Source organism: Chloroflexota bacterium (genome assembly GCA_034717495.1).
Taxonomy (GTDB): Bacteria; Chloroflexota; Anaerolineae; order JAAEKA01; family JAAEKA01; genus JAYELL01.
Genome location: JAYELL010000091.1, coordinates 57672 through 115342 on the forward strand (window position 1 = coordinate 57672; position 57671 = coordinate 115342).

At 56.5% G+C, this 57671-nt stretch carries 49 protein-coding genes, 1 tRNA gene, 1 pseudogene and 1 riboswitch (2 of these 52 cut by a window edge); of the genes and pseudogenes, 40 read left to right on the forward strand and 11 right to left on the reverse strand.

The annotated features are described in order from the left end of the window. The 10 genes from U9R25_16325 to U9R25_16370 form a co-directional block, all read right to left on the reverse strand. Positions 1 to 846, reverse strand: partial view of a glycosyltransferase family 4 protein gene (locus tag U9R25_16325; GenBank protein ID MEA3337467.1) — the 5' portion only. 288 nt of this gene lie to the left of the window's left edge; 846 of the gene's 1134 nt are visible here — the first part of the coding sequence; it begins with the start codon at positions 844 to 846; its stop codon lies beyond the left edge, outside the window. A 141-nt stretch (positions 847 to 987) separates the two neighbouring features. Beyond that, on the reverse strand, positions 988 to 2445 hold the full coding sequence (locus U9R25_16330; GenBank protein MEA3337468.1) for an oligosaccharide flippase family protein: 1458 nt from the start codon (positions 2443 to 2445) through the stop codon (positions 988 to 990). Positions 2446 to 2496: 51 nt separating this feature from the next. Then, positions 2497 to 3597 carry a glycosyltransferase family 4 protein gene (locus tag U9R25_16335; protein MEA3337469.1) on the reverse strand — a complete coding sequence of 367 codons (1101 nt, stop codon included), beginning with the start codon at positions 3595 to 3597 and terminating at the stop codon, positions 2497 to 2499. A 34-nt stretch (positions 3598 to 3631) separates the two neighbouring features. After that, positions 3632 to 4729 (reverse strand): DegT/DnrJ/EryC1/StrS family aminotransferase, encoded by a 1098-nt coding sequence (locus U9R25_16340; GenBank protein ID MEA3337470.1) that lies wholly within the window; start codon positions 4727 to 4729, stop codon positions 3632 to 3634. 21 nt (positions 4730 to 4750) lie between these two features. Beyond that, positions 4751 to 5473: an acyltransferase gene (locus tag U9R25_16345; GenBank protein MEA3337471.1), complete on the reverse strand. Its 723-nt coding sequence runs from the start codon at positions 5471 to 5473 to the stop codon at positions 4751 to 4753. A 23-nt stretch (positions 5474 to 5496) separates the two neighbouring features. Continuing rightward, a complete protein-coding gene (udk, locus tag U9R25_16350) occupies positions 5497 to 6135 on the reverse strand; it encodes a uridine kinase (protein MEA3337472.1) in 639 nt (212 codons plus the stop codon). Next, positions 6132 to 7520 carry a hypothetical protein gene (locus U9R25_16355; protein ID MEA3337473.1) on the reverse strand — a complete coding sequence of 463 codons (1389 nt, stop codon included), beginning with the start codon at positions 7518 to 7520 and terminating at the stop codon, positions 6132 to 6134. Before U9R25_16355 ends, udk begins: the two co-directional genes overlap by 4 nt. 84 nt (positions 7521 to 7604) lie before the next feature. Beyond that, positions 7605 to 7677, reverse strand: a tRNA-Thr gene (locus U9R25_16360). A 75-nt stretch (positions 7678 to 7752) separates the two neighbouring features. Continuing rightward, complete coding sequence (efp, locus tag U9R25_16365; protein MEA3337474.1) at positions 7753 to 8310, reverse strand: elongation factor P; 558 nt, start codon at positions 8308 to 8310, stop codon at positions 7753 to 7755. A gap of 392 nt (positions 8311 to 8702) precedes the next feature. Further along, a complete protein-coding gene (locus U9R25_16370) occupies positions 8703 to 11672 on the reverse strand; it encodes a helicase C-terminal domain-containing protein (protein MEA3337475.1) in 2970 nt (989 codons plus the stop codon). A gap of 549 nt (positions 11673 to 12221) precedes the next feature. Between U9R25_16370 and U9R25_16375 the strand changes: the two genes are divergently transcribed. The 22 genes and pseudogenes from U9R25_16375 (at position 12222) to U9R25_16480 (ending at position 35145) form a co-directional block, all read left to right on the forward strand. After that, entirely contained in the window at positions 12222 to 12983 is a 762-nt protein-coding gene (locus U9R25_16375) for a DeoR/GlpR family DNA-binding transcription regulator (protein MEA3337476.1), read from the forward strand. A 75-nt stretch (positions 12984 to 13058) separates the two neighbouring features. Beyond that, complete coding sequence (locus U9R25_16380; GenBank protein ID MEA3337477.1) at positions 13059 to 13916, forward strand: glucosamine-6-phosphate isomerase; 858 nt, start codon at positions 13059 to 13061, stop codon at positions 13914 to 13916. Positions 13917 to 13930: 14 nt separating this feature from the next. Next, entirely contained in the window at positions 13931 to 15160 is a 1230-nt protein-coding gene (locus tag U9R25_16385) for a 6-phosphofructokinase (GenBank protein MEA3337478.1), read from the forward strand. 149 nt (positions 15161 to 15309) lie between these two features. Beyond that, entirely contained in the window at positions 15310 to 16353 is a 1044-nt protein-coding gene (locus U9R25_16390; protein ID MEA3337479.1) for a deoxyribose-phosphate aldolase, read from the forward strand. Between the two features lie 117 nt (positions 16354 to 16470). Next, the gene (locus tag U9R25_16395) at positions 16471 to 17487 is read left to right on the forward strand and encodes a Gfo/Idh/MocA family oxidoreductase (GenBank protein MEA3337480.1); all 1017 of its coding nucleotides are present in this window, start codon (positions 16471 to 16473) and stop codon (positions 17485 to 17487) included. A 129-nt stretch (positions 17488 to 17616) separates the two neighbouring features. Further along, positions 17617 to 18987 carry an extracellular solute-binding protein gene (locus U9R25_16400; GenBank protein MEA3337481.1) on the forward strand — a complete coding sequence of 457 codons (1371 nt, stop codon included), beginning with the start codon at positions 17617 to 17619 and terminating at the stop codon, positions 18985 to 18987. A gap of 95 nt (positions 18988 to 19082) precedes the next feature. Next, on the forward strand, positions 19083 to 20021 hold the full coding sequence (locus tag U9R25_16405; GenBank protein MEA3337482.1) for a sugar ABC transporter permease: 939 nt from the start codon (positions 19083 to 19085) through the stop codon (positions 20019 to 20021). Between the two features lie 18 nt (positions 20022 to 20039). Then, positions 20040 to 20924, forward strand: coding sequence for a carbohydrate ABC transporter permease (locus U9R25_16410; GenBank protein MEA3337483.1), 885 nt, complete (start codon positions 20040 to 20042; stop codon positions 20922 to 20924). Positions 20925 to 20953: 29 nt separating this feature from the next. Continuing rightward, entirely contained in the window at positions 20954 to 21799 is an 846-nt protein-coding gene (locus U9R25_16415) for a hypothetical protein (protein ID MEA3337484.1), read from the forward strand. Between the two features lie 25 nt (positions 21800 to 21824). Continuing rightward, positions 21825 to 22433: an aminotransferase class I/II-fold pyridoxal phosphate-dependent enzyme gene (locus U9R25_16420; protein ID MEA3337485.1), complete on the forward strand. Its 609-nt coding sequence runs from the start codon at positions 21825 to 21827 to the stop codon at positions 22431 to 22433. A 224-nt stretch (positions 22434 to 22657) separates the two neighbouring features. After that, on the forward strand, positions 22658 to 24379 hold the full coding sequence (locus U9R25_16425) for an aldehyde ferredoxin oxidoreductase C-terminal domain-containing protein (protein ID MEA3337486.1): 1722 nt from the start codon (positions 22658 to 22660) through the stop codon (positions 24377 to 24379). A 2-nt stretch (positions 24380 to 24381) separates the two neighbouring features. Then, the gene (locus U9R25_16430; protein ID MEA3337487.1) at positions 24382 to 24621 is read left to right on the forward strand and encodes a MoaD/ThiS family protein; all 240 of its coding nucleotides are present in this window, start codon (positions 24382 to 24384) and stop codon (positions 24619 to 24621) included. 14 nt (positions 24622 to 24635) lie between these two features. After that, the gene (locus tag U9R25_16435) at positions 24636 to 25805 is read left to right on the forward strand and encodes a putative sulfate exporter family transporter (GenBank protein ID MEA3337488.1); all 1170 of its coding nucleotides are present in this window, start codon (positions 24636 to 24638) and stop codon (positions 25803 to 25805) included. Between the two features lie 156 nt (positions 25806 to 25961). Continuing rightward, positions 25962 to 26261: a UxaA family hydrolase gene (locus tag U9R25_16440; protein MEA3337489.1), complete on the forward strand. Its 300-nt coding sequence runs from the start codon at positions 25962 to 25964 to the stop codon at positions 26259 to 26261. Beyond that, positions 26254 to 27411, forward strand: coding sequence for a UxaA family hydrolase (locus tag U9R25_16445; GenBank protein MEA3337490.1), 1158 nt, complete (start codon positions 26254 to 26256; stop codon positions 27409 to 27411). The genes U9R25_16440 and U9R25_16445 overlap by 8 nt, the downstream gene beginning before the upstream one ends. Positions 27412 to 27515: 104 nt before the next feature. Beyond that, a complete protein-coding gene (gene larA, locus U9R25_16450; protein MEA3337491.1) occupies positions 27516 to 28784 on the forward strand; it encodes a nickel-dependent lactate racemase in 1269 nt (422 codons plus the stop codon). Between the two features lie 124 nt (positions 28785 to 28908). After that, positions 28909 to 29028, forward strand: a pseudogene (locus tag U9R25_16455) (SDR family NAD(P)-dependent oxidoreductase). A gap of 77 nt (positions 29029 to 29105) precedes the next feature. Continuing rightward, positions 29106 to 30026, forward strand: a complete 921-nt coding sequence (locus U9R25_16460; protein ID MEA3337492.1) for an ROK family protein — start codon at positions 29106 to 29108, stop codon at positions 30024 to 30026. Next, a complete protein-coding gene (locus U9R25_16465) occupies positions 30023 to 31063 on the forward strand; it encodes an SIS domain-containing protein (protein MEA3337493.1) in 1041 nt (346 codons plus the stop codon). Before U9R25_16460 ends, U9R25_16465 begins: the two co-directional genes overlap by 4 nt. A 218-nt stretch (positions 31064 to 31281) precedes the next feature. Next, the gene (locus U9R25_16470) at positions 31282 to 32217 is read left to right on the forward strand and encodes a MoxR family ATPase (protein MEA3337494.1); all 936 of its coding nucleotides are present in this window, start codon (positions 31282 to 31284) and stop codon (positions 32215 to 32217) included. 79 nt (positions 32218 to 32296) lie between these two features. Beyond that, entirely contained in the window at positions 32297 to 33673 is a 1377-nt protein-coding gene (locus U9R25_16475) for a DUF58 domain-containing protein (protein ID MEA3337495.1), read from the forward strand. Beyond that, positions 33670 to 35145: a DUF4129 domain-containing protein gene (locus U9R25_16480; GenBank protein MEA3337496.1), complete on the forward strand. Its 1476-nt coding sequence runs from the start codon at positions 33670 to 33672 to the stop codon at positions 35143 to 35145. The genes U9R25_16475 and U9R25_16480 overlap by 4 nt, the downstream gene beginning before the upstream one ends. 77 nt (positions 35146 to 35222) lie before the next feature. Here U9R25_16480 and U9R25_16485 read toward each other — a convergent pair whose 3' ends face one another. After that, positions 35223 to 37949 carry a cation-translocating P-type ATPase gene (locus U9R25_16485; protein ID MEA3337497.1) on the reverse strand — a complete coding sequence of 909 codons (2727 nt, stop codon included), beginning with the start codon at positions 37947 to 37949 and terminating at the stop codon, positions 35223 to 35225. 463 nt (positions 37950 to 38412) lie between these two features. Here U9R25_16485 and U9R25_16490 point away from each other — a divergent pair, with 463 nt between their 5' ends. The 18 genes from U9R25_16490 to U9R25_16575 form a co-directional block, all read left to right on the forward strand. Then, on the forward strand, positions 38413 to 40074 hold the full coding sequence (locus tag U9R25_16490; protein ID MEA3337498.1) for a CTP synthase: 1662 nt from the start codon (positions 38413 to 38415) through the stop codon (positions 40072 to 40074). A 204-nt stretch (positions 40075 to 40278) separates the two neighbouring features. Then, positions 40279 to 41025 carry a YebC/PmpR family DNA-binding transcriptional regulator gene (locus U9R25_16495; GenBank protein MEA3337499.1) on the forward strand — a complete coding sequence of 249 codons (747 nt, stop codon included), beginning with the start codon at positions 40279 to 40281 and terminating at the stop codon, positions 41023 to 41025. Between the two features lie 31 nt (positions 41026 to 41056). After that, a complete protein-coding gene (gene ruvC / locus U9R25_16500) occupies positions 41057 to 41548 on the forward strand; it encodes a crossover junction endodeoxyribonuclease RuvC (protein MEA3337500.1) in 492 nt (163 codons plus the stop codon). A 59-nt stretch (positions 41549 to 41607) separates the two neighbouring features. Beyond that, positions 41608 to 42309: a response regulator transcription factor gene (locus U9R25_16505; protein MEA3337501.1), complete on the forward strand. Its 702-nt coding sequence runs from the start codon at positions 41608 to 41610 to the stop codon at positions 42307 to 42309. Between the two features lie 39 nt (positions 42310 to 42348). After that, a complete protein-coding gene (gene ruvA / locus U9R25_16510; protein ID MEA3337502.1) occupies positions 42349 to 42924 on the forward strand; it encodes a Holliday junction branch migration protein RuvA in 576 nt (191 codons plus the stop codon). An 84-nt stretch (positions 42925 to 43008) separates the two neighbouring features. Then, positions 43009 to 43188, forward strand: a riboswitch (SAM riboswitch). A gap of 127 nt (positions 43189 to 43315) precedes the next feature. After that, positions 43316 to 44293, forward strand: a complete 978-nt coding sequence (locus tag U9R25_16515) for a site-specific DNA-methyltransferase (GenBank protein MEA3337503.1) — start codon at positions 43316 to 43318, stop codon at positions 44291 to 44293. A 64-nt stretch (positions 44294 to 44357) separates the two neighbouring features. After that, positions 44358 to 45335, forward strand: a complete 978-nt coding sequence (locus U9R25_16520) for a carbohydrate kinase family protein (protein ID MEA3337504.1) — start codon at positions 44358 to 44360, stop codon at positions 45333 to 45335. A 12-nt stretch (positions 45336 to 45347) separates the two neighbouring features. Further along, on the forward strand, positions 45348 to 46211 hold the full coding sequence (locus U9R25_16525) for a GNAT family N-acetyltransferase (protein ID MEA3337505.1): 864 nt from the start codon (positions 45348 to 45350) through the stop codon (positions 46209 to 46211). Positions 46212 to 46291: 80 nt separating this feature from the next. Next, positions 46292 to 47548, forward strand: coding sequence for an adenosylhomocysteinase (gene ahcY, locus U9R25_16530; GenBank protein ID MEA3337506.1), 1257 nt, complete (start codon positions 46292 to 46294; stop codon positions 47546 to 47548). Between the two features lie 113 nt (positions 47549 to 47661). Further along, entirely contained in the window at positions 47662 to 48864 is a 1203-nt protein-coding gene (gene metK / locus U9R25_16535) for a methionine adenosyltransferase (protein MEA3337507.1), read from the forward strand. A 75-nt stretch (positions 48865 to 48939) separates the two neighbouring features. Beyond that, positions 48940 to 49890, forward strand: coding sequence for a GDP-mannose 4,6-dehydratase (locus U9R25_16540; protein ID MEA3337508.1), 951 nt, complete (start codon positions 48940 to 48942; stop codon positions 49888 to 49890). 22 nt (positions 49891 to 49912) lie between these two features. After that, entirely contained in the window at positions 49913 to 50902 is a 990-nt protein-coding gene (gmd, locus tag U9R25_16545) for a GDP-mannose 4,6-dehydratase (GenBank protein MEA3337509.1), read from the forward strand. An 11-nt stretch (positions 50903 to 50913) separates the two neighbouring features. Continuing rightward, on the forward strand, positions 50914 to 52299 hold the full coding sequence (gene glmM / locus U9R25_16550; GenBank protein ID MEA3337510.1) for a phosphoglucosamine mutase: 1386 nt from the start codon (positions 50914 to 50916) through the stop codon (positions 52297 to 52299). A 97-nt stretch (positions 52300 to 52396) separates the two neighbouring features. After that, positions 52397 to 53833 carry a phosphoglucomutase/phosphomannomutase family protein gene (locus U9R25_16555; GenBank protein MEA3337511.1) on the forward strand — a complete coding sequence of 479 codons (1437 nt, stop codon included), beginning with the start codon at positions 52397 to 52399 and terminating at the stop codon, positions 53831 to 53833. A gap of 57 nt (positions 53834 to 53890) precedes the next feature. Further along, positions 53891 to 54712: a TatD family hydrolase gene (locus U9R25_16560; GenBank protein ID MEA3337512.1), complete on the forward strand. Its 822-nt coding sequence runs from the start codon at positions 53891 to 53893 to the stop codon at positions 54710 to 54712. Between the two features lie 79 nt (positions 54713 to 54791). After that, positions 54792 to 55763 (forward strand): polyprenyl synthetase family protein, encoded by a 972-nt coding sequence (locus tag U9R25_16565; GenBank protein MEA3337513.1) that lies wholly within the window; start codon positions 54792 to 54794, stop codon positions 55761 to 55763. Next, positions 55763 to 56800 (forward strand): glycosyltransferase family 2 protein, encoded by a 1038-nt coding sequence (locus U9R25_16570; GenBank protein MEA3337514.1) that lies wholly within the window; start codon positions 55763 to 55765, stop codon positions 56798 to 56800. Before U9R25_16565 ends, U9R25_16570 begins: the two co-directional genes overlap by 1 nt. A 69-nt stretch (positions 56801 to 56869) precedes the next feature. Then, positions 56870 to 57671, forward strand: the 5' portion of a protein-coding gene (locus tag U9R25_16575; protein MEA3337515.1) for a glycosyltransferase family 4 protein. 368 nt of this gene lie beyond the right edge of the window; the window shows 802 of its 1170 coding nt (coding positions 1–802); it begins with the start codon at positions 56870 to 56872; the stop codon falls past the right edge of the window.

The following is a 57671-nucleotide window of genomic DNA, read 5'->3' on the forward strand; positions in this document are numbered from 1 at the left end:
TTTGGGCACAGGTTGCCAGGTGACCCAGCCGACAGCAGCCTGCTGCAGGTAGTCGCCAATCTGCTCAAAGGGCACCCGGCCGGTGACCGTTACCGCGGCCTCGATTCCTCGCTGGCGAGCATCCCGGAGCAATTCCTCCTGCAAATCGGGTGGCATGAAGTGGCCCACCAGCAGCAGCTTTGCCTCGGGCATCTGCCGGGAAACCTGGTGGAAAGCTTCCATCATCAGGCGGGAGCCCCGATTGCGCTCCAGGCCTCCCAGGTAAAGCACGACGGGGTCTTTACGTGCGCTTGTCGCGGTCGCAGCAGCGGCATCCTCGACGAATTTCATGGATGGAAAGTTGAATAGGGTGATCTTTGGGCGGTCGACGTTTCTGAAGGGAAGGGCGATCTGGTCGTCGGCGAAAATAAGCCCGCTTTGAAGCCGCGCCAGGAGAGGTTCCAACCAGCCGAAGGCCCAGGCAATCGGTTGGCGCAGCCAGCCCGGCATGTAGTCCTTGACGCGGATGAAATCGGCGTTGACTTCGTGGACGTCGTAGACCGTAGGCTTGCCCGTGCGCAGGCGAAGCCAGGGGGTAACCAGTGTAAGCTCCGGATCATGGAAATGGTAGATGTCTGCCTGAGTTTCCCAGGCACGTTGGAGTAGTGAAACCCAGAGCCTCGGCCGTTGCCAGCGTGGGATTCTGGGCAGCGCAACGATGCGCACACCATCTTTGACCTCATCGCGATCATGAATTGCGATCAACGTTACTTCATAACCGGCTCGTCGCAAACTGAGAGCCTCCCGGAAGAAGACGCGATTGTCCAGAGCAATGTGGACGCTGGAAAGGATACAAACGCTGGGCATCACCCGGCCACCTCCAGGGCAACCGCAGTTCTCCTTAGCTTGATTCGATTCTTAGTTCCGGTCAACGGAAAGGGCGCCACTCTGTTGTTCACTTTGTGGTTTCTCTTCAGCAGTTGCATCGGTGCCTCGCCCTTACAGTACTCAGCCTGTCGATCTGCCAGGCCACAATTGTCTAAGCATGGCCAGCATTTCGAGCACCTGTGCCCGCTCCAGGAGGAGCAATATGCCCAGATACGTGGTGCTGAAAGCAGTCGTTTTCAGGATCGCTGTGTACCAGTTTGCATTATCGATCCCCAATCCACTGAGCACGGCGAAGGTTGCTGCAATGCCCAGGACCAGGGCCAGGCTCGGAATGGCGAACATGCGCCGCAGGGAAAAGTCAACGTGGCTTCGCGCCTGCCAGAACAGGATCGCCATGCCTGCGATCAACATGGCATCGACTGCCAGTGCAACTCCGGAAATGCCGAAAGTAGCTCCCAGGGTGAAGAGACCGATCAGCAGGATCACCAGTTGAGCCGTTCTTGCTCTTACCAGGACTTCTGGACGCCCAACCGCAATGAAAACGTCTCCGACGGTGGTCTTGATGGGATCAAGCAGCGTGAATACCAACATCAGACGAAATGCATCGAGCATGGGGAGCCACTTCTCTCCCAGCAACAGAAGAATAAACTCGGGTGCGACCAGCAACAGGAGCCCGGCAAGCAAGAATCCAGTGCGGACCAGGAACGCATTGGTGCGAAAAAACGCCTGGGAGAGGCGGTGACGATCGTTTTTCAGTTCAGCATAGGTGCCGCCGGCAACCAGGTTGATGGGCATTGCCAGGAAGCGACGGGGATAGATGGCAAAGGTGTACGCCCTGGAGTAGAATCCCAGGGCTGTGGCGCCCAGATAGAATCCTGTCCAAAGGTCATCGATCTTGTCCAGGGCTTTCATGAGCGCGACCGCTACAAAATTGCGGCTGCCAAAGCGCAGATAGTAGTCCACAACTCCCGAAAACCAGGCCAGGTGAGGCCGCCAGACTGGCCGCCAGACATAGAGCACGAGCAGAGTCAAGAGCATGGCTGTCAGGTCGGTGGCGAGCAACGCCCAAAGATCAGCTCCTCGAAATGCCAGTGCGATCGCAACCATTGTGGTCGCCAGCGCTCGCAGCACTTGAAGCAGCGCCAGCCGTCGATGAACCACCCGCCGGGTCAGGATCAGCCGGGGAGTTTCGGCAAGCTGCATACCAAAAGTGGCGATCAGCAGAACCAGAATCGCCGTGCGCAACGGGTTTTCTGCAAAGACCCAGGCAGCCGCGCCCAGAAGAACAGCCCAAACCAGCAAAAAGACAAGCTTGAGCGAAAAATGAACTGCGGCAGCCCGGTCTTCGTTTTCAGTCTCGGGCGCCCGGTGTAGAAATGCCCCGCCCATTCCGAAATTGGGCAATATTACCGTGAGCCCCACAATCGCGCTGGCACCCGCATAGACACCAAAGGTATCTACGGGCAGCATCCTTGCCAGCAAGATGGAGCGGACAAACAGCACCGCCACGGTAATGATGCTGGCGCCGATGTTCCACGATGCTGACGTGATGCTGCGCTTGGAGAGGCTTTCACTCATGGGTCGGTCGACGGTAAAATGAACTGATTTCCAGTCGGGCCGGGTGATGGCTCAGCCCTGGATAGGTTTTTCCATGACGCTCAGATAGAGATCGGTGATCTTATCGCGGATACTGGGCCAGGAGAAGGTTTCTGCGTTCTGGACGGCCGCCCGGCTCAGACGATAGGCCAACCGGGGATCGTTTGCGATGCGAACTACAGCATCTGCCAGGGCCTGCTCATCGCCAGGTTCAACCAGGAGGGCGTTGACGTTGTTCTCAACGGTAAAGGGAACGCCTCCAACGGCTGTCGCCACGATGGGCAAACCACTTGACGAGGCCTCCAAAAAAGTCGAAGGTTGATTGTCCACTGTACTGGTGCTGATGAAGATGTCTGCATTCTCATAGTGTGTCTTGATTTCCGCAAAGGGCACGCGACCTGTGAAGGTCACTGGAAGGCTAAGGCTGCGGCTGAGCGCTTCGGTTTCGGATCTCAATTCTCCTTCACCAATCATGGTGAGCATTGCGTCCGGAAGTCTTTGTTTGATCCTGGCAAAAGCTCGCACCATCTGTTGGGGGTTGCCGACCTGGTTGAACTGTTTGATCCACAATAAACGCTGCCCCCGCCACCTGTCGCGAGCAAAACACTCGGCTGGTTTTGCTGAAAACTCTTCTTCGCGTACCAGGTTCGGAATGATTACAGGGTGAATGCCGAGCGCTTCGAATACCGGCGCCGTGTACCGGGATAGCGCAATCAATGCGTCGATGCGCGCCAGAGGCGCGCGCGCGATCGCTTTGTGACGCTGAACGAACTGGGCGGCCTTGCCGCCATGATAGGTAGCGACTACAGGCAGACCCTTCAAGCGGCCGACCAGCAGCGAGGCGCTGATTGGCAGATAAAAACCCCAGTAGGAGGAGAGGTGCACGTGGACCAGATCGCCCCCCTGTGCTGCACGCCACAGCCTGCCCGGTACAATCACGGACTGGGCAAAGGGCAACAGGGCACGCCCCACTCCCCCCCAGCGGCGCAGGCTTTGCACGTTGGTGTCCACTGAATGCACGTCAACGCCATCGTTGCGCAGGTACTCGCTGAGAAGCTCCACCTGGGTAGTGACGCCACCGGGCCTGGGATAGTGGGGCCCCACCATGCAGACGCGGCAGTCCTGCAGCCTCATGCTGCGACTACGACCTCTCTGCAGGTTTCGCGAATCATTCGTAGAATTCACTGATTGCTGCGGCAATCTGGTGCTGTTGGGCTTCCGACAACTCGGGAAAGATAGGCAACGACAGCACTTCACTGCCGGCCTGTTCTGCCACGGGAAATGTGCCCTCTGCCAGGCCCATATCAGCATACATCTCTTGCCGGTGCAGGGGGAGAGGGTAATAAACCATGTTGCCGATTCCCCGCGCCTTCAGGAATGCAGCCAGTTCATCTCTATGGGGAGCCCGAATCGTATACTGGTGGTAAACATGGTGGACATCAGGGCGCACATAGGGCGTCGTGACAGGCAAGTCTGCCAATAGCTCATCATAGCGATCTGCAACCCGCCGCCGCGCCGCCTGCCATTGATCGAGGTAAGGGAGCTTGACCCGTAACACGGCTGCCTGTATGGTGTCCAGCCGGCTGTTGAATCCGATCACTTCATGGAAATAGCGTGTCTTTCCTCCTTGTCTGCGCAGGATGTCGATTCTTTCAGCCAGGCAGGCATCGTTGGTAACAACCATGCCTGCATCTCCGAAGGCGCCCAGGTTTTTTGTGGGATAAAAACTGAGACAACCTATGGAACCCATGCTGCCGGCTCGACGGCCCTTGTCTTCAGCACCGATCGCCTGGGCGGCATCCTCGATCACGGCAAGGTCAAATGCCTGCGCGGTCGCCAGGATGGCATCCATGTCCGCGGGTTGGCCGTAGAGATGCACGGGAATGATGGCCCGGGTGCGGGGGGTGATGGCTGCTTCGATCTGCTGGGGATCGATATTGAAGGTGTCCGGTTCGATATCGACGAACACCGGCGTTGCTCCGCTACGGGTGATGGTGTTGGCCGTTGCCACGAAGGTGAACGGGGTCGTAATGACCTCGTCCCCAGGTCCAATGTCAAGCGCAGCCAATGAGAGTCGCAAAGCATCGGTGCCCGATGCCAGGCCGACACCATGGGCACAGCTGCAATAGGCCGCGACTTCCCGTTCCAGGGCTGCCACATCGGGGCCGAGGACGAACCAACCACTATCCAGGACTCCCTGCAGGGCTTCTGCAATTTCCCCGCGGATCGAGTCGTACTGTGTCTTCAGGTCCAGAACTGGGATCATAGATGGATACCTCCAGGCGCCTCATTGATTTTCTACCAACTCGGCATCCGGCACATCCCGAACGATGCGGGCCGGCGAGCCCATGACGAGTGTCCGGGGCGGGACCGAGCGCGTGACTATCGATCCGGCGGCTACAAAAGCCTCACTGCCCACCTCGATGTTGGGCAACAATGTGGCGCCTGCGCCGATCCGTGCACCCCGCCGAATGACCGCGCCACCGCGCTCGCTGAAGCGCTTCTCGGTTCGTCCCATGGTGTTGTCATTGGTCGTGACTACGCAAGGTGCGATGAAACAGTGCTCTTCGATGGTGGACCAGGCTGCAATATAGGCGCCCGACTGGATTTTGGTTCGACTGCCGATGGTCACCTCGTTCTCCACGGTGACATGGGTACCAACGATCACACAATCGCCGATGGTACATTGTTCGCGCACGAAGGCAAGATCTCCGACGAGACTCTGTCGTCCGATGGTGGTGCCTCTGTAGATCACAGCCCCTGTACCGATGCCTGTGCCACCGTCGATTCTCAACGGCGCCAATGACTTCGGTATCTCGACGGTGCTCGTGGAGGCAGGTCTGGGGGGACGGCCAAGAACGGCGTGGTCGCCAATGTGGCAACCCTGACCAACCTGTGTGCCCGCGTGGACTACGGCATAATGCCCAACGACACATCCCCTGCCAAGCTGTGCGCCAGCTTCGATGACCGCGCCAACTCCCACGCTACAGTCCTTTCCGATCTGGGCCATGGGGTCGATGTGCGCTGTTGTGGTCAACTTGCCGCCTCCTCCAGCAGTGCCTGGATCCGGGAGGAAACCATGTCAAGCGCGACCTGGTTATGGCCACCTTCGGGAATGATGACATTGGCATATCGTTTGCTCGGTTCGACAAATTCCAGGTGCATGGGTCGAACGGTCTTCTGGTACTGGTCGACCACCGAGTTCAGCGAGCGTCCTCTTTCCTCGATATCACGTATTAGCCGCCGGATGAAGCGAATATCAGGGTCGGTATCAACATAGATCTTCACATCGAACATGTCGCGCAGTTCGCGTTCGGAGAAAATAAGGATTCCCTCGACCATGATCACCGGTTCAGGCGTAACCAAACGAGTCTCGTCGGTACGGACATGTCTACGAAAGTCGTAGACTGGTACGGGAACAGTTTGGCCCTCCCACAGTTGTTTCAGATGCTCGACCAGGAAGGGAGTCTCCAGGGCGTTGGGATGGTCGAAGTTCAACAGGGCCCGTTCCTCCTGCGGCAGGTTGGAGGCATCGTAGTAATAGGAGTCGTGTTGAATGAAGGCGATTCGATTCCATCCTACCTTTTCCAGGATCGCGTGCGCCACGGTTGTTTTGCCGGAACCCGTGCCTCCGGCAACACCGATGATGATAGGTTTGATCTTGTCGGTCATGATGTAAGACCTCCGCCATAGGTCGCGGCCCAGGCTGCAAACCAACGGGCGGCCTGGCGCCAGGAACGAGATGGATCCAATCCTGCATCCACCCGCTGGCTGCCTGCCCGTTGGGTCTGAATATGCATGTGAAGTCTTCCCGCCGGCCGCCACAGGCTCAGTAGCAGGCCTGCCAGCACGAGCAGGCAGCTACCTGCCATGAGAGGAAAGCCCGGATCGCTACTGACTCCCACGGTCATGAACCGGCCTGTACGAAGATGATAGACATCGTCGCCAATCGTGATTTGCGTGTTGCTATCCACGAATTGATTATAGATCGGTTCCGGCTGTCCGACCTCGAAGGCCTGTACAAGGAATGTGGGTCCGGCAAATCCTCTTTCTGGCAGTGCAGGAAACGCCACGATGCTGAAGGCCAATTGGCGCGCTGGTACCAGGAATACCCGTTCGGCACGCGGTTGCTCGAATACCAGACGCAGGCTGCTCTGATAGGTGGATTGCTGTTCAAGAGGCTGCAGTTGAAGGGGTGAACCCTCTGCAGTCTGGGCTGCTACGGTTAAAGCCTGGCCTTCCCCGGCGCGTTTGATGGTCAATCCCGCAACATGGGCAACGCCACGATCGGTAATCGGTTGGCTAGCTGGAGCAGCGTCCTTTTCCCGGACAAGAACTGCCGGGCCATTCTGATCGGGCATTTCAAGGCTAACCTGCAGATCGCTCCGCGAGACCAACCGTGTCCATTGGCCTGGCACGAGAACCAGGTTGGGTTCTTGCCAACCGAGTACTTGATTCAGCCACAGGCTGGCCAATATGGCAAAAAGACCGAGGTAAATAAGGGGGGATGCAAAGAGGCCCCAACGATTACGCTCGGCACCAAGATCAGCCACATCGGTTGCCAAAACAGAGCGAACCTGCCATCCCTCGTTCTGAAGATCCTCCTCCAATTCGGCGACAGTGGTGTCCAGATCGCCGGCCGGCATGAAACCTGCCTGCAATGACCATTCCCGTGCTTCAGACGCTGTTGCGGTGGGATCCTGCCCGCCGAATCGTTCGATCGCTTCAGACATGGCTTGTCCAAATCTCAATAGTAGGATGAAAGCCAGAAGCGCCGCGAGAATCCATAGCCAGGGACTCTGTCTCAAGTCGAAAAGCCCGCTATCGCGAAACATGGGGCCGATGCTGCCAAAGCGGGCAGATGTGTCTGCCATCCAACGGGCGGTGGCATCTGCTTTGGAAGTTCCCCGGGGTAATTGGGGTAGAAGCAGGATAGCGAGCAGAGTCAAGGCCAGAAGGCCCAGCACCAATGCCAGCAATTGATCACTGACAAACAGCCGGTAAAGCCGGTCGATGAGGTTGGGCTTGGGTGACTGCACGGAACCGTGGTTGGTCATGGCAACAAAAAACCCCAACCGATGTTGGGGCTCCAAGAAAGGGTGTCAGCCTCTTTCCGGCGAGGCGACGGCAGATACGTCAGGAGCCACCCGTCGGATTCGAACCGACGACCTGCGCATTACGAATGCGCTGCTCTACCGGCTGAGCTAGGGTGGCAAAAGGCCGGGAACACCCGGCAGAGCGTATTATAACTAACTGCTGTCCGTTCGCCAAATGGATGCCTTTAGCTGGTCATACCCGGGTGACATACGTGCCCGAGCGCGTGTCGACACGAATGGCGTCACCCGTCTCAACGAAAAGAGGCACATCTACCTTCAGTCCGGTTTCAACGGTACAGGATTTTCTGGCCCCTGTGGCTGTGTCACCGGCGTAACCAGGTTCAGCGAAGGTGACTTCCAGATCAACCGTCGTGGGAAGTTCGATGTCAAGCGGTTCACCCTGATAGCTGATGATCTCCAGAGTTAAGCTATCCGTCATGTAGTTTTTTGCATCGCCAAGAACCTTCGCCGACAGGACGGGTTGCTCATACGTGTCGAGGTCCATGAAGGTGTAAAGTTCACCATCGTTGAAGAGATACTGGACCGTCGCATGGTCAAGTCGAATATCCTGGACCTTGTTGCCCGAATTGAAGGTGCGCTCGATGATACTGCCCGTATGCAGATTGCGTGCTTTGATACGGATAGTTGCACCACCGCGGGCCATCTTGCGATGTTCGTAATCCAGGACGCGGTAAACCTGGCCATCCAACTCGAAAGTAACATTCTTACGAAGTTCCTGTACACCGATCATTGTTTTCTCTTTCTCCTGTTTTTTGTTATCTGTCTGATCAGAGATTATACGTGGGCCAAATGGCTACGTCAAATCGGGCTTTGGCCGGGCAGCAATTCTGTTGGTACCTTTCGAGCTGCCCGACAGGGCCGCCCCTCGACAGGCTCGGGGCACCGTTCAAGACAGGTCTGCGGTGAAAAGAAAAAAAACATGACCGCAGATAACCGCAGATGGACGCAGATCAATCCAAACAAGATCAGAAAAGATCAGCGAGAATCTGCGCCGAAGGTCTGCGTAAATCAGCGTTCCTCTGGCTTGTCCAGGTTTAGGAAGCGCGGAAGAAGAACATGGCTAACCCAAAGTGGGGATTTCGTACAGCCTCGACTCCTCTGCGTGTTGAGAATTGCTGCTGGCTAGAGCCACGTGTGGTCGTCGACTGGATCGTGGGGGAACCCTGCGTTTGTCTCCAGTGGATTATTTACGGATTCCGAGGCCGAGATCCAGTCGGCAGCGGATTTGGGCAGCAAGGCCAGGGGTGCTCGCTGGATCTTGCAGTCGGGCAGTGATTCCAGAAACAACTGGCCGTAACGCTTGGTCAAGACCCGGTTGTCGAGGATGACGCACACGCCGCGATCCTGGCGACTGCGAATCAGACGGCCGAAACCTTGCCTGAAACGCAGAATGGCATCAGGAACCGAGTACTGGTAGAAGGGATCGTCAAAGGTCTCGGCCCGGGCAGAGACGATGGGGTCACTCGGGACAGCAAAAGGCAGTCGAACCAGGAGCAGGCCACTCAGGGCAGACCCTACCACATCCACTCCCTCCCAGAAGCTTCGGGTGCCAAGGAGGACTGACTTCTGGTTATTGCGGAAATTTTCCAGCAGTTGGCGCCGGCTTCCACCACTGCCCTGCTGGTAAAGGGTGATCCCGTTGGCGGCGAGACCGGGGCCGATGGCGCCGGCGGTTCGACGAAGCTGGTTGTAGGAAGTGAAAAGAGCCAGCGTGCGTCCCTCCAGGGCTTTGGCAACCGCTCGCACAGCCACTTCAACCTGGGGTTGGAATTCACGGCTGTTGGGCGCCGCCATGTCCGTCGGAATAAAAATCAGTGTTGATGCCTTGTAGTCAAACGGGGATCCAACCGTGCTCGTTTCTGCCTCGTAAGCGTGTAGCCGGTCTTGCACGTAATCGTAACTGCCCGCGGTGCGCAACGTCGCCGAGGTCATGATGACGTTTTCCTTCTGGTGGAACAGATGCGTTTCCACCAGTGGACCGACATGTAAGGGTGCGGCATGGATCGACAGTTTGCGAGTGCTGCGGTCGACAGAGACCCAGTAGATGCCGTTTTCCTGGGGCCGGATGATGGCTGCGTTCAGTTGCTCGTAGTTTTCCGCCAGTTGACTTGCGATGCTGGAAAGGTCGGCGTTTAGATCATCCAGATCTGGGACGCCAGCCTCCTCAAGTTCAACCATTCCCTTGCGTAACTGATCTACTGACTCCAGGAGTTCATACAGTGGGGTCCCTGCCAAATCCCAGTCAATCTCCACCTGTGACCATCCGGGCTGGCTTCTTATTCCGCTATCCAGGCGATACTGCCGGTTGTATGGGCTTTCGGAGGCTTGATCGACCTCCAGAAATTGAGCCAGGGCAAGGAGAAAGTCCCGCATTTTTTGGCGAGCATGTTGTGTTTTGGTCTGGGTAGCTGCGATCTGATCGAGTAGTCGATTTTTTATCTGTGGCGGCAGGCCCCGCTCAATGCGCCGGCGGATGTCGGCCAGCAGACCACTGCGCGGTTGGCGCCCTTCGGGTGCGATATCGGACAGCAGCCGCTCAAGGTAATCCTGCGTTGCCTGAAAGCTCAATTGGTTGGTCGTGGCATCCTCGACATGATGGGCCTCGTCGATGATCAGGTGGCGGTATTCGGGCAAGGCCCGGTTGCCCACGCCAATATCTGCCAGGAGCAAGGCGTGGTTGACGACCAACAGGTGGGCGCCATCGGCCCGGCGGCGATTGCGATAGAAGAAACAGCGCCCTCCCTGGCTGCCCGCGCAGCGTTCTGCCGTGCACGTGCCACTCTCGGTGGCGAGTCGGGACCAGATCGCCCGCTCACGTCCGCTGCCCAGAAAAATCTCAGCCCTGTCGCCGGTCGTTGTCTGGCTGAGCCAGATCAGCACCCTGCTCAACACCCGTAATTCGTCCGAAGAGAGGTCATTGCGCGTCCGCATGCTGTCAAGCCGGCGGGGACAAAGGTAATTGGAGCGCCCTTTTAGCAGCTCGACTCGCAGCCCTCTGGACTTTTCAGCCAGTTGACGGAATCTACTGTCGCCCGTTGCGCCAGGTTCGTCGCTGTTTAGAAGTTGCTGGAACACCGCTTCCAGATCAGGGATATCCTTGGTGTAGAGTTGATCCTGCAGGTTGATGGTATTGGTACTCACGACCACCCGGCGGCGGTTTTGCAGGGCCCAGGCAATGGCAGGCAGCAAATAAGCCATGCTTTTCCCGGTGCCGGTTCCCGCTTCGATCAGCAGATGATCTCCGTGGTTGAACGCCTCGGCGACGGCTCGCAGCATGTCAACCTGAGGGGCCCGATGTTCGTACGCCGGGAAAGTGCGGGCCAGGGGCCCGTCAGGTTCCAGAAAAGCCGCCAACAGGTCAACGTCCAGTGGCTCAGGTTGCTCCAGGGGCTCCAATTCGGGAGGGAAGACCGGCAACTGGCGCGCAGTCTCACTGAGCAGGGGTACAAGGCTGCCTTCCTTCAGGGCTTTTTCTTCGATTGAAGTGAGGGAGGCGTGTTTCCTGGCGTGAGTCTCGGCACGGACGAAAAAATCGCTCAGGTTCCAGCGGTTCTCGGAGGCCAGCCTGTTGATTTCCACCAGCGTCGGCAGGGGCAGGACAGCCGCGTGCTGATCGAGCTCCTGGAGCAGCAATCCGGTAGCGCGGGCATCATCCAGAGCGCGATGCGCCTGGGCCAGGTCAATGCCGAAGTGTTTTGTCAGGTTGCCAAGGCTGTAGCTGGTTTGGCTGGGCAATAACACGCTTGCCAGTTCAAAGGTGTCCAGCGTGGCATTGGGGAAACTGAGACCGGCCTCACGCAGAAATGATTGATCAAAGCCGATACTGTGAGCCACCAGCGTAGACTCTCCAACAAAGCCAACGACCTGGCCGAGCAGCGCATTGATCGGCGGTGCTCCTGCTACATCCTGATCGGAAATGCCGGTGAGTTGCTGAACAAAAAAGGGAATGGTCCGTCCGGGATTGACGAACGTCGACCATTCGTCGACGATCTCGGAATCGCGAAACTTCACCATGCCAATCTCGATGATGGCATCACGGCGAGGGTCCAGCCCGGTGGTTTCCAGGTCAAAGGCAACATAGGTTGAGGACATGGGTTCGATTATACCTGAAGCGCTTCTGCGGTACAAGGATGGTAGGCGCAACAAGTCAGAGCCAACCTTTGGCCCTGTGGTCCTGGAGCTGCAAGGTGAGCAGATAGCAGGTCAGTTGGTTAAGGTGTCACCATCTCTTCAATACCAACGATCTTTCCCTCTTCTACAACGACCGCTTTGTTCCTTACGATTTTTCGGGGCAGAACAATCCAGCCATTGGTCAAAGCAAAGCGACCGCCCGGTTGTACGATATTGTTGTCAATTATATTTTCTCCTGCCCTTCACTTCCGGTTCCGGTCGGCGAATCTGTCAAAAACAGTATACCCTCATTGCCTTTAGCGTGCAACGCAGTGAAGAATTCGACCAGAAAAAATTAAAAAAGGGTTGACAAATGAGCAGGAAAATGATATGATATGTGCAGAAAATTGCACACTCTTTACCCTTGGGTCGCCAGGTAATGAACGGATTTCGTATTGCAAGACGTGCGGGCCAAACCGTTGCCCGATTGCAGACTGCATCGAAACGATAGTGCTAAAGAAGTGGCTGACTGTGAATAAACGGAAAAAACAGGTCTTGGATCTGTTACAGCGACATGGTGAGCTTTCAAACCAGGAACTCAGCGACCTCCTCGATATTTCTCCTTCCAGTATCCGCCGCATTCTGATTGCCCTGGATAAGGATCGCCTGATCAAACGAACGCGCGGTGGTGTTTGCCTATCCACCGCGGTTAACTATGATCTCTTGCCGACCCATAAGCTGCCGGTTGATCCTGTAGAAGCGAGGTCGATTGCCAACCGGGCCGTTCAGCTCATTCAGCCAGGGGATGTAATTGCTTTGAGTGGCGGTGTTCTCTGTACCCAGCTTGTCTTACGTGTCCGTTATCTGGAAGGGATCACTGTTGTAACAAATGCTGTGAACGTGGCAATCGAACTTGTAAGCCTGCCTGAGATTCAGGTGAGGCTCACCGGGGGACGACTCAATCCGGGGTCATTCGAATTGGTGGGACGGGCGCTTGCCCCCAGCCTCAGTGGTTTACACATCGACAAGTTCTTCCTGGGAACGGACGGCCTTTCCGTTCAGCACGGCGTGACCGGGCGCGATGAGGACGAAGCAACGGCTTCACGTGTAATAATGGAGCGCTCGGACGCCACGATCGTTCTGGCGGACAGTTCGAAGTTCAAGAAGGCCAGCTATGCCCGGGTAGCTTCTATCTCTAAGGTTGACACAATTGTGACCACTGACCGGGTCTCCCAGAGCGTCGGAACTCAGTTCAAAGAGGCAGGAGTGAAGATAATCGTGGCCGGATCATAGATCAACCAAGGCATTTTTGCTGCTTTGTGTACGAGTTGCCTACAACCGCTTTTATCGGTTTTGAAGGTCAATGCGATGAACAATTCACCAGCCTATCTCAGCCTACCTGTCCCCGAACTATCCACCACGAGCAAAGTCTGCCTGACGATTCTACCTGACCTGGATGCTCTGTACTTTCATTTTGCCCGCAACATCGCCGATGAGATCAAAGCAAATAATGTGGCTGGCCGGCCAACACGTCTGATACTGCCCGTTGGCCCGGTCGGCCAATTTCCTCTCCTGGCCCGCCTTTGCAACGAAGAAAGCATCAATTGGCGGAATGTCTTTACGTTTAACATGGACGAGTATTGTGATTGGCAGGGCCGGGCTGTGCCTTTAGATCACCCGCTCAGTTTCCAGGGGTATATCCGGCGCATGCTGTTCGACCAACTTGACCCGGAGCTTCGTCTTCCCGACGATCAGATTCACTTCCCGGACCCCCTCAACCTGGATTGGATCAGCCAGCGAATCGAGGCGGTGGGAGGCATCGACACCTGTTACGGAGGCATTGGCTATCACGGCCACGTGGCCTTCAATGAACCCCCCATTTCGCGCTGGTATAAACTCACCCTGGAACAATTCCGAAACTCCCTGACCCGCCTCGTGCCGTTGGCCCCAGAAACGATTGTAATGAACAGCATTCGGGCCACAGGCGGCAATCCCGCCGCGCTGCCTCCGATGGCTGTTACCCTGGGAATGCGCGACATCCTGGCCGCGCGGCGTATTCGACTCTATTGCCAGGGAGGAGCCTGGCAGCGGACGGTATTGCGTATTGCCCTGATGGGCGACGAGCAGGTTGATTACCCTGTGACTTTACTGCAGCAACACTCTGACTACACTGTCATCACGACTGAAGAGACAGCCCGGCCACCTGTTTCTGGCGTGGCGGCTTGAACCTGGACATAACCATGCTAAAAGGTAGGCTTATCGTCGGGCAGTCAGGTGGCCCGACTCCCGTTATCAATGCCAGCCTGGCTGGGGTCATTATGGAAGCCAAACGCCATTCGGATATCACTGGCGTCTATGGCCTGGTGCATGGCATCGAGGGCGCGTTGAAAGATGAATTGATTGACCTGAGCCAGGAGTCCGTGGAGATGGTTGAACGGCTGGTTAAAACCCCCGCCTCGGCCCTGGGATCCTGCCGCCACAAGCTGAGCGACGGCGAATATGGTCGCATACTGGAACTTTTTCGTGCCCACAACGCGCGCCATTTTGTCTACATTGGCGGCAACGATTCGATGGATACCTGTCACCGTGTCTCGGCGCTGGCGCAGTCTAGCGGCTACGAGCTCCAGGTCATGGGTGTGCCCAAGACGGTGGATAACGACCTGGCTCTTACCGACCATTGTCCCGGCTATGGCAGCGCGGCCCGTTTCCTGGCCCTGGCTACCCGGGATACAGGGCGTGATATGGAGTCGATGGCTACTTTTGAAGATGTGATCGTCCTGGAAACCATGGGCCGCAACGCCGGTTGGCTAACCGCGGCTTCCGTGCTTGGCAAGACAACGGAGGATGAAGCGCCGCATCTGGTTTATGTGCCCGAGATACCCTTCGACGAAGCTCGCTTTCTCGATGACGTAGCTTGCCTCCATAGCCAGCTGGGACGGGTGTTCGTGGTTGTCTGTGAGGGAATTCGGGATAGCGATGATCGCCCTGTCGGAGAACACAAATTTCGGGGCGGCAGCAGCGATGCCTTCGGGCACGTGCTGCATACCCTGACAACGGGCGTCGCGGCTTATCTGGCCGATGTTGTCAGTGAAAAGCTCGAATTGCAGGCCCGTTTTTTACGCCCGGTGCTCATCGGACGGGCGATGAGCGCCTGTGTGGCCGAAACCGACCGCCGCGAAGCCTTGCGCGCGGGGAAAGCCGCGGTAGCCCACCTGGCTGCCGGCCGGAGCGGTTTGATGGTCACCCTTGAGCGGATATCGGACGATCCTTATACCTGTGAAACCGGAACAGCCCCCCTGGCCGATGTAGCCAACGCTGAAAAACTTCTGCCGCGGGGATTCCTGAACGATGCCGGGAATATGGTCACCCGTTCATATGTGGACTACGCCTTACCTTTAATAGATGGCCCTCTGCCACCATTGGCCCGGCTGAAAGGAGTCCGGGTATCACAGAAAGTTTCTGCGGGATGATGGTTGACCCTGTTCTCAAGTAGATATGTGGGCCACGAGGCGCCGGCACAAAAGGTTGATTTTTTACAGTAGCGCCTCACGCCTCCCCGTGGGTTCGGGGATGCAAAAAAGCACCAAATAATCAACTGACTGAGAGGAGATAGGACACTATGACCACAGAATACTCGCTTGGCGATTATTCCTTCGATCTGGAGCGGTTTTTCCCGACTGCTATCTTTGAAAAGATTACCGATATTCGGGTAGATGCGCCAGAAATCATCGAACAGCAGGCTCAGGCCCGGACGCGTCGCCCGCGCCTGACTAAGGACGGCAAACTGGCCATCCTGGCCGCCGACCATCCGGCCCGGGGGGTGACCGCATTGGGGGGCGACCCTTTCAGGATGGGCAATCGCCAGCAATATCTGGGACGTATCATGCGGGTGCTCATTGCCTCTGAGTTCGATGGCTTCATGAGTACGCCGGATATGATTGAGGACTTGTTCATTCTCGACTATCTGGTGCAGCAGGGGGGCGGCCCATCTTTTCTGGATGAAAAGGTGCTGACCGGTTGTATGCAGCGAGGCGGCGCGGCGGGTGTAGTTGGCGAAATTGACGATCGCTTCGGCTCCTACTCAGCCAAGTCAATGGCCCGTTTCCGCCTGGATGGCGGCAAAATGATGTTTCGCTTTGTGCCGGATGATGAACGCACCTTGTGGACAATTGACTACTGCGCCCAGGCCGTCACCGACCTGAATCACTACAACCTGGTACCCTTTGTCGAACCCCTGCGGATGGACTACATCGATGGAAAATGGGTTAGCAAGAACAATGCCGATGAACTGGTCACACTGGTCGGAATAGTTGCCGGTCTGGGCGATTCGTCGCGAAATACCTGGATGAAACTGCCCTATTGCCAGGACTTCGGACGGGTGACACAAGCTACCACAATGCCCATCTTGATGCTGGGCGGCCCGTCCGGCGATAACCCGCTCCAGACGTATCAGAATTTTTCTGCCGGAATGACTACCTCTGGCAACGTCCGAGGGGCGCTGGTGGGGCGAAACATCACCTTCCCTGTACGGGATGACCCTGCAGCTGTCGCGCGAGCCATCCACGGCATTGTCCACGATGGCTTGACAGCCGAGGATGCGGTTCAGGTGACAATGACTCACCGGGACGAAAAAATGGATTTCCTAACAGAGTACATTCTGTAAAGCGGATATTCGCTGCCAAAAGTATCATCCAGGAGGTGACAAACAAGGAGTCCCGCAATCAGACCAGACTGCCTGTCAGGATTGAACATTGCTAAAATAGTAGAACAGGAGGAAGAATTGAAAACCTATGGTGTTGCCATTGTAGGAGCAGGAAATGTAGCCAAGGGCCATCTGGCGGCCATTCGAGCGACCAGCCAGGCCGAGATGGTTGCCCTGGGCACGCGCAGCCTGGAACGTGGTGGGGCATGGACAGCCGAACAAGGGCTGGACTGCCCGATTTACACGGAATTGGACGAACTTCTGGCTTACGATGAGGTCGATATTGTGGTCCTGTGCACTCCGAATCATCTACATGCTGCTCAGACTATCCAGGCAGCCCAGGCAGGCAAACATATCCTGATCGAGAAGCCGGTCGCTTTGAACCTGGCAGACCTGCGCGCCATGCAGGCCGCCGTCCGCGAGGCGGGTGTACGTACACTTATCTCTTTTGTCCTGCGCTGGAATCCGTCCATACGAATGGCCAAGAATCTCATTACCGAGGGAGCGATAGGTGAAATCTTCATGGTGGAATCCTGCTACTGGCATGCCACCCCCCGGGCGGTTCCTGGCCACTGGATGACCAGGAAGGAGAGGGCCGGTAGCGTCTTTCTCATGGGCGGTTGCCACGCTGTGGATGCCGCCCGCTGGCTGGCCGGGACAGACATTGTTGAAGTCTCGGCCTATACTGCGCGGGGAGGCAAGGATTGGTTCGATTATCCCCCCACCGCCATCGCCATGGTGCGATTTGGCAATGGTGCTGTTGGTCGCATCTCGGCCACCATGGAATGCGTTATGCCGTATGCCTTTGACATCACGGTGATGGGCGACCGGGGCACCATGCGCGATAATCGTTTGTACTCCCACCTCTTTCCCGGCCAAACTGATTTCGCTACAATTCCGACGGTGTTGCCAGACAGCGGCGCCGTATTGGATCATCCATTTTCGCCCGGTTTCGAGCATTTCATCGAATGTATCGACAAAGGTCTGGAAACTGAAACAAACCTGGAGGATGCCATCAATACCCATGAGGTCTGCCTGGCTGTTGACCTTTCAGCCGAAGAAGGCCGGTCTGTGCCACTCCCCCTTTCCAGCTGATGGGACAGGTCTGTTCAACCATGCAAGATCGAGAAAGAGAGGTGCGTATAAGACAACTGGTGTGAATTCGCTTACGAATTCAAGCGTTTGATTGGAATCCCGCCAAGGATATGAAAAGGAGTCAGAATCGTGATACCTAAACCCTCGAAGCGAGTAGTTCAAATCGGGTTGTTGAGCCTCATCCTGATACTCATCGTATCGGCATGTGTTGCTGCGCCTGCACCAGCTCCGGAGAGTGCTGTGGTTGAATCTGAGGAAGCTGTGGTTGAACCTGAGGAAGCTGCGGTTGAACCTGAGGAGGCAGAGCCATCCCATCTTCGGGTGGGCATCTACGCCTATATGACCAAAGGCATTCCCTTTGATGAGGTAGTAGCACTCTATGAGCAAGCACACCCTGAGGTGGAAATTGAAGTGCTGCCCATTCCGGGCGAGGTAGCTGCCTGGCAGCCTCTAACGCAGAAAATGCAGTTGGAGGCTCAGCAAGGGAAAGCACCCTGGGATATCATCATCGGTCCGACGCCATTTGTTGAACCGGGCACCCTGGCCAGTCTCGGTCTTCTCGAGCCTTTGGATGATCTCTTGCCGCAAGAACTCTTCGACGATATGTATAGCGGTGTTCGAGAAGAGATCAAGTTTACCGGTGATGGCAAGAGCTATCTCTTGCCGTGGTGGAGCGATGTTTTCGGTCTCATCTATCGACCTTCCATGTTGAAGGAAGCTGTCGGAACCGAAGAGCCTCCCCAAACCTGGGAAGAGTTGCTGGCCTACTGCGAGAAGATAGAAGCTCATTACGGTGACGAGATTGCCTGCATCGGCGGCGATTGGTCCTGGTCCCATCGTCTGTTCCTGCCCATGCTGGGTACGATGACGGAAAATGTCTTCGTCGAACCGGGCATCTTCAATCTGGAAGGTGACGGGGCGGTTCAGACTTTGGAGCTTATGCAGCAGCTATATCCCTACATGCCGGCTACTGCAATCGAGTCCCTGGGGTCTTCCAAGGCGTTCCAGGCAGGTGGAGTGGCCATGGAGTTGTACTGGCAGACGCAGCACCTGCGAGCTCTCCAGGCCGGTGTACCTGAGGACGACCTAAAGATCGGCAGTTTCCCGAAAGGAGATTTCGTAAACACGATCTTCTGGTCTGGCGGGGCGGTTATCCCCACGCATTCCGAGAACAAGGAGGAAGCAGTTCGCTTCATGTTAGAGGGGCTGCTGGGCGATACAGCCGTCCGTTCCTCCTATCTTGACAACTACAAGATTGTTCCCTACCGGTCAATCAGTGAAAAGTTTGCAGAGGAAGGGGTCTTGCCGGAGTGGGCGCCGTCTTTGCTGGAGCCTCTGGATGTGGCGCAGCCCATCCCCAGCAATTCATACTTCCTGACCATCGAACAGCCTGCCTTCCAGGAAGAGTTGGAGAAGATGATGCTCGACGGGCAGTCGCCGGAAGATACGGTCGCCAACCTGAAACAGCGCATCGAGGAGGGCGTGGCCGAGGCCAATTGATGTTAGAGTGAGAAGTCGACAGTGACGAAATGGGGGCGGTCCCGGTGGATGAAGGACCGCCCCGTATCCCCCAATTAAGGATTAACTGCTGCATCATGGAGAACGCATCTATTCCGCCGGCCCGGAAGCAACCCAGCTTTCTCGAGCGAGTTTGGGAAGCAAGGGTAGCATACTTGTTCATCTTACCCTTGATGGCTTTCTTCTGCGTGTTTGTCCTGTACCCGGTTCTGCGCACGGCCCAACTCATGTTCATGCGTTATGAGTTTTTGCGCCCAGATCGACGCTCCTTCGTGGGCCTGGCCAACATCATCGAGTGGACTCAGGATCCCAGAGTCCTGGAAACCTTCGGGGTTTCGGTGAAGTTCTTCCTGTTATACGTACCTTCAAGTACTCTCCTGGCACTGTTAATAGCTTTGGCTCTGGATCGAGTGGCGCGTGCGCACCTGGCGACAGTGTACCGGACCATTTTTTACCTGCCCGTCGTCCTGCCGGCCGGGATTATTTTCATTGTCTGGACATGGATCTACGACCCTACCTGGGGGGTTATGAACACCCTCATCCAGGATGTTTTTGGAATCCCCTGGCCGTGGGATAGATGGCTGAGAGGTCCCGAAACGGCTCTGCTCTCGTTGGTTTTGATGAGCGTCTGGCGTCTTGTGGGAGTCACTATGATCCTGTTTTTGGTGGGGTTGAGCAACATTTCCAATGAACTGCGGGAGGCGGCCCGCATCGATGGTGCCAGCGAATGGCAGACCATCCGCTTCATAGAGCTTCCTCTTCTAATTCCCACCTTTCTGATCATCCTGGTGCTGCGTTTACAGGTTTTGGGCCTGATCGAGGAACCCTTGGTTATGACCAATGGAGGGCCGCTCCGTAGCACCATGACTTACGGTCTACAAGCCTACTACATCAGCTTTCGGGACGGGAACTGGAGTATGGGCTATGGTAGCACCTGGTTCCTTATTCTGGGCCTCTTTTCAACACTGACTGCATTCCTGGCCTGGAAGTTCATGCGACAAGAAGACCTTACCTAGAATGGTTTAGGATGTGAAATGTCAGGTATGCCCCCCGCCGATAACAGAGTCCTGTTCGAGCGTTTGCGTCGCTATATGGGAAAGTCCTTCAAGCATGCCTTCCTCGTCATGGTGGCTATCTTCAGCCTGAGTCCTATTTTATGGCTGATAGGTATTGCTTTCCGGCCTGTCGAGGAAACCTACGTTACCCCGATGCAACTCTTGCCTCGCACGCTAACGCTGGAGAATACCCGGCTGGTCTTCGAAGAACTTCCCCAATTGATGACCCTGTACCGTAACAGCATTGTCATAACCGGGGTGGCCGTAATCTTAGTGTTGATCATTTCATCTCTGGCCGGCTATGCTTTTGCCCGCATGAGTTTTCCCGGGCGCGAGATTTTCTTCTGGGCTGTCGTAGCCTCCATGTTTATGCCACGCAGTATGGCCATTCCGGGCCTCTACGAGATCCTCCAACACTTTCAGCTCGTAGACACCTTGCCCGGCCTGTATCTGCCCTACACAGCCTGGTTTCTGTCGTTGTCCGTTTTCATCATGCGCAGCGCGTTTGCGGCTATTCCTCAGGATCTGGAGGATGCGGCCATGATCGATGGTTGCTCTCGCATTCGTTTGTATTGGCAGGTGATGATCCCTCTGTCGACGCCGGCCGTGGTCACGGTTGCTATCTTCACCTTTGTCCCAGTGTGGGGTGAGTACCTGTGGGCTTTCACCTTCACCAGCACCGTGAAAGCGATGCCGATGTCGGTCGGTATCAAGCTACTGCAAGCTGGCCCCGAAATGGGAGAATGGACCTTTCCAGTGGCTGCGATGGCGGTCCTCATCAGTTTCATTCCGCCTTTGCTTATCTACATTGGTCTCCAGCGCTGGTTCACCAAAGGGTTGATGGAAGGCGCCCTCAAATTCTAAAGAGATACTTCCTTTAAGGAGAACACACCATGCAAGACTATTACGCCATTCCCGCCGAAGAATTCAGCAGGCACGGCGACATCGAATTCAACTTTGTGGAGACCTTTGAGGATCTATGCGAACTGGTCGCCCGCGAGCTGGTCGACTTGCTCAAGAGCAATAGTTCCAAAGGCCAACTGACCAAGGTGATCTTCCCGGTGGGGCCGCTGGATTACAGGCTTTTCGCCGAACTATGCAACCAGGAAGGGGTAAGCTGTGAGTCGCTTGTGGTATTCTCGATGGACGAGTACTGCTACGCCGATAATACAGCCATACCGGCGGATCACCCTTTGAGCTTTCGAGCCTTCTACCAACACGAGCTGATCGACCTTCTGGATGCAGATAAAAAGTTACCTCCAGAGCAATTGATTCTGCCCGATCCGGCCGATTTGGACCTGGTACGGCGCAAGATGGAGGAATATGGCCCGATCGACGTTGCTTATGGCGGCTTCGGTATCAACGGCCACTTTGCTTTCAACAGTCCACCCACGGAAGAGGTGGATCTGGAGACGTTCAAAAATACCAGCGTGCGGATTGTCGAACTCCGGGAGGGCGACATCATCCAGATGGCTATGGGCGGCACGGCCGGCAATATCGAAATGATTCCGCCCAAGGGCTGTACCATAGGCCTAAGGGAGCTGCTTAGCCCTGAGCAAATCCACCTGACGTTCATGCGTTCCTGGCATGCCGGGGTCCTGCGGCGGGCGCTGTTTGGCCCGGTGACTCCATCCTTTCCCGGGTCGTTGGTTCAGTTGCACCCCAATGTTAAGGCTACGATCACTGCCGTGGCTGCTGCCTTGCCTCCACTTAGTATTCTGCAGAACCCGGGCAAGTAGGTAACGGAATAGGAGGAGATCGATTTTGGCTGCTAAACTTGCTCTGAGTGGCGGTCCGCGGGTTCGGACGAGCCCATTTCCGTCGTGGCCGGTTTCCGGCGAGGCGGAGGAGCATGCCCTGGTCAAGGTATTGCGCAGCGGTCAGTGGGGCCGTCATATGGGCCGGCAGGTCGCAACCTTCGAACAGGATTTTGCCGCGTACCAGGAGGCAGAATACGGCATCGCCGTTATGAACGGTTCGGTAGCGCTCCGGATCGCCCTGTTGGCCGCTGGACTCCAGGCAGGTGACGAAGTTATCGTGCCGCCTTACACATTCATCGCGACTGCAACCTCGGTGGTTGAGGCGAACGGAATCCCGATTTTTGTCGACATTGCCCCCGACACTTACTGCCTGGATCCAGACAAGATCGAAGCGGCCGTTACGTCGCGTACACGTGCGATCATTCCTGTGCACTTTGCGGGGCAGGCCGCCGACATGGACCGCATTATGGCCATCGCCCGGAAATATAACCTGGTCGTCATCGAGGATGCCGCGCACGCGCATGGGGCGGAGTACAAGGGCCGGCGGCATGGCCGACGAACTACGCGCCGTGCATGGACCACAGACCTATATTGTTGGGTATGCCAACGGTGATCTGGGATATCTGCCCTTCCGCGAGATTTATGAAGAAGGTGGGTACGAAGTGGATCTGGCGTACAAATTCTATATGAACTTCATGATCGCCGCCAGTGGGTACGAAAGGCTCCGCGACAGGGCAGTGGCGTTGTTGCGTGCTTTTGATGGATACTTGGCTGGGTAGATTCCAGAGCTTTTTGGAAAAGATTCCTTACGAATGATGGAGGAGCACATCTATGACTATGACCGAAGCTATTTGGCGGGTAAACGTGAACACGCGAATTATCAGCATCGAAGCTGTTCCCGAAAGCTGGCGGGGGTTGGCCGGCCGGGCGCTCATTCCGCGCATTCTGCTCGATGAAATCCCGCCGACGTGCGAGCCGCTGGGTCCGTTCAATAAACTATTGTTCGCGCCGGGGCTGCTGGTAGGGCAGATGCTCTCAAGCTGTGACCGGATTTCGGTGGGCGGCAAAAGCCCGTTGACCGGCGGCGTAAAGGAGGCCAACGCCGGCGGCACCACCGGTCTCAAGCTGGTACATTTGGGCATCAAAGCCCTTATCATCGAGGGCGCTCCCGCTGGTGACGGCTGGTGGACGCTGTATCTTAACAAAGACGGCGGTCGCTTTGATCCTGCTGATGATCTGGCCGGGCTGGGCATCGACGACTCCGCAGCCATGTTGCGCGAGAAGTATGGCGAAAAAGTTGCCATCTCGCTGATCGGTCCGGCCGGAGAAATGCTGATGGCCTCGGCGGGCATTCAGAATCTGGACCAAGAGGGCTTCCCCACCCGCATTGCCGCCCGCGGCGGTTTAGGCGCGGTGATGGGCTCAAAGCGGCTCAAAGCTATTGTGTTCGATGCCGATGGGCTCAAAGTCCCACCGCTGGCAGACCCGGACCTTTACAAGGATGCCAAACGACGCTACATGAAATCACTGCTGGCTCACCCGCAAACCAAGGTGTATACCGATTACGGCACGGTGGCCGTGGCCGAACTGGCCCAGGGCTTTGGCGCAGTGCCGGTACGCAACTTCTCCGAGGGCAAGTTTGAGCATCTGGAAAAGATCAACGGCGACGCCATGCGCGATATCATTTTGGCGCGCGGCGGCGACGGCGACACCAGCCACGCCTGCATGCCAGGCTGCGTTATTCGCAGCTCCAACTGCTTCCCCGATGCGCAAGGCAAAAAAATCGTCTCCCCGCTGGAGTACGAAACCATCGGCATGGCCGGCAGTAATCTGGGCATCGACAGCCTGGACGCCATCGCCGAGCTCAACCGTGAAATGAACGATGTGGGCGTTGACACTATCGAGGTTGGGGCTGCATTGGGCGTGGCCGCCGATGCCGGGTTGATGGAATTCGGCGACGCCGCGCGGGCGCTGGAATTGGTCAAGGAAATAGGCAAAGGCACGCCGTTGGGTCGAATCCTGGGCCAGGGGGCTGGGATGGTGGGTAAAGTGTACGGCGTGCAGCGTGTGCCGGTGGTAAAAAACCAGGCCATTTCCGCCTACGATCCGCGGGCCATCAAAGGCACAGGTATCACCTATGCCACCTCGCCGCAGGGTGCCGACCACACCTGCGGGTTGACTATCCGGGCCAACGTGGATCACCTCAACCCCACCGAGGGGCAGGTTGAAGCCTCGATCGCCGGACAGCTCAACATGGCTGGCTTCGATACGCTGGGCGCGTGCATCTTCAGCGGCTTCGGCTTTTCAGCCGCTCCGCCAGAAACCATCCGCGATCTGGTCAAAGGGCAGCACGGCATCGATCTGGGCGACACGCCGCTGCAAACGTTGGGCCGCCAGACGCTCAAGCTGGAGCGCGAGTTCAATAAGGCCGCCGGTTTCACCGCCGCCGATGACCGCCTGCCGGAATGGATGACGCAGGAGCCGCTGCCGCCCACCAACGCCGTGTTCGATGTGCCTGATGAGGACCTGGATAGTCTGTTCGACAAGGTGTTCAGTTGAAGATGAAGGTAACTGCCCGGCTGCACGCCACCTTACGCCGGCCCGTATCCGATGGGTATCAAAATCGGGTAACAGTTGAACTGGATGAAGGGGCCACGGTGGCCTCGCTTCTGAAGACGCTGGAAATTGGCTTAGCGCCGGAACATTTGCTGGTGCTGCTTGGCCAACAGCGGATCGACCCCGAACACGCTTTACATGATGGCGATGCAGTTCAGATATTTCCGCCGATTTCCGGCGGATAGATCGAGATCGGTTTATGACAGACACCGGGAATGATGCCCAATCTTCAAATGGGAAACAGTGCAACACCGGCCCCTTTCAAGCCAATCTCAAGTTCATCCTTCGGTTAATCCCCGGCCTGTTGGCTGCCGCGCTGCTGGCCTGGGTGAGCGTCTGGCTGAGTGAATATACAGGCACTGCGCTGATGGGCTTCAGGAAGTCTCCCATTTCGGCGGTGACGATGGCTATTTTACTGGGGATGCTGATTGGCAATCTGGTATCCCTGCCCGCCGTTCTGAAACCAGGCCTGACATTTGCCATGAAAAAAGTGCTGCGTCTGGGCATCATCATGCTGGGCATCCGTCTGAGCGTAATGAGTGTGTTCAAGCTCGGCGTTCTGGGCATTCCCATTGTGCTGCTCTGTATTGCGGGGGCGCTGCTGCTGACGACTCGACTGAATAGCTGGCTCAAACTGCCGGACCGCGTCGGTACCTTGATTGCCGTGGGTACCTCTATCTGCGGCGTCACGGCTATTGTGGCCGCAGCTCCGGCCATCGATGCCGAGGACGAGGAGGTGGCTTACGCCATAGCTGTCATTACCACTTTTGGGCTGGTAGCAATGCTTACTTATCCTTATCTTGCCCACAGCATTTTTGGCGGCGACGCGGTGAAGTCCGGTCTGTTCATGGGCACTTCTATCCACGAAACTGCTCAGGTCGCCGGAGCCGGGTTGGTCTACGCTGACATCTTCTCTCAGCCGCTCGCCCTTGACGTGGCTACCATCACCAAACTGGTGCGCAACGTGTTCATGGCCGCCGTCATTCCGGTGATGGCGCTGCATTACACCCGCAAAACTGCCGGTTCGGAAAAGAAAGATGTCAGCTTCACCGAACTGTTCCCCACCTTCATACTGGGCTTTCTGGGCTTTGCTGTTATCCGTTCTATTGGGGACGCCGGCGTGGATTCAGGTGGCTATGCCTTTGGTCTGTGGGATGCCGACACCTGGCAAAGCATTCATAGCTTCATCAAGGATTGGGCCGTCAACTTTATGGTCATCGCCCTGGCCGGCGTAGGATTGAGTACCAATTTCAAGATCCTCAAAGGGTTGGGCATCAAGCCATTTGTGGTTGGTCTGGGGGCCGCGCTGGCGGTAGGGGTTATCAGCCTGACCGCAATCTGGTTGCTCGGCGCCTTTGTAGTGGTTTGACGGAAAGCAAAGGAGGAATAAGAAGCGCAAAGGCAGTTTTTGGTCTGTAGCGAAGTATTTCAACCAGAATTGCGTGTCGCAAGTTTTCAGAAGTATGCAGCACGCAATGCGCATCAATTCAGTACAACAATATTGACACGAGGAGGTTTGCAGATTATGGCACATGGTGCGTTGATGCACGAGTCGGGCGATGATGTTGCGGTTGTCATTGAAGACGTGACATCGGGCGACGAGGTAAAAGTAGTAGCCCTGGACGGGGAAGATTTCGGTGTGGTCAAAGCTACGGAAGATATTCCCCTGGGGCACAAAATCGCCTTGCGCGACATGAGCGAAGGTGAAGATGTGATCAAATATGGCCGGGCCATTGGTCGCACGCGAAAGGATGTTGCTAAAGGCGCGCACGTTCACACTCAAAATGTCGTGAGTATTCGATGGGAGACAAGTATCGATGAATAATCTACAATTAACCGGCTACCGGCGCGAAAACGGGCGCGTTGGTGTTCGCAACTATGTACTGATTATCCCGGTAGATGACATCTCCAACGCTGCCGCCGAAGGTGTAGCCTCCCTCGTCCGGGGAACCTATGCTCTCACCCACCCCTATGGCCGCCTGCAATTTGGCGAAGACCTGGAATTGACCTTTGATACACTCATTGGCACGGGTCGCAATCCCAACATCGCCGCTGCTATCGTCATTGGCATTGAACCAGGTTGGACCGAGCGCATTGCCAGCGGCATCGCCGAAACCGGCAAACCAGTGGCCGCCTTCAGCATTGAGCGCTACGGCGACCTGAAAACCATCGAGATGGCCGCCCGAAAGGCCAAAGAATTGACCCAGAACGCCAGTGAACTGCAACGCGAGCCTATCGAACTGGGCGAACTGTGGGTCAGTGCCAAGTGCGGAGAGTCGGACACCACCCTGGGGTTGGCCTCCAACCCCACCGTTGGCCGCGTGCTGGAGCGGATGATCGATGCCGGAGCCACTGCCATCTTTGGGGAAACGACCGAGGTGACAGGAGCCGAGGATATAATTGAAGACCAATGCATCAACCAGGAAGTGGCTGATGCATTTATGAAAACCTTTCAGGATTACCAGGATTTTGTCATTGGTACCGGGGCCAATCTGATGGGCTCCCAACCGACCAGAGGTAACATTCGCGGTGGCTTGACCACCATCGAAGAAAAAGCTCTGGGCAACGTGGAGAAGATGGGCCGCAATAAGGTAGTGTCAGTGCTCAAGCCGGCCGAAGAGCCACAAGTTCCCGGTCTGCACTTTATGGACAGCTCCAGCGCTGCCGCCGAAATGGTGACGCTATGCGCAGCGGGCGGGTCGGTGCTCCACCTTTTCACCACAGGCCAGGGCAACATCATCGGCAACCCCATCATCCCGGTGATGAAGATTTCGGCCAATCCGTTAACGGTCAGCACAATGTCAGAACACATTGATGTTGACATCACCGATCTGCTTCGGCTGGAAATGACTTTGGATGAAGCCGCCGACAAGACAATGATCATGATGGCCCGCAACGTCAATGGTCGTTTGACTGCCGCCGAGGCGCTGCGCCACGAGGAATTTGTAATTACCAAACTGTATCGCAGCGCATAAACATCTCTGTACCTACATTTCGGACAGCCAGCTGCCATGCCCGGCAGCTGGCTCAGGTTGTTCACTGCGAAAAGTGAACGCAAAAACCATTTTGAAGGAGGATTGTGGCTCAATACACCTTGCCCTACGGAAAAAGGCATCTTGCCTTTAACTTACCCGACTCGTTGAACATCACACTGCTGACCCCTGCAGAGGTGCCTGCTGCTGAAGACCCACGGCAGGAAGTAAACCGGGCGCTGGATAACCCGCTCGGCGGTCGAACCTTAAGGGATTTTGGCGATGTCAGATCGGTGGCTGTTGCTATAAGCGATAAAACGCGACCTGTGCCGCACGAGTTCTTGTTGCCGCCGCTGCTGGAACGCTTGGAGGAATTGGGCTTGGCTCCGGAAGCTATCACTCTGTTGATTGCTACCGGCACCCATTCCCCCATGCCGCCGGAGGAATTTGAACGGGTGGTACCTGCTGATATTCTGGCACGTTACCCGGTCATTTGCCATGATGCCGGCAACCAGAAGCGTTTGGTGCATCTGGGCCAAACGGAACGTGGCACCCCGGTGTGGATCAACAAACATTTCGCCCGGGCTGATCTGCGTATCGTGGTGGGTAACATTGAGCCTCATCAATTCATGGGATTCTCCGGCGGGGCAAAGAGCGCTGTTATTGGTCTGGGCGGCGGCGACACAATCAATCACAACCACGCCCTGATGACCGAGCCCCAGGCAAAACTTGGCAGTTTTGACGATAATCCCGCCCGGCAGGATGTCGAAGAGATGGGGCGTTTAGCAGGTATTCACTTTGCCTTGAATGCTGTTCTCAATAGCCACAAGCGGATAGTGAAAGTCGTCGCCGGAGAACCGACCGCCGTTATGAAAAGGGGCATTCTCCAGGTTAGAAATCTCTATCAGGTACCTGTACCGGAGTTGTTTGACCTGATGCTTGTCTCGCCGGGGGGGCACCCCAAAGACATCAACATCTACCAAACCCAAAAAGGGTTGGCCCACGCCGCTCTGGTGACAAAAGAAGGCGGCACTATTATTTTGGCTGCTGCCTGTCCTGAGGGGAGTGGCAGCGCCAAGTATGAACAGTGGATGAAGGGCAAAACATCATTTCAAGATGTATTTGAGAGCTTTCAACAGGAAGGGTTCCGTATTGGGCCGCATAAGGCGTTTCAAATTGCCCGTGATTCTTCCAGAGTACGTGTTCTTCTGATCTCTGAGATGTCGGATGACTTTGCCCGCGGCCTGTTGCTCAACCCGACCAGCAGCCTGGATGTAGCCCTCTCGCAATCTTTGGCTGCGCTGCCCCCTGACGCCCGAATTGGCGTTATGCCTTTCGCCAATGCCACCATTCCGATGATTTCAAGGCAGCCCTAGCAGTCTGTCGGAGAAGTCAGGATTCTGCATAAATCAGGAATGGGCGTAAACTTCGGGAATGAAAAGGAAATTCAGGTAGGCGGACGAACGACCGGATCTACCGCAACGTTTACAAGGAAATGGCATGGATAATCTACAAAGTCTGGACCAATTGATATCGCTCAAGGGAAAACACGCTCTGGTCACAGGCGCGGCTGCCGGAATCGGTAAAGCGATAGCCTACCGACTTGCAGAAGCAGGGGCCCCGTCCTCACTGAGGCAGAAGAGAAGATGGCCCTCGTTTTACGAGCCGTCTGGCATGACCGAAGGAGCGGTAAAACAATGATCGTCGGCGTTGATATCGGTGGCACGAAAATCGCCGTGGGTTTGGTAGATGACAAAGGACAAGTACACGCCCGTGCGGAATGCCCCACTGAGCCGGAGCGGGGCTTCCCCGATGGACTCGAACGCATCGCCGCCCTGACCCGGGGCCTGCCACCGGTGAACGACATCCCGGCACGGGGAATCGGGATTGGCTGCACCGGCCCGGTGTTCCCTGAGAGCGGCATCATCGGAAATGTGGATTTTCTCCCCGGCTGGGAGAATGCCCCCATCGTCGCCGAACTCGAGCGTCGCTTTGGCCTCCCCGTTGCGATGGAAAACGACGCCGACGCGGCTGCGCTGGGAGAATGGATGTGGGGCGCAGGCCGCGATGTACGCACCTTTCTTTATGTCACCATCAGCACCGGGATCGGCGTCGGGCTGATCGTGGATGGCCAACTCTACCGCGGTGTGGATGGCGCGCACCCGGAAATCGGCCATCACGTCATTGACCCCGCAGGCCCAGCCTGTGCCTGCGGGGCGCACGGCTGTTGGGAGAGTCTGGCAAGCGGCTCCGCTATGCAGCGTTGGTTCAGAGACAACGCGCCCGCGGAGCACAGCGACATGAACCTGAGCGCCCGCGAGATCTGTACCCGTGCTGATGCCCATGCAAAAGCGACTGTTGCCCGGACAGGGCGTTATCTGGGTTTGGGGCTGGCGAACCTGGTCACCCTGTTCACCCCCGAAGTGATCGCCATCGGCGGCGGATTGATGCGCCGCCGCGATTTATTCTGGCCCCAAATTCAGGAAACTATCCAATCCAGTTGTGGCTTTGTTCCCCGTGAGAAGGTCCGACTCGTCCCGGCAGCCCTGGGAGATGATGTCGGCATCATTGGGGCAGCCTGCGCATGGACATTACGCTACCGGAGCAACCAACTATGACGAACCTGCTTAAAAACCCCTATGTTCAAGATATACTATTCCAGCCCCAAGCCCTGCGAGCGACTCTGGACTCATTAGAGAAGACAGCCAGTGTGGGCGATATCCCTTCTCAATTGGCTGCCGGCAAACTGCGCCGGGTAGTACTCACCGGGATGGGATCATCGCTCCACGCACTTTATCCGCTGATGCTTACCTTGATCGGGCGCGGGGTTTCTGCGCAGTTCATCGAAACGGCTGAACTGATTCACTACGCACCGCGGTTGCTTGATCCTCAGACCCTGTTGGTGGTCGTCTCGCAATCTGGCCAGAGTGCCGAAATCCTGCGCCTGCTTGAGCTGAACGCCGGAATCTCCCCGGTCATTGCTGTTTCCAACAGCCCAGACAGCCCGTTGGCGGAGACTGCCGATGCGCTCATCCTGACTCGCGCTGGCGCGGAACATTCCGTCTCGTGCAAAACGTACATTACTGCGCTGGCTGTGCTGGCCTGGCTGGGAGATGAGCTCACGGGCCGTTCAGCGCAGGAAACGCTGAACGCTCTGCGGAAAACCCCCGCGTGGGTAGAGATGTATTTATCAGATTGGCAAACCCATCTTGAAACGCTGACCGGGATACTCGCCCCCATTCAGCGTCTGACCCTCATCGGGCGCGGTCCCTCCCTGGCAGCAGTAGGGACGGGAGGATTGATCATCAAAGAAGCCGCCCGCTTCCCCGGCGAGGGGATGAGCGGCGCAGCCTTTCGTCACGGCCCGCTGGAGATGGTCGGTGCATCGCATTTTGTGCTGGTCTATACTGGATTGCCCCGCACCGCGGCGCTCAACCGTCGTTTGGCGGAAGACATCCGCCGGATTGGAGGGCGAGCCGCGCTGGTGGAACAATCGGCACCCCGAAAAGTGTTTACCCTCCCTCCTGTGCCCGAGGCTGCCCTGCCGCTCCTTGAGATCCTCCCTGCGCAAATGCTTTCGTTGACTCTGGCACAACTGCGCGGCCACGATGCGGGGAGTTTCACCCACGCACAAAAGGTGACCTCAAGGGAATAACCCCTCAAAGTGATGGAGTTATGCCCAAGCTAAAGTCGCTCCGCCGACTTTTCCACCACTTTCGATACACAATCCCGTCTCTGGAATGCTTGTGATGAACATGCTTGGATGCTATAATGCCGCAAGCCGTGCGCTGTTTGAACCCCAACGGCCGCGGATGGGTGTATGGAACGACGACAGACCGAAATTGGTGGATTGCGCGTGGAAAGGACCCCCCTGTGATCCAAGATATTGCTAAAGCGCTGGCCGACAATATCGGCAAGGTGATCATCGGCAAAGACGACGTGGTCGAATTGCTGCTGGTAGCCTTGCTTGCCGACGGACATGTGCTGCTCGAGGATGTGCCCGGCACCGGCAAAACAACCCTGGCGAAAACGCTGGCGCGCTCTCTCGATCTTTCATTTGCCCGCATCCAATTCACGCCAGACCTTCTGCCTTCCGACGTAACTGGTATCAACTTCTACAATCAGAAGTCGCAGGAGTTTGAATTCCGCCCAGGACCTGTGATGAGTCAGGTTGTGTTAGCCGACGAGATCAACCGGGCTACCCCACGCACCCAATCGGCATTGTTGGAGGCCATGCAGGAACGGCAGATCACCGTGGATCGGGAGACCTACCAACTTCCCAATCCTTTCCTGGTACTTGCTACGCAGAATCCCATCGAATTGGAGGGTACCTTTCCCTTGCCTGAGGCCCAGATCGATCGTTTTCTCATGCAGATCAGTCTTGGCTACCCCGATGAGGACCAGGAAAACGAGATTCTGATCCGGTATGAACGGGAGGATCCGCTTGAGGCCCTGGAGCCGGTCATGTCCTCCGCTCAGCTCCTTGACGCCCGGGCCGAGGTGCGCACAGTCCGGGTTGAGGAGTCTGTGCGCACCTATTTGGTCAAGGTCGTCCGGGAAACCCGGGAGCATCCCTCTGTTGACTTGGGGGTCAGCCCTCGAGGCACGCTGGCTCTCTACCGTGCCTGTCAGGCAATGGCCGCGATACGGGGCCGGGCCTTCGTCCTGCCTGACGACGTAAAGGTGTTGGCGCCCTACGTGATGACCCATCGCATTCACATCAGCCCCCGAACGCGGTTGCGCGGTCGTACCCCTGAAGAGGTAATAGCTGAAATTGCCGACCAGGTGCCGGTGCCGGTTGTGTCCTGACTGAGGACCACCGACCGCTGACCACCGTCTTCGGGAAGCGGTCCGCCGTCTGTCGTCTGCGGTCTTCTGAAAGCCGTCTATGCCCGAAGAGAGCAACGAAACCCAGGCGCCAATTTCGTCGGCCACGCCCTTTTTGGGAGGGGCGACTGCACCCGCGCGTGCCTATCCTTCGGCTCGAGGGTTGCGACGGCGTCTGATCGTCGATTCCGAGAAGGAAACCCAGTGGAACGACGCCTGGCTGGCCATGGCGATGATTCTCTTTACGGTGGGCATCTTCTTGCAGCAAGGCGCTCTGGTCCTCATTGCCGGCCTATTGACCCTGGTGTCCGTTGTTGGTTGGCTTTGGGACCGTTTCGCCTTGACCGGTGTCGAGTATAGCCGCACTTTTGGCGAGCGGCGGGCGTTTGTGGGCGAGACGATTGATCTTGACCTGTCTGTCGTCAACAAAAAGATCCTTCCGGTGAGCTGGTTGCGGATCACCGATCGGGTGCCAATGGCACTGTCCCTGGATGGCATCGAGGTGGCTGCAACCGATGTGCAAACCGTGGGCCGCGTCAATCTGGTGTTTGCCCTGCGCTGGTACCAGCGAGTCAGCAGGCGTTATCATATCCAATGCACCCAGCGGGGTTTCTTTCCGTTTGGTCCGGTGGACCTGGAGGCAGGCGATATTTTCGGGCTGTTCAGCCGCAAACGGCGGATAGGTCGCCGCCAGTGGTTTATTATCTATCCAAAAGTGGAGAGCCTCACCGACCTGGGTTTGCCCCCGAAAGAACCATTTGGACCCACCAGGGCATCCCGCCAGCTCTTCGATGACCCCATCCGAACAGTCGGCGTGCGAGATTACTATCCCGGCGATGACTTTCGGCGGATTCACTGGAAAGCTACCGCGCGCCGGCAGAACCTGCAGAGTCGTGTATACGAACCATCGACAGCTCACAATTTGGTTATCATTCTCAACGTGGCAACCCTTTCCAAGCACTGGCAGGGCTTTATCCCTGAGCGCATGGAACGAGTCGTTAGCGTCTCCGCCTCGATAGCAGCCCATGCCATCGAGGCGCGCTGGCCCGTGGGTATCATTAGCAACGGTGCCCTGCCCGAGTCAGATCAAGCCATCAAAGTGCTGCCGGGGCGAAGTCCGGGCCAGCTTACCCGAATCATGGAGGCGTTGGCTGCCGTGTCTGCAGTGGCAACCAAACAGATCGAGGACCTGGTTCGACAGGAGAGTCCCAAGCTGCCGTGGGGCAGTACGTTGATCGTGGTTACGGCGGTGGTGACCGAGGCTTTGAAGGCAAGTCTTGCTGATCTTCGCCTGGAGGGCAGGCGCATCGTTCTGGTGAGCCTTGAAGAGCTCGATCCTGACGATCCCTTGCTTGAGGGTATTCTGGTGCGCTCCATTACTGGGGGGCTGCCCGACGGCGATGTGGTCGATCTGCCTGATGGGGAGAAAGCCACATGACTTTTTCCCTGCCCATTCCTATGCTTTCGTGGCGAGCAGAATTGCTGCGCGTTGCCTATGCGGGCATGGAGATATCCTGGTTTACCCCTATCTTCCTGATCTTCGTTGAACCCGCTCGCCAGTATCCACCCTTTTTGGTCGCTTTTCTGCTTGGCGCTCTGATGCTGGGCTTCCATTTCTGGACGGAGGCAGCCGACCACTTTCAGATCGATTTAACGGTAGAGCGCCTTTTGATGCTGCTGGCGCTGCCTGTGTTCGTCTTGCTGGGTTGGCGCATCTTTCTCTATCCCGATCTGCCGTCAGGCGACTTCATCTGGATCAAGGAATCGGGCTTTCAGCTGATACAGGGAGGGAACAGTACTTCGTATTGGGCGATATTGGGGACCGTGCTATTCCTATGGTGGCGAGGCCTGGCGCTCAGTCGAAGGGAGTATACGTTTGAAACGGTCTCCTTTTCGTTTCGGCTGGGGCTACTCCTGTTGATCGGTGGGACTCTCCTGTTGTCCTACCAGGTCGAATTCCAGGTTATGGCGTTCGTCTTCCCCTTCTTTTTCTTCAGCCTGATTTCCGTGGCTCTGGCGCGGCAGGAGGAAGTGGGGCAGCTAAAGGGGGATGTGGGGCAGATATTCGATCTCTATTGGCTTGCCCTGTTAGCCGGAACGGTCTTTCTCATTCTGGCGATCGGTGCCATCTTCCTGTTGGTTGCCCGGCCGGAGGGGATACAAACTGTGCGCGACCTCTGGGCACCTGTTGGTGAGGGCCTCCTGAGGTTGATCGCACGGTTTCTCTTTATCATTCTTTCACCGCTGGAGCCGCTGCTTGAATGGCTCGCAGCGTTTTTCGCTCGCGGGATCGAGGTCATGATGGATCAAGGCTTCGGCGAGACCCTTCAGAGCTTTCAAATACTCGACGAAGCGGCTCAGGAACCTGGTGCGACACCCTATGTCCAAATCGCGTTTGATATCGTTCGCTACATCTGCGGTGGTGCGATCCTGATAGGGCTCGTCGGGATGGGGCTTTGGCTGTTGGGCAAGGAACGGAAACGACGCCGGGAACACGCGGAGACTCATGAAAACCTCGATGCGAACCTGGGGGATGCCCTGGCCGGCCTGCTGCGCAACGCCGGCGATCGATTAAGAAGCGCGATTGGCAACGTGACACGCTTTGGCATGAGCGGTGATCTGTTGGCAGCGATCTCCGTTCGTAACATCTATGCCAATATGACACGCCTTTCCCGCGGACGGGGGTATCCGCGGCGCAAGGCCGTTACACCGTACGAATATCTGGCCGACCTGGAGATGGCGTTTCCGGAAGCGAAATCCGAAGCCAGGATCATTACCGACGCCTATGTCGGCGTCCATTACGGGGAATTCCCCTCCAGCCGGGAGGAGTTGGATGACCTGCGGGCCGCCTATAAGCGCCTGCGGGCGAGTCCCTCCCCGGACGCTGATGTTTCGCCTATTGCGCAGTGAGCATCCTCCGCGAAGCATCCGGTTGCGGGCAGTGCAGGCAGTAGCCTCGACGCCTTTGCCTTTTTGAAGTTGCTGACTTATTCGCGACCTCGGCGGCGACCCAACCACTTCGTCAGCTCGATAACGGCAAGGACGGCGACACCGCCAAGCATACAGACGAACAGGTTGGCAATGGAGAGGGCTTGGGTGCCAAAGATTCTCTGAAGCAGGGGAACGTAAATCAGCGCCAGCTGAAGCAATATCCCGGCCGCGACGGCGATGACCATCAACCGGTTGGAAAAAGCCCCGATGGTGAAGAGGGAATCAACGTTGGAACGGATTGCCAGCGCATTGCCCAGCTGTGCAAACACCAGCGTGGTGAAAATCATGGTCTGCCACGGACCGCTGGCGTCCTGACGCCAGAACGCGTAGCCGATTCCCAGGGAGATCAGCCCGATCATAGTGCCAATCCAGATGATCTGGGTGCCGATGCCGCGACTGAACACGCTCTCCTGGGGTTCAAATGGGGGACGCTGCATCACACCGCGCTCCCCTTTCTCCTGGGCCAAAGCGAGGCCCGGTAAACCGTCGGTGACAAGGTTGATCCAGAGGATTTGGAGAGGCAACAAGGGAAGCGCCATTCCCAGGAATGGTCCTACCAGCATCACAAAAAGCTCACCGATATTGCTGGACAGGGTGTACTTGATGAACTTACGGATGTTGTCGTAGATAACCCGGCCTTCTTCGACGGCTGCCACAATGGTAGCGAAGTTGTCGTCCAGCAAGACTATGTCCGAGGCCTGTTTCGAGACGTCGGTACCGGTAATGCCCATGGCAACCCCGATATCGGCCCGTTTCAGAGCCGGTGCATCGTTAACCCCGTCGCCCGTCATGGCGGCGATTTCCCCATTTTGTTGCAGAGCCTGAACGATGTTCAGCTTGTGTTCCGGAGCGACTCGGGCATACACAGAAACATCGTCAACCACTTTCTGCAGGTCTTCGACCGACATATGGTCCAGTTCCTGGCCGGTCAGAACGTCGCCATTGTCGGTGATGTTCAGGTCCCTGGCGATCTGCAGCGCCGTCAGAGGATGGTCACCTGTGATCATGACAGGACGAATGCCTGCCTCCCGTGCCACAGCGACCGCTTCCCGCACTTCTGGCCTGGGTGGGTCCATCATGGCGACCAGGCCGACGAAAACCATGTCGTTTTCCAGTTCCGTGGGATCTGTCGGAGGCTCTTCCCTGTCGCAGAATCGAAAGGCGACGCCCAGGACACGTTGACCCTGTTGGGCCAGCCGTGCATTGGACGACAAGATTCGCTCTCTCATCTCGTTGTCCATCGGCACGATCTCGTTGTCCACCAGCACTTTGGTCGAGATGGGAAGCATGGTGTCCACGCCTCCCTTGGTCATCAGGACGGAAGGTGAATCCCGCCAGGGCACATCGGACTGTTTGACCAGGGGGCTCATCTGGTGGACTGTGGTCATTCGCTTGCGTTCTGAGGAAAAGGGCACCTCGCCAACACGGGGCCATTCTTTCTCCAGTTCGGCCTTTTCAAAGCCCAGTTGGTGGGCAGCCAAAACCAGAGCGGCCTCAGTGGGATCGCCGATTGCAACGACGCCGCCACTGTCATCAGATTCCAGGAGGGCGTCGTTGCACAGAGCGCCAGCGCGAACGAGTACGCTCAGGGCGGTAAGCTCAGGAGAGGATTCGGGGCTGATCAGGTGGGCCTGGAGCAGGTCCTCCCGTTGTTCTACCATCGTTTCGATGGTCTTTGTGTTGCCGGCAGTGTCCAGAATCGTCACCGTCATGAGGTTTTCGGTGAGGGTGCCGGTCTTGTCGGAGCAGATGACGGTAACCGAGCCCAGGGTCTCCACCGAAGGGAGGTTCCTGATGAGCGCCTGTCGCTTGAGGAGTCTTTGTGAACCGAGGGCCAGCGTGATGGTAACCACGGCAGGCAGGCTTTCTGGTATGGCTGCCACCGCGAGGCTGACGGCGGTCAGGAAGAGAGTTTCAAGATCTTCACCGCGCAGTATTCCGAGGACGACGACCACAGCGACAATGCCCAGAGCGGCCCAGGCAAGGGTCTTGCCCAGGTCAGCCAACCGGCGTTGAAGGGGCGTCATCTCTTCCTCGACTCCCTGGATCAGGTCGGCAATCTTGCCCAACTCTGTATTCATACCGGTGGCGGTGACAGCAGCGGTTCCCCGCCCGTAGGAAATCACCGTGCCCATGAAGAGCATGTCCGTCCGGTCACCCAAGGGTGGATTATCACCAGAGGGAACGGTCACCACCTTTTCGACGGGCTCCGATTCGCCGGTTAGCGTCGCTTCTTCGACTTTCAGGTTGACGCTCTCAATCACTCGGGCGTCGGCTGGCACAATATTGCCTGCCTCCACAAGAAGGATGTCACCAGGCACCAGTTGGGTAGACAAGACCTCGCGAATATGACCGTTGCGCCGGACACGGACAGTGGGGACCGACATCTTTTTCAGGGCGGCCATCGCCTCTTCCGCCTTGCGTTCCTGGGTATATCCGAGGATGGCATTGAGCAAGACGATCGCCAGGATGACCACCACTTCCAGCCACTCGCCGAGTAACCCGGACACCAGCGCGGCGACCATCAGAACAATGACCATGACCTCCTTGAACTGGTCCAGGAAAATGCGCCAGGATTCCTTGGTTTTCCCTTCCACCAACTCATTTGGGCCATATTGTTCGAGACGGCGCCTGGCTTCCGCGTCGGTCAACCCCTTTTCAACATCTGTTTCCAGCTGTTGAACAGTCTCATCTGCCGTTAGTTTATACCACTGTGTCGACACAGTTTGGTTTGTCCTCCTGATCGCTGCTCGGGTTGACGAAACGCATGTCGTCGTTTCCCATTGGGCAGCATTGCTTTGATGATCTGTCGTGGAGCGATCGGTCTTTCCGTCGCTGCTCAGGCAGCTGAAATGTTGCACCGCAGCCAAGATTGCTATCTGAAAAGCGCAGAAATCATACCGCAGAATCAAGAGATATGCAATGTCGCTTCCATGGCACCGCCGATTGACTCCCCTTCCCATCTATGCTACTATGCAGTCCCGTGTTGTGCGGGATTTTTTATTGCCACCAGTCAACCCATCAGGTCAGGGCGTACCTGGCTCGGAGCCCAGTTTCGAATTCGAGCCGCTACGGTGGCGGCGAAGGCACGGCAGCTTCTGACCGTGTCTTTTGCTTTTTTTGACATCTGCCCGCAGCGTGACCGCGAAGTCGTTGTCTGTCGAATCCTGTTTTGCAGAGGCTGTCATGACCAAACTCATTTTTATCACCGGAGGTGTGGTAAGTTCCCTGGGAAAAGGGGTAACTGCTGCCGCAATTGGACGACTGCTGAGGAGCCGGGGCGTATCTGTTTCGATCCAGAAGCTCGATCCTTATCTCAATGTAGATCCCGGCACTATGTCACCCTACCAGCATGGTGAGGTGTTCGTAACTGAGGATGGTGCCGAGACCGATCTGGACCTGGGGCACTACGAACGTTTTATCGATGTCAATCTCAGTCAGGCCAGCAATGTCACCTCTGGACAGATCTATGCAGATGTGTTGCGAAAAGAGCGGCGGGGAGACTATCTCGGCGGCACTATTCAGGTGATTCCCCATGTGACCAATGAAATCAAAAGGCGCATCGGCCTGGTGGCCCGGGAAAGCGATGCCGAGGTGGTGATCGTCGAAGTTGGCGGGACTGTGGGTGACATCGAGGGTTTGCCATTCCTTGAGGGTATCCGGCAAATGCGAAAGGATATGGGGCGGGATAACGTGCTTTATATTCACGTCACGCTTCTGCCGATGATAGGGGCCACAGGTGAACTCAAGACCAAGCCTACCCAGCATAGCGTGCGGGAGTTGCGCGGCATCGGTATCCAACCAGATGTGATCGTGCTTCGTTCTGACTTTCCGGTCGAGCAAAGTCTTCGAGACAAGATTGCCCTCTTTTGCGATGTGGAACCGGAAGCGGTGGTGCCTTTAACCACCGTCAAGAGCCTCTACGAGGTGCCGCTGATGTTGGAGGAATTTGGCCTGGGCAATTGGCTGACCAGCCGTCTTGGCTACGGGTGGCGGGTGCCCGATCTGGCTGAGTGGCGACAGTGGGTCGACCGGCTGGATCTGATGAACGAACAGGTTGATACGGAATCACTATCGCCGTTGCGCATAGCCCTGGTCGGCAAGTATGTAGATCTGCACGACGCCTACATGAGTGTCAAAGAGGCGCTGACCCATGCATCGGTCGCCCTTGGACGGACCATGGAGGTCCAGTGGATAAAATCGGAACGCCTGGAGACCCCAGAGGGTCTTGGGTTGCTGGAAGGCGCTGGCGGTATTGTAGTGCCAGGTGGCTTTGGAGAGCGTGGCATCGAAGGCAAGGTAACCGCTGCCCGTTATGCCCGCGAGAATGGCATTCCCTATCTCGGCCTTTGCCTGGGAATGCAAGTGATGTGCATCGAGTTTGCTCGCCATGTGCTCGAAGCAGCGCGTGCCAACAGCACCGAATTTGATCCCAATAACCCTCACCCGGTCATCGACCTGATGCCCGACCAGCGGGATATCGCCGACATGGGTGGGACAATGCGCTTGGGTGCCTACCCCTGCGTGCTTCAGCCTGGCAGCAAGGCCTACCAGGCTTACGGCCAGGATCGAATCGATGAACGCCACCGCCATCGCTTTGAGTTCAACAATGCCTACCGTGAGCGCATGCAGGAGGCCGGTATGGTGTTCAGCGGGATCTCGCCTGACGACCGGCTGGTGGAGATCGCAGAGCTGCGGGACCATCCGTGGATGCTTGGCAGCCAATTCCACCCTGAATTCAAGAGCCGGCCTAACCGACCGCATCCCCTGTTCCTGGCCTTTTTGCAGGCGGTCCTGGATCAAAGTAAGAGTTTGCAGAGTGCTGTAGAAGACGACGCCACCCAGTAGAGCGGGGGAGGGGCATGGGATTGCTGCCAGTGTCAAAGATGATGGTTACGCGAAACCGACTCGTGGTTGCTGGCAATCTTGATTAGCTGTGGTATAATTTTAGGACAATTACCGGCTGCGATTGCACCGTGTGGGGCGCTTGAGGCCACCGGATGCCAATGTCCGCGGTGGGTCGATGATGCAGCTTGTAGGAGGTGAGTGACGATGTCAGGTCATTCAAAATGGTCAACGATCAAAAGAAAAAAGGGTGTAAACGACGCCAGACGGGGCGCTATTTTCACCAAGATGGCGCGGGAGATCCAGGTAGCGGCCCGTGATGGCGCCGATCCGGAGTTCAATTTCCGATTGCGCCTGATTGTCGACAAGGCTAAAGCTGCCAACATGCCCAAGGACAATATCGCCCGGGCAATTCGGCGGGGTGCCGGTCTTGAAAAGGGTGCCGAACTCGAGGAGATAACCTATGAGGGTTATGGTCCTGGCGGCGTGGCGTTGTTTTTGGAAGTATTGACCGATAATCGCAATCGGGCGATCGCCGAAATCCGTTATGTGCTCAACCGTGGCAACGGCACCCTGGGCGAGGGTGGTTCTGTTTCCTGGCAGTTCGAGTCGAGAGGGTATATTGCCCTACCTATGGGCGGACACGAGCAGGACGATGTCTTTATGGTGGCTTTGGAGGCAGGGGCCGACGATGTGGAGTTCAGCGATAGCATTGCCGAAGTCTATACCGAACCCGCCGATCTGAAGAGGGTGCAGGATGCCTTTGAGGCTGAAGGGTTCGAGGTCGATACGGCGGAGTTGACCAAGACTCCCAAGACGCCGCTGAGCCTGGACGAAAAGACAACACGTGCTGCCATGGCCCTGATCGAAAGCCTGGAAGATCTGGAGGATGTCACCAACGTCTACTCCAACCTCGATATTTCCGATGAAATCCTAGCAGATCTGGCTGTTTGACAATCGATGGCTGGAGAGATCGGAGCGACGCTTGCTGGTACTGGGGATCGATCCTGGCACAGCGATAACCGGTTATGGTTTTGTTGCTCAGGATATTGATCTTGAGCTTGTGGAGTGTGGTGTAGTTACTACCAAGGCGAACACCCCGCTTCAGGACCGGCTATTGATCATCCATCGTGAGTTAAGCACTTTGATTGAGCGTTATCGCCCCGAATCTGTGGCGGTGGAAGAATTGTTTTTCAGCAAGAATGTGCGTACCGCGATGAGCGTTGGTCACGCACGAGGTGTTGTGCTGCTGGCGGCAGCCCAGGCCGGCTTACCCGTCCATCATTACAAACCAAGCGAAGTGAAGTTGGCCGTGGCTGGCTATGGTGGGGCAGACAAGCAGCAAGTGCAGGAAATGGTTCGTCTGTTGCTTGGCCTCGACGAGATTCTCAAACCGGATGATGCAGCCGATGCGGCAGCTGTAGCCATCTGCCATCTTCATTCCTTCCGACTACGTCAATTGGAAGCGGGTCTATAAGCTATCGCTCGTTACATGTTCTGATAAACGCTGTCATTCTCTGTTGAGGTACTCTTTCCATGCCGTTGCCGAGTGCACGGATACTAATCGCCGAAGATGAAGCGCCGCTGCGCAACCTGGTTCGCATGTCGTTGGAAGCCGCCGGTCATTACGTCACCGCGGTCGGCGATGGCGATGAGGCCCTTTCCTGTTTTCTGAGCGAACCGTACGATCTGGTTATCCTCGACGTGATGATGCCGAAGGTGGACGGGTTCACCGTCTGTGAGGAAATCAGAAAACGTTCCGATGTTCCCGTCATGATGCTGACAGCCCTGGGTGGTACCGACGATCTTGTGAGGGGATTTGAACTGGGGGCCGACGATTACATTGCCAAGCCATTCACTTTCAAGGAGGTCCAGGCACGGATATTTGCTATCCTTCGCCGCATGCAGTGGGTCGAGGAAAAACGCAGCCCGGTCTTGCTTGCTATCGGGCAGGTTAGTATCGATGCCGATGCGCACGAAGTGACCGTGGATGGGGAACAGGTACACTTGACTCCCATTGAATTCAAACTGTTGTATACTTTGATGAGCAATGCAGGAAAAGCCCTGAACAAAAAGGATCTTTTTGTGACCGTTTGGGGATACCAGTTTATTGGCGGTACCAACCTGATAGAGGTCACTATTCGGCGACTTCGGGAGAAGATCGAAGAAGACCCTTCCAAACCGCACCATATTCAAACCATTCGGGGCACGGGTTACCGCTTCAGAAGCCCCGATTAACAGGCTCTCTTGAGGGCTAAACGTTGCTGAGGTCAGGAAATGATTGCCAGTGTCGATGGTAGGGTACTTGCTCTTGATGAGGATTCTCTGGTCGTCGGGCTCGGCGGTCTGGGCGTGCGAGTCCGTGTCCCGGTGGATGTCCTGGCTTCTGTTCGTCCTGGCGATGAAGTGCTATTGTTGACTCACCTTCACGTTCGGGAGCAGGAGCTTTCCCTCTATGGTTTTGCAGAACGGCCCGATCTGATCCTGTTCCAACAACTGCTGGGTGTTTCCGGGGTCGGCCCCAAGCTGGCGTTGACAACACTTTCTTCCATGCCTGCCGATTCCCTACGCCTCGCCATCGGCCAGGGACAGGCAGATATTGTGGCCCGTGTTCCCGGAATCGGAAAAAAGACAGCTCAAAAGATCGTGTTGGAACTCAAGGACAAGGTGGGAGCCTGGGAAGATACGCCGCCTGAACTGGCTGCGTTGAGCGAGGCAGATGCAGAAGTAATCGACGCCTTAACCGCTCTTGGTTACAGCGTGGTGGAGGCTCAGCGGGCTGTTCAGGGCCTGCCACAGGATGTCACCGACGTGGAGGAGCGACTCCGTCTGGCGCTTCTCAGTTTTGGGTAGAGGGTCTTTTTCTACCGGGGATTTTTGACAAATTCCATCCTTTGTGTTACATTGCCCGCCGCGAAAAACTGAAGATACTGAAGACTCTTATTCAGAGGGGGTGAGGGACCGGCCCTATGACCCCCCGGCAACCGGATCTGTCGTTATTTTCCTGTCTATCCAAAGGTCTGAGCGACGACTCCGATAATGGTAGACTGTCGCTTTGCGACAGCCACGGTGCCAATTCCGGCAGATGGTTTGCATTACCCATCTGGAAGATGAGAGGGACGACCTGAACGGCGCGCTCCTCGGAGCGTGTTTTTTTTCGTTTCGCAGGAAGAGGTTATTTGATCCTTGTTTGAGCATTTTTGGACATTGAAGTACCATGGCGTTGCGCCGGGAACAGGATTTCATGACAGCAATGTTGGGCGAAAAGAACCAAAAAGTGCCAAGCGACACCATCTTCTGCGCCGACGCGCGGCAGATGGCACACCTGCCCGATTCGTGCGTGCATTTGGTTGTGACCTCGCCACCCTATAATATCAACAAGACCTACACCGATCATCAGGACAATCTGCCGCTGGACGAATATCTGGAGTTTCTGAACGAGGTTTGGCGCGAGTGCTACAGGGTGTTGGTGCCAGGCGGACGCCTCTGCATCAACGTGGCCAATACCAACCGGAAGCCCTACCTGCCGCTCAACGCACTTATCACCAGTGAGCTCTTGCGGATGGCACGCGAGGAAGGCCTCAACTGGCTTATGCGGGGTGAAATCCTCTGGGATAAGGGTGCCAGCGCTGGAGTCAGCACCGCCTGGGGCAGTTTTGCCAGATCCTCCGACCCGGTTCTGAGAGATGTCCACGAGTACATCATGGTTTTCTCCAAGGAAAGCTTCAAACTTGCGGACGGCGGTAAATCTGGAATTCGCGGCGGGCAATTTGTCGACTGGACCCGAAGCATCTGGCGTCCGGAGGAGATGATGAGGTCTCACGATGGCGGTGACCGGGGATCTGGACTTGAGGAGTTGCAGCAGAAGCTGGCAGGCAAGCTCAAGGATGCTCGTCGCCGGCAAAAGGACGACAGCTGGATTGCCGAATCGATGGCCCGGGCAGCATGGCAGTACTTCAGCCATCCGGGCGATACCGTCTGGGCGATGACTACCGAGTCAGGCGGCGATCATCCGGCGCCCTTTCCTGTGGAATTGCCTCGCCGGCTCATTTTGCTATACACCAGTGCGGGCGATCTGGTGCTGGACCCCTTCATGGGTGCCGGGTCGACGGCCGTGGCAGCGATTGGCACGGGCAGGCATTATGTGGGATATGACCTGTCACAGAGCTATTGCGATATGGCCAATGAGCGGGTAAAACGGGCATCGAACAATCAATCCTGATGATGACGATCAAGCATTGTCAGCCAGGCATTCGCCAATTCACTGACTGTTTTGGATTATCCCTATGACCATTGTAGTAACCGGTTCGGTCGCTTTTGACAATCTGTTAACCTATCCTGGCTATTTCAAGGACCAGATCCTGCCCGAGCACATCGATAAGCTGAGTGTCAGTTTTCTGGCCGATACCAAGGAAAGTTACATGGGTGGTACTGGCCCTAACATTGCATTCAGTCTCGCTCTCCTGGGCAACCGTCCCAAGCTGATGGGCGCAGCCGGTAAGGACTTTGCCCCTTTCCGTGAATGGTTGGAGGAGAAGGGCGTGGATACCTCCGCCATGGGGATCTTTCAGGATGAATTCACAGCCACCTTCACGGTGCTTACCGATCTGGATCACAATCAGATCGCCAGCTTCTATACCGGTGCCATGGCTCGTGCCAGGGAGCTTTCTTTGGGTGATCTGGGCCTCGATTCCGAGGATCTGGTGATCATTTCTCCTAACGACCCGGAAGCGATGCAAAAGACAGCTCAGGAATGCCGGGAACTCAATGTCCCATTCGTCTATGACCCCAGTCAACAACTGGCTCGTATGGCAGGTCCTGAACTGGTGGAGTCGATGCAAGGGGCTCGCGTCTTGACAGTCAACGAGTATGAGTATGAGATGGTCAAACAAAAGAGTGGTCTCGACGAGGCTGCCATTCTTGACAAGGTGGATGTGATAGTTGTCACCCTTGGGGCCAAGGGCTCGTCTGTCATCGGTAAGGATTTTCGCATGGAGGTCGAGCCTGCCAATGCGCGGCAGATCACCGAACCCACCGGCGTCGGTGATGCCTACCGGGCTGGGCTCATGACCGGTATGGTACACGGCTTTTCCTGGGAAGTCGCCTGCCGGATGGCCAGCCTGGCCGCTGTTTATGTGATCGAGCAGTCGGGCACCATGAACCACAACTACCATCTTGACGAGTTTGTCGAGCGATATCGCCAGGAATTCGGCGACGCGCCGGAGTTGGCGGAATTGCTGGCGAGCGGGGCGAGTGGAGTGTAGAGGAAGGAGGCCATGTGCTCCCAATTCTACACGGTACGCTTAACAACCGATAAAGCCGAGTTGCATGCCTTCCTGCAGAGGGATCCCATTTACGGTGCTTATGCAATCGGTGACCTGGAAGATGTGCATTTTTCGCAGTGCACCTGGTACCTGGCTGAAAGTGCTGGTCAGGGTAAAGCCCTGATGCTGATCTATCAGGGTCTGGAGCCGCCAGTTCTTTTCTGCATGGGTGACGTGGCCGGTATCGCCGAGATATTTCGCCGGGGTATGCTGCCAGGTACCATGTACATGAGTGCCCAGGTCGAGCACCTGCCCATCTTTCAGCAGCGCTACGATTTTCGGCTGGATAGGGTGCGACCCATGTGGCGCATGACTGTAACTCCTGAGAGGTTCCTTCCGGTCGATGCGCCGATTGGAGCGAATCGTACCTGGAAGTTGCGTTGCCTGGGCATCTCTGATGTGGAGGCATTGGTCACCTTGTACAGCGCGGGTGGTGCTTTCGTTCCCGATGCCTTCTCGCCCTCACAGGTGCCCGAGGGTGTTTTTGTTGGGCTGGAACATGCTGGTGAGTTGCTGGCTGTTGCAGGCACGCATCTGGTGGCGCCCACCTGGGCCGTGGCGGCGGTGGGCAACCTTTACACCCATCCGGCATGGCGAGGCCGCGGGTTCGGACAACTGGTAACCACTGCTGTCACCCGCGAGCTTTTGAGTCGAGGTATGTTGGTCGTACTCAACGTAGATGGCGATAATGCCGCTGCTATTCGGGTCTATCAGAAGTTGGGCTACCAGAGTTACTGTCCCTTTTTTGAGGGAATAGGCGTTGAGAAGACTTGTGATCAGGTCGCCAGATACGGCCTGGTCGTCGACAAAAAATAGATCTGCGGCGAGTGGCGGGCAAAAACCTGTTACGTCCTCGTCGCCCATTGGAAATCTACCAAATCAAGAGGTGAAAGAACGTGGATTACGATATTAGAGACATTGGTCTTGCCGAAGAAGGTCGTTTTCGTATGCAGTGGGCCGCGCGGGAGATGCCGGTTCTCAATATGCTCGAGGATCGTCTTTCCGACGAGCGCCCCCTGGATGGCTTGAGGCTCAGTGCCTGCCTGCATGTTACCGCAGAAACCGCTAACCTGATGCGGGTGCTGCAAGCTGGTGGCGCCGATGTGGTATTGACGGCCAGCAATCCCCTCAGCACCCAGGATGACATCGCTGCCGCGCTCGTCTCTTTCTACGAGATGCCCGTCTATGCGATCAAGGGTGAGGACAACGAGACCTACTACCAGCATCTGAATGCCGCCCTGGATCATAGACCCCACATGACCATGGATGATGGCATGGACTTGCTGGCGACGCTCCATAAGGATCGAGAAGAACTGCTTGACAACGTCATTGGTGGCACCGAAGAGACCACGACGGGGGTTATTCGTCTCAAGGCCATGGCAAAGGATGGGCAACTGAAGTACCCGGTCATTGCTGTCAATGACGCGATGACCAAACATCTCTTCGATAACCGTTATGGCACGGGCCAGAGCACCCTGGATGGAATCATCCGGGCAACCAATATTCTGTTGGCAGGCAAGACCTTCGTGGTCGGTGGTTATGGGTGGTGCAGCCGCGGCATTGCGATGCGGGCCAAGGGCCTGGGCGCAAGCGTGGTGGTAACTGAAGTGGAGCCACTCAAGGCCCTTGAGGCTGTCATGGATGGCTTCCGGGTCATGCCGATGATGGAAGCGGCTCAGATCGGTGACATCTTCTGCACCGCCACCGGCGACATCCACGTTTTTGACAGGCATCACTTCGAGGTGATGAAGGATGGCGCGATTCTGGCTAACTCGGGCCATTTCAACGTCGAGATCAATATTCCTGCCCTTGAGGAGATGAGCAGCGAGAAGCGACGGGTACGTCATCAGTTGGACGAGTACCAGCTTCCGGATGGCAGAAACATCTACATGGCTGGCGAGGGCCGTCTTGTCAACCTGGCTGCGGCTGAGGGACACCCGGCCAGCGTCATGGATATGAGCTTTGCCAACCAGGCCTTGAGTGCGGTTTACCTGCGAGACCACGGCAGTGAATTGGCCAACGATGTCTACGCGGTGCCGGAGCACCTGGACCAGGAGATCGCCCGATTCAAGCTTGAGGCCATGGGCATTAAGATTGATGTCCTGACACCTGAGCAGGAAGCCTACCTGACGTCCTGGACGGAAGGAACTTAGGGAAATGCCATGATGTCAGATGTCTAAATGCTAATAGGCCAGAAACTCCGCCTGGAATATTGATATGCTGACATATTGACATAAGTTAGGAGAGGACAATGAGTACGACATTTATGACATCACCGCAGCTTTTTTACACCTCAGAGTCTGTGACAGAAGGCCATCCCGATAAGATGTGCGACCAGATCAGCGATGCGGTGCTGGACGCCATCATCAAGGATGATCCGGATGCCCGCGTGGCCTGTGAAACTGCTGTGACCACCGGTCTCGTTTTAGTGATGGGCGAGATTTCTACCAGCACCTATGTTGATATCGGTGCACTGGTCCGTGAGGTTGTTTCCGATATCGGCTACACCCGTGGAAAATTCGGCTTTGATGCCGAGACCTGCGGCGTGATTGTATCGATCAAGGAGCAATCGGCGGATATCGCTCAGGGTGTGGATGACGCCCTGGAGCACCGGACAGGCGAGATGACCGATAAGGGCATCGAGGCCACTGGTGCCGGCGACCAGGGCATGATGGTCGGGTTCGCCTGTGATGAGACGCCGGAGCTAATGCCATTGCCCATCGCGCTGGCCCATGCTCTGACGAAACGACTGTCCCATGTGCGTAAGGATGGCACCCTTCCCTACTTACGTCCAGACGGCAAGAGTCAGGTTACCGTTGAGTATGTCTATGGAAAGCCCAAGCGGGTGGATACGATTGTCATTTCCACGCAGCACTCGCCCGATGTGGAACATAGCAAGATTCAGGCGGATCTTTACGAACGAGTGATCAAGTATGTTGTGCCCAACGGTTTGCTTGATGAGAATACAAAGGTCTTTGTCAATCCGACCGGTCGTTTTGTGATCGGTGGACCGCTGGGAGATGCTGGTGTGACTGGCCGAAAGATTATCGTGGACACCTACGGGGGTGTCGGGCGCCATGGTGGCGGTGCGTTCAGTGGCAAGGATCCGACAAAGGTGGATCGATCGGGCGCCTACATGGCTCGCTATATCGCCAAGAATTGTGTGGCGGCAGGCTTGGCTGAGCGTATGGAGCTGCAGATCAGCTATGCCATCGGCGTTGCGCGACCTCTCTCGGTGAGTGTTGAGACCTTCGGCACCGGCAATATCTCTGATCAACGGATCATTGAACTGATCCATGAAAACTTCGACATGCGGCCGGCGGCGATTATCCGGGATCTGGACCTGCGCCGCCCAATCTTCCGGGCGACCGCTGCCTATGGCCACTTTGGTCGCACCGATATCGACGCACCATGGGAGCGCACTGACAAAGCCGACGTTCTGCGAAAGGCAGCCGGTCTGGACGGGTAATTCAGACTTCCGCAGCCCATCTTTATTGCCCTGGCTACCGAGTGACGGTATAATAATCAGCAAGGAAACGGTTTCATGCAGGCACTCATTACCGGTATTGCCGGATTTGCAGGGAGCCATCTTGCCGATTATCTGCTTCGCCATACAGACTATGCGGTGGCGGGCACAATACATCGCCAGGACGGGCGTGTGGCCCATCTGCGCGATCATGTGGCCATATACCGGGCAGACCTGCGCGACCCTGCGGCAGTAGCGGAAATCGTCGCTGATGTGCGGCCCGATCTGATCTTTCATCTGGCCGCACAATCCTTTGTGCCACTCTCCTGGCAGCATCCATGGACGACTTTCGAGCAAAACGTTCAGGGCCAGGTCAATGTGCTACAGGCAGTTTCCGAGCAGCAGTTGTCTGCCCGGGTGCTCGTCGTCGGCTCCAATGAGGAATATGGCCTCATTGATCCAGATGATCTGCCCGTGGACGAAGCCACCCCGTTACGTCCGATCAGTCCGTATGGAGTAAGCAAGGTGGCCCAGGACCTTATGGGTTGGCAGTATTATCGTTCCTACGGCATGGAGGTAATACGAGTCAGGCCATTTAACCATATTGGTCCCCGGCAAGGTGATCGTTTCGTTGCACCGGCCTTTGCGCGGCAGATTGCCGAGGTGGAGGCCGGTTTACGCGAACCCATCGTTCGGGTTGGCAACTTGACGGCCCGCCGCGATTTCACCGATGTACGGGATGTTGTTCGGGCCTACTGGCTGATCCTGGCTCAGGGCGAGCCCGGCGGTGTGTATAATATCGGGAGTGGGTCGCATCGGTCGATCGAAGACCTTCTCAATGTTCTGTTGAGCTTCAGTGAAGTCGATATCTCTGTGCAGAGGGATGCTGCCCGTATGCGACCCTCGGACGTGCCGGTCAGTGTCTCCGACAACAAAAAGCTTGTGGCGGCGACGGGTTGGCAACCAGAAATCAGTTTCGAACAGAGTCTGCGGGATATTCTTAAAGACTGGCGCCAGCGGCTTCGTTAGGCGCTCACGGAGTTAGGATAACATGCCCAAGGCATTGGTCACAGGTATTACCGGACAAGATGGCTCTTACCTGGCAGAGTTTTTGCTGGAACAGGGCTACGATGTTTTTGGAATGGTGCGACGCACAAGCACCATCAATTTCGATCGAATAAGACATTTCCAGGATAGGGTTTCGCTGGTACAGGGGGATCTGCTGGACCAGGTATCACTGATCAATATCCTCGAGGAGTACCAGCCGGACGAAGTCTATAATCTGGCTGCTCAGAGTTTCGTACCTACGTCCTGGGAGCAGCCGGTTCTCACCGGTGAGTTCACCGCCCTGGGTGTGACCCGAATTTTGGATGCGATCCGCCTTGTGAATCCCGGGATTCGGTTCTATCAGGCCAGTAGCAGCGAGATGTTTGGCAAAGTGCGCGAGGTTCCGCAGAAAGAGACCACCCCGTTTTATCCTCGCTCACCCTACGGTGTTGCCAAGGTCTATGGACATTGGATTACTGTGAATTATCGGGAGAGCTACGACCTCTTTGCCTGTTCGGGTATTCTCTTCAATCACGAGAGTCCCCGTCGTGGTCTGGAGTTCGTGACCCATAAGATCACCAATGGTGTTGCCCGGATCAAGCTTGGCCTGGACAATGAGCTGCGCCTGGGTACCCTCGATGCCCGACGAGACTGGGGATATGCACCTGATTACGTGCAGGCCATGTGGTTGATGCTCCAGCAAGATGAGCCGGACGATTACATCATAGCCATGGGAGAGACCCACTCAGTCCAGGAGTTTTGCGAGCAGGCCTTTGGTTTCGTGGACCTGGACTGGCGCGAGTATGTAGTGCAGGATGAGCGGTTTATGCGACCTGCCGAGATTGATCTGCTGGTAGGTGATCCCGGCAAGGCTCGTGGTTTGCTGGGTTGGGAGCCCAGTGTTTCCTTCGGTGAGCTGGTGCAGCTCATGGTGGAAGCAGACCTGGAAGCTCTGAAGAAGAACAGGCACCGGCCCCAATTTGGCCACGCCTGAGTGAGGGAAGCATGAGCAGCGATCAGTCCCTGTTCGGTACAGACGGAATTCGCGGCAAGGCGGGCGAATGGCCCTTGACTCCCGAATTTACACTTTGTTTGGGCCGGGCGATTGGCCAGGCTGCCAAAGAAGGCAGTGAACAGCCTGTTGTCGTTTTGGGCCGTGATACCCGACGCTCAGGCCCCTTGCTGGAAAGCTCTCTCCTTGCTGGCATTTTGGCCCAGGGGGTCGACGCGATGGTACTCGGCCCGTTCACCACGCCAGGGGTGTCCTATCTGACGACCCAGATGGGTGCAACCCTGGGGGTCGTCGTGTCGGCTTCCCACAACCCCTATTGGGATAACGGAATCAAGGTTTTCGAAGATAGTGGGTTCAAGGCCAGCGATGATCTGGAGACCTACATCGAAGACCTGGCGCTACAGAATGATCAAAGCTGGCAGACCAACGATTTCCCCGGTGTGGATCGGCAAATCCCGGATGAGGGACAAAGCTACGCAAAACACCTGGTTGAGGTATTTGGCGGTCCTGGCGCGCTATCCGGGTTACGAGTCGTACTGGACTGTGCCAATGGCGCGGCTACTCTACTGACTCCCGATGTCTTTCGCCGTCTCGGTGCCGAGGTCGTGGCTTTGAACGTTTGGCCTAACGGCACCAATATCAATGTCGATTGTGGCACGGAAGGGGATGGTCCCCGTCGTGCCGGGCAGGCTGTGTTGGCAGCTGGTGCCGATGTTGGTTTTGTCTTCGATGGCGATGCAGACCGCTGCAAATTCGTCGACGAGACCGGTGTTGAGCGGGATGGCGATTATATCCTGGCTATCATGGCGCGGGAAATGCAGGCCGCCGGCACCCTGGCGGGCGACACTGTCGTTTCCACGATCATGGCAAATCTGGGTCTCGATATTTCGCTGAGGCAAATTGGTGTCAGTCTGGAGCGTACACGGGTGGGCGATCGTTGGGTCTCCCAGCGTATGCGGGAGAAGGGTTATGTCCTGGGCGGGGAACAGTCGGGACATATTATCATGTTCGAGAACGGACTGACGACTGGCGATGGACTCTATACCGCCCTATGGATGAGCCAGCTTTTATTGCGGAAGAGACCTCAGAGGTTTTCGGAGTTGGCTTGCTTTTTGACGAAGGTTCCTCAGGTTTTGGATAAGGCACCGGTTCCGGCTAAACCATCGCTGGAGACACTGTCCGGCGTGCAGGCACAGATAGAACGGTCTCATGAGTTACTCGGCCCCGATACGCTGATCAACGTGCGCTATTCAGGCACGGAGCCGGTGGTGCGGGTTATGATCCAGGGAGCAGGCCAACCGCTGGACGCTCTCAAGAGAGAAACTCAACAGATTCTGCAAACGATAGTGGCAGAGATCCCGCAGGCCCAAGGAAATTGACGCTGCTGACAGATAATGGCGTGGGCCGGTGACCGAAGCGGCTCGTGTAGAAGCCAGAGCGTAACTGGCGAGACTAACAGAAGGAAAAAGCGACATCATGGCAGACATCGTTTTTGGTACAGATGGTTGGCGAGGCAAAGTCGCCGAGACTTACACATTCGACAACGTGCGTCGCTGCGCGCAGGGATTCGCCTCCTATATCCTTGACCTCAATAGGCCAGAGGAAATCTCCCGTGGAATCGTCATCGGGCACGATAAACGGTTTTCCGGTGAGGATTTTGCGCTGGCCGTGGCTGAAGTGATCGCGGGCAATGGCATTCCGGTGCTCTTCTGCGATGGCCCAACGCCTACGCCGGCAATATCCTTCCAGGCGGTGCACCAAAATGCCCTGGGTGCGGTCAATGTCACCGCAAGCCATAATCCTCCGGCCGACAACGGATTCAAGGTACGGGACCCCAATGGCAGCGCGATTGCGCCCGAAGGTTTGAAACAAATTGAGGCGTTCATTCCCGGGACTGTCGCCGGCGCACGCAGGATTCCGATCGCACAAGCAGAGGGGGTTGGCTTGTTTCGGCGATTTGACCCCAAGCCTGCTTACATGGCGCGCATTCGAGAACTGGTGGACCTGGAGTCGATCAAGGACGCGGGTCTGACAGTTGTCTATGACGCCATGTGGGGCAACGGAGCTGGCTGGTTTGACGAGTTGTTATCTGGCGGCGAGACAGAGGTCGTGACCATTCATGGGGGACTCAATCCTGCCTTTCCCGAGATGGACCGCCCTGAACCGATTCCTCCCAACGTGAATGCCTGCCTGGCGAAGGTAAGCGAGCTTGGTGCCGATGTCGGCATCATCAATGATGGCGATGCCGACCGTCTCGGCCTGGCCGACGAAAATGGCGAGTTCATCGACCAGCTGCGGGTCTACGGTTTGATTGCTCTGTACCTGCTCGATGTGCGGGAACTGCGCAAGCCCATTGTCAAAGCTCTTTCGACCACATCCATGCTGGAGCGCCTGGGTCAGAAATACGGTGTCGAAGTCTACGAGGTTGCTGTGGGGTTCAAGTATGTGGCGCCCAAGATGATGGAAACAGACGCCATGGTCGGCGGTGAGGAGAGCGGTGGCTACGCTTTCGGCAATCATCTGCCGGAACGGGATGGCATCCTTGCGGGCCTCTACATTCTCGATTTTATGGTTCAAACGGGCAAGAAACCCAGCGAGTTGGTGGAATTGCTTTTCGAGGAGGTCGGTAATCGCTATTATTATAGCCGGGTCGATACTCGCTTCCCATCGGAGAAACGGCCCGGGGCAAAGGCACTGTTGGACGAAGCCGATCCCAAGGAGATCGCCGGATTGAAGGTTGTCGACTTCACCGGTTACGACGGTTACAAGTATCACATGGAGGATGGCGGCTTTCTGTTGATTCGCTTCAGTGGTACGGAGCCCATCATTCGCGTCTATACTGAGACTACCCGGGAAGACCTGGTTGACGATATTCTCGATGCCGGATTGGAGATCGCCGGCTTAAAGGACTGACCGAACTGTTAACGGCTCGGCTGCCGAATGCGGATTGCATTGACCATTGGCAATTGAATGTTGACAATCGACCATTCGCCTATGTTTATCGACACCCATTGCCACCTGAACTTTCACCAGTTCGACGAGGATCGTGACCTGGTGGTGCAGCGCGCCGCGGCGGCGGATGTGCCAATCATTATCAACCCGGCTATCGATCTGCAGACGAGCAAACAGGCCATCGATCTGGCCGATCGTTATCCGGGTGTGTTCGCTATGGTAGGCGTCCATCCCAACGATGGAGACTCGTTCGACGAATCAACCCTGGATGTGCTAAGGCAATTGGCGGCCCATCCAAAGGTGGTGGCGGTTGGCGAAATTGGTCTGGACTACTACTGGCAACGCGTCGATCCTGACAAACAACAGAGAATCTTTCGAAGTCAACTTGAGCTGGCTGCTGCATTGGATTTGCCCGTGGTGATCCACTGCCGTGATGCCCATGACGACGTTCGCGGCATATTGCGCGAATGGGTGACTGGCGCACAGATACAAAGAGGGCCGGATGCTATTCTGGGTGTACTACATGCCTTCTCAGGTGATCTTGAGATGGCCCAGGAGGCATTTGACTGGCACATGGTTGTGTCATTGGGTGGTCCGGTTACCTTTCGTAATGCCAGGGAACTGCATGCCCTGGTGCGGGAGTTGCCTCTGGATTGTTTGATTCTGGAGACAGATGCACCCTATCTTACGCCCCATCCCTATCGGGGAAAGCGCAACGAGCCCGCGTACATTCCTCTGATCGGGCAGGGCATATCCGACCTTGTGAATATAGAATTGGCTACTGTGGCTGAGATGAGCACATCGCTGGCGAGACGTACCTTTTTTAAACTCGATGGTTGACGATATCTATGTATCCTGAGGATTTGTTTCCATGCGTAATCCGGGTATGATGGCCTCACAACGGAGGAGATGAGCAACGTTGAGTAGTGTTTCCGAATTACTGGGGCTGGTTTCCGATGACCTGGCCCGGGTCGAGGTTAAAATGCTGGCCACCGATGAGGTGTTCCGGCCGTTGGCGAGTGCTGTCAATCTTTTACTGGACAGCGGTGGTAAGCGGATTCGTCCTGCCCTGGCGGTGATGACCAGCCGACTATACGCAAATGTAGATAACGAGAAGGTGATTTGCCTGGCTGCCGCCCTTGAGATGCTCCATTCCGCCACGCTGGTCCATGATGACGTCATCGACGGTGCGCTGGTACGGCGAGGCAGTCCGACGTTGAACGCGTCGTGGACGTTGGGAGCTACCATTTTGGCAGGTGACTTCGTATTTGCCCGGGCGGCTTCTCTTGCTTCGGACACAGACAGCGTGCGGGTCATGAAGATATTTTCCCAGACCTTGCTGACCATCTGCGAGGGAGAGATTCGCCAGCTTTATGCCATCGGCGACTGGAATCAGCCGAAGGCAGCTTACTACGAGCGCATCTACGGCAAGACGGCAGCGCTCTTTGCAGCAGCCACCGAGTCTGCCGCCGTTCTGGTCTCGGCGCCGGAGGAGGAAATCTCTGCTCTTCGCGAGTTTGGCTACAACATCGGTATGGCCTTTCAGATCATGGACGATCTCCTGGACTTTGTCGGCGACCAGCAGGTTATCGGCAAACCGGTAGGAAACGATCTTCGCCAGGGCACGGTGACACTGCCGGTGTTTCATTTCTTGCAGGTTCACCCGGAGGCAATTGAGATCATCGAAGCCACCAGTAACGGTCATTCATCCACCGATTCGTTGACTCAACTGATTGCAGATATCGGAGATTCCTCTGCGATCGAGGCGACCCGTCAGGAAGCCGTTGATTTTGTTGAAAAGGCCAAGACGATCCTGGCTCAATGGCCCGATGGTCCCTATCGCAGCGCTATGCTGCAGCTTTCCGATTATGTCGTCGCCCGCTCTCTGTGATGGACCCAGCCAATCGCCGGTCTTCATCCGGCTCGCCAAGCCACGCAGACCTGTCGATTATCATCGTCAGCTGGAATGTGTGCGACCTGCTTCGTCGCTGCCTGGACTCGCTTCTTGGCAGCGACGATTTGTTTGTGGGGGAAAGATCGGAAGCGGGAACCTGGCAGGCTGAGGTTATCGTTGTGGACAATGCCTCTGACGATCAGACGGTGGAGGTGTTACACCGGGACTATCTCTGGGTGCGGGTAGTGGCCAATATGGAGAATCGGGGATTTACCCGGGCCAACAACCAAGGCCTTGAGGCCAGCAGCGGTCGCTACGTCCTTTTTCTTAATCCGGATACAGAGGTGGCACCATCCACGATTGGGCGCCTGTTGCACTATGCCGAAACCCACCCCGAGGTAGGCATCATTGGGCCTCAACTGCGCTATGGAGATGGCAGCATTCAATCCTCGCGCCGCCGCTTTCCGTCCCTGTCAACCTATTTTCTTGAGAGCACTATTCTACAGCGCTGGTGGCCTCGAAACAAGGTGCTGCAACGATACTACATGCTGGATCGACCTGACGATGCCATCAGCCAGGTTGATTGGATCGTCGGCGCCTGCATGTTGGTTCGGCGGCAGGTTCTCGACGCCATCGGCGGTTTTGACGAGGGCTTTTTTATGTACTCCGAGGAACTGGATCTTTGCCGCAGAGCCGTCGATGCAGGCTGGCAGGTGGTCTACTTTCCCGAAGCGGTGCTGACGCATTATGAGGGCAAGTCGAGCGAACAAATTGCTGCTGCCCGCAATATTCACTTCTATTCCTCCCGTGTCCGTTACGTGCAAAAGTATCATGGCTCAGGCGCGGCTGCCCTGGTTCGTGGATTTTTGCTGGGGACCTTTGCCTTTCAGTGGTCCGAGGAAGCCGCCAAATGCCTTGTCGGGCGATTCGTGCCGGGCCAGCGGGCCAAACTTCCCATGAGGCGGGAACGGATGGCAGCCTATGCCCGGGTGTTACGGTCCGGATTGCGTCCTGTCCCGGTCAAGGGAACTTGACGCGAGAAATCATCCTGTTGTAGACTGACTTCGTTCCCGGCTGGCTGATAGTTCATAAAGGATCGGGCTGTGCGAGTTCTCTTCATTTCCGGTGAATATCCTCCTATGCAGGGAGGTGTAGGCGACTATACCTGGGCACTGGGCACTGCGCTCTCGGGCCTGGGTGTTGAGGTGCACGTGCTCTCCAGTATGGAATCCGGGCCTGCTCATCTTGTTCCCCGGGGTGTTGCCGACGTATACCCTGAGATCGAGAGCTGGGGTTGGAGCCTTTCCGGGGAAACCCGCCGACTGGTTCAGGAGATTGAGCCTGACGTCGTTCACATCCAGTATCAGTCTGCTGCCTACGGTCTGCATCCCGCCATCAATCTGTTGCCGCGCCGCATTCACGGGACTTCTTCGCCTCCTCAAGTCGCCGTGACGTTCCACGATCTGCGGGTGCCCTATCTTTTTCCCAAGGCGGGGCCTCTCCGGTGGCGGGCAAACATGGAACTGGCCCGTAACAGCGATCTGGTCGTGGTAACCAACGCCGAGGACCGGCTGCGCCTTGAACAGCAGGCGGACCTGCTGGACAGGCTGTACGAGATACCCATCGGAGCCAACATCCAACCGGAGCCACCTGCCTCGTTCGACCGTGAGCAGCAGCGAGCCAAATGGGATGTCGCTCAGGATGACTTACTTCTGTGCTATTTTGGCTTCCTCAATGTCTCCAAGGGAGGAGAAGAGTTGGTTGGGGCCCTGAAACACCTGGTAGCTGATGGAGTCCCGGCGCAACTTCTGATGATCGGTGGACAGGTCGGATCGAGCGACCCAACGAATCTGGCCTATCTGGAGCGGGTTGAAAAGTTGATTTCCGACGAAGGCCTGGCAGAGC

Coding starts and splice junctions, on each gene's coding strand:
- U9R25_16505 (MEA3337501.1), top strand. CDS start 41,608: ATGCCGTTGCCGAGTGCACGGATACTAATCGCCGAAGATGAAGCGCCG.
- efp (MEA3337474.1), bottom strand. CDS start 8,310: ATGATCGGTGTACAGGAACTTCGTAAGAATGTTACTTTCGAGTTGGAT.
- U9R25_16425 (MEA3337486.1), top strand. CDS start 22,658: ATGACCGAAGCTATTTGGCGGGTAAACGTGAACACGCGAATTATCAGC.
- U9R25_16385 (MEA3337478.1), top strand. CDS start 13,931: ATGCTAAAAGGTAGGCTTATCGTCGGGCAGTCAGGTGGCCCGACTCCC.
- U9R25_16440 (MEA3337489.1), top strand. CDS start 25,962: ATGGCACATGGTGCGTTGATGCACGAGTCGGGCGATGATGTTGCGGTT.
- udk (MEA3337472.1), bottom strand. CDS start 6,135: ATGACCGACAAGATCAAACCTATCATCATCGGTGTTGCCGGAGGCACG.
- U9R25_16335 (MEA3337469.1), bottom strand. CDS start 3,597: ATGAGGCTGCAGGACTGCCGCGTCTGCATGGTGGGGCCCCACTATCCC.
- U9R25_16370 (MEA3337475.1), bottom strand. CDS start 11,672: ATGTCCTCAACCTATGTTGCCTTTGACCTGGAAACCACCGGGCTGGAC.
- glmM (MEA3337510.1), top strand. CDS start 50,914: ATGAGCAGCGATCAGTCCCTGTTCGGTACAGACGGAATTCGCGGCAAG.
- U9R25_16390 (MEA3337479.1), top strand. CDS start 15,310: ATGACCACAGAATACTCGCTTGGCGATTATTCCTTCGATCTGGAGCGG.
- U9R25_16540 (MEA3337508.1), top strand. CDS start 48,940: ATGCAGGCACTCATTACCGGTATTGCCGGATTTGCAGGGAGCCATCTT.
- U9R25_16520 (MEA3337504.1), top strand. CDS start 44,358: ATGACCATTGTAGTAACCGGTTCGGTCGCTTTTGACAATCTGTTAACC.
- U9R25_16555 (MEA3337511.1), top strand. CDS start 52,397: ATGGCAGACATCGTTTTTGGTACAGATGGTTGGCGAGGCAAAGTCGCC.
- U9R25_16435 (MEA3337488.1), top strand. CDS start 24,636: ATGACAGACACCGGGAATGATGCCCAATCTTCAAATGGGAAACAGTGC.
- U9R25_16415 (MEA3337484.1), top strand. CDS start 20,954: ATGCAAGACTATTACGCCATTCCCGCCGAAGAATTCAGCAGGCACGGC.
- metK (MEA3337507.1), top strand. CDS start 47,662: ATGACATCACCGCAGCTTTTTTACACCTCAGAGTCTGTGACAGAAGGC.
- ruvA (MEA3337502.1), top strand. CDS start 42,349: ATGATTGCCAGTGTCGATGGTAGGGTACTTGCTCTTGATGAGGATTCT.
- U9R25_16405 (MEA3337482.1), top strand. CDS start 19,083: ATGGAGAACGCATCTATTCCGCCGGCCCGGAAGCAACCCAGCTTTCTC.
- U9R25_16525 (MEA3337505.1), top strand. CDS start 45,348: ATGTGCTCCCAATTCTACACGGTACGCTTAACAACCGATAAAGCCGAG.
- U9R25_16465 (MEA3337493.1), top strand. CDS start 30,023: ATGACGAACCTGCTTAAAAACCCCTATGTTCAAGATATACTATTCCAG.
- U9R25_16495 (MEA3337499.1), top strand. CDS start 40,279: ATGTCAGGTCATTCAAAATGGTCAACGATCAAAAGAAAAAAGGGTGTA.
- U9R25_16515 (MEA3337503.1), top strand. CDS start 43,316: ATGACAGCAATGTTGGGCGAAAAGAACCAAAAAGTGCCAAGCGACACC.
- U9R25_16560 (MEA3337512.1), top strand. CDS start 53,891: ATGTTGACAATCGACCATTCGCCTATGTTTATCGACACCCATTGCCAC.
- U9R25_16330 (MEA3337468.1), bottom strand. CDS start 2,445: ATGAGTGAAAGCCTCTCCAAGCGCAGCATCACGTCAGCATCGTGGAAC.
- U9R25_16380 (MEA3337477.1), top strand. CDS start 13,059: ATGAACAATTCACCAGCCTATCTCAGCCTACCTGTCCCCGAACTATCC.
- U9R25_16475 (MEA3337495.1), top strand. CDS start 32,297: ATGCCCGAAGAGAGCAACGAAACCCAGGCGCCAATTTCGTCGGCCACG.
- U9R25_16490 (MEA3337498.1), top strand. CDS start 38,413: ATGACCAAACTCATTTTTATCACCGGAGGTGTGGTAAGTTCCCTGGGA.
- U9R25_16570 (MEA3337514.1), top strand. CDS start 55,763: ATGGACCCAGCCAATCGCCGGTCTTCATCCGGCTCGCCAAGCCACGCA.
- U9R25_16410 (MEA3337483.1), top strand. CDS start 20,040: ATGTCAGGTATGCCCCCCGCCGATAACAGAGTCCTGTTCGAGCGTTTG.
- U9R25_16480 (MEA3337496.1), top strand. CDS start 33,670: ATGACTTTTTCCCTGCCCATTCCTATGCTTTCGTGGCGAGCAGAATTG.
- gmd (MEA3337509.1), top strand. CDS start 49,913: ATGCCCAAGGCATTGGTCACAGGTATTACCGGACAAGATGGCTCTTAC.
- U9R25_16345 (MEA3337471.1), bottom strand. CDS start 5,473: ATGGCCCAGATCGGAAAGGACTGTAGCGTGGGAGTTGGCGCGGTCATC.
- U9R25_16355 (MEA3337473.1), bottom strand. CDS start 7,520: ATGACCAACCACGGTTCCGTGCAGTCACCCAAGCCCAACCTCATCGAC.
- U9R25_16430 (MEA3337487.1), top strand. CDS start 24,382: ATGAAGGTAACTGCCCGGCTGCACGCCACCTTACGCCGGCCCGTATCC.
- U9R25_16340 (MEA3337470.1), bottom strand. CDS start 4,729: ATGATCCCAGTTCTGGACCTGAAGACACAGTACGACTCGATCCGCGGG.
- U9R25_16460 (MEA3337492.1), top strand. CDS start 29,106: ATGATCGTCGGCGTTGATATCGGTGGCACGAAAATCGCCGTGGGTTTG.
- U9R25_16445 (MEA3337490.1), top strand. CDS start 26,254: ATGAATAATCTACAATTAACCGGCTACCGGCGCGAAAACGGGCGCGTT.